This window comes from Streptomyces sp. NPDC048297 (assembly GCF_043201585.1).
GTDB lineage: Bacteria > Actinomycetota > Actinomycetes > Streptomycetales > Streptomycetaceae > Streptomyces.
In genome coordinates, this window is the sequence record NZ_JBICZA010000022.1 from 61,177 (window position 1) to 118,847 (window position 57,671).

Genomic DNA, 57,671 nt, shown 5'->3' on the forward strand with positions numbered 1-57,671 from the left:
CTACCGCGGGGGACCAGTCGGCGCCGCCCGTCGCGGCGGACTTGCCGACGCCACCCGCCGCGTGGGACTCCCCGGCCCCGCCTACCGCAGACGACTTGCCTGCCCCGCCTACCGCAGGGAACTTGCCCGCGCCGCCCGTCGCGTAGGACTCCCCGGCCCCGCCCGCCGCAGGCGACCTGTCGGCCCCGCCCGCCGCAGTGCTCTCCTCGCCCCGGCCGGCGGAGTCGCCCGTGCCGTCGAGTTCCCGGTAGCGCTGCTCGACGAGGCGCAGCCGGGCCGCTTCGGGGAAGGAGCGGTCGAGTGCCGCGTGCAGGGCGGCGTCCAGGGCGTGGGCGGGCTCGCGGCCCGCGCCCTGCCCGGTCAGCCGTACGTCCGCGGCGCGCAACCGCACCGTGGCCCGCGCGCCCCCGCTCGCACCGTCCAGTTCCACCTGCCAGGACTCAGCCTCGACGGGCGCGCGCCCGGGGCGGCCGAGCAGTTCCTCGCGCAGCAGCAGCTCGAAGGAGGCGTCGGCGGACTCGAAGCTGTAGCCCCGGTTCTCCAGTTCCTTGACCCGCTCGGCGGCCCGGCCGACCTCCGGTGATCCGGCGCTGATGTCGTAGCCGAGCTCCCGGGCCTTGAGTTCGACGGAGGAACGGCCGCCCATGTCGGAGACGAGGACGCGCATGGCGTTGCCGACGAGCGCCGGGTCGATGTGCTGGTAGAGGCCGGGGTCCACGCGCAGGGCGGAGGCGTGCAGGCCCGCCTTGTGCGTGAAGGCGGCCGAGCCGACGTACGGGGCCGCGTGGGCGCCGGGGACGCGGGTGACGCCGGCGACCGCGTCGCCGGTGCGCGCCAGGTCCGTGAGCCGCTCCAGCGGGATCACCTCGCGGCCCCGCTTGAGGACGAGGTTCGCGATGACGGTGAGCAGGTTGGCGTTGCCGCAGCGCTCGCCGTAGCCGTGCACGGTGCCCTGCGCGTGGACCGCGCCCGCGTCGACGGCCGCCATGGTGTTGGCGACGGCGCAGCCGGAGTCGTCGTGGCAGTGGATGCCGATGCCGGCGCCGGTCATGGAGAGGGTGTCGGCGACGACGGCCCGCACCTCCTCGGGCAGCGACCCGCCGTTCGTGTCGCACAGCACCACCGTCTCGGCGCCCGCCTCCGCCGCCGTGCGGACGACTTCGAGGGCGTACTCCCGGTTGACGAGGTAGCCGTCGAAGTAGTGCTCGGCGTCGACGAAGACCCGGCGGCCGGCGAGCACGAGGTGCTGCACGGTGGACCGGATCATGGCGAGGTTCTCGGCGAGGGTGGTGCGCAGGGCCCGGTCCACGTGCCGGGAGTGGCTCTTGGCGACGAGGGTCACCACGGGCGTCTCCGCTTCGAGGAGCGCCCGCACCTGCGGGTCCCGGGCGACGGACGTCCCGGGCCTGCGGGTGGCGCCGAAGGCGGTCAACAGGGCGGAGCGCAGGTCGAGTTCGTGGCGTGCCCGGCGGAAGAACTCGGTGTCCCGCGGGATCGCGCCGGGCCAGCCGCCCTCGATGAATCCCACGCCGAGGGCGTCCAGGCTTCGTGCGACGGCGAGCTTCTCGCCGACCGTGAGGGCCAGACCCTCCATCTGCGTGCCGTCACGCAGGGTTGTGTCGTAGAGCTGGAAGCTCTGCTCCGCCATCGCCCCTCCTTCTTCGCTTTCGGCGTGCGGTGCGGGGATGTCGCTCGCGGATGTCCGTGCCGACGGCCTCAGATTCCGGCCGCCGCCTCGAACGCGACCGGAGACCGGCTCGACCGCCACGCCCCGGCACGACGGCACGCGTTCGGGCGGTGCCCGGCCACGGCGGCGTGCCTTCAGGCGGCGCCCCGGCCACGGCGGCGTGCTTTCAAGCGGCGCCCCGGCACGACAGCGCGCGCTCAGACGGCGCCCCGACACGACGCCACGCGCTCAGGCGGCGCCCCGACACGACGCCACGCGTTCAAGCGGCGCCCCGACACGACGCCGTGCCTTCAGGCAGCGCCCCGGCACGACAGCGCGCGCTCAGACGGCGCCCCGACACGACGCCACGCGTTCAAGCGGCGCCCCGACACGACGCCGTGCCTTCAGGCAGCGCCCCGGCACGACAGCGCGCGCTCAGGCAGCGCCCCGGCACGACAGCGCGCGCTCAGGCAGCGCCCCGGCACGACAGCGCACGTCCAGGCGGCCCGCGTTCAGGCCGTGCTGAAGCGGGGTGCCGGGGCCGCCGGGCCGCTGCCGCGGGCCCGGTGGTGGGGATGGGCGGCCGCTTCCACGACGCTGAGGACCGGGGTCACGCACGCCTCGGTGCCGTCGAAGTGGCGGGCCCAGGTGTCCCGGTCTCGGTCGCGGAAGCGGTGGTCGAAAACCCGTTGCAGGGAAGGCCAGTTGAGGGGGTCGCCGCGGTCGGGCAGCCGCTCCGGGTCCAGATCGAGTCCGGCGAGCAGTGCCCCGTAGAAGCGGTCCTCCAGGGCGCCGACGGCGACGTGCCGGCCGTCGGCGCACTCGTAACAGCGGTAGAAGGGGGCGCCCCCGTCGAGGAGGTTGACCCCGCGTTCGTGCTCCCACTGGCCCGCCGCCGCCATCGCGGTCAGCATGCCGAGCATGGCGCCGGCCCCGTCCACGATCGCGGCGTCCACGACCTGGCCGCGCCCCGAGACCTGCCGTTCGTACAGCGCGGCCAGCACGCCGGCGACCAGGAACATCGCGCCGCCGGCGAAGTCGCCGAGCAGGTTGACCGGCGGCACCGGCGGACCGCCCGCCTCGCCGATGGCGTACAACGCCCCGGTCAGGGCGAGGTAGTTGATGTCGTGTCCGGGGGACTTCGCGAGGGGCCCGTCCTGGCCCCAGCCGGTCATCCGCCCGTACACCAGCCGCGGGTTGCGGCCCAGGCACACGTCCGGGCCGATGCCCAGGCGTTCGGCCACGCCCGGCCGGAACCCCTCCACGAGAACGTCCGCCGTCTCGGCCTGCCGCAGCAGCCAGTCCACGTCGTCCGGGTTCTTCAGGTCCAGCTCCGTGGTGCGCCGGCCGCGGTCCAGTTCACCGTGCCAGTCGGCGAACGACCGGGCCCCGTCGGCCCGGTCGACGCGCATCACATCGGCTCCCAGGTCCGCGAGGATCATGCAGGCGAACGGGGCGGGACCGATCGCCGCGAGTTCCACGACCCGCAGACCGCGCAGGGGTCCTGTGCCTGTCGTCATCGTCGGCTCCTCATCGTCGGAACCGGAACGCTGGAGGCGGCTCCTGGAGTATCGCTGGACCCGGGGCCGCCACCGGCCGGCAGGGTCAGCAGGGGGTGCCCGAGGGGTGCCCGCTCTGCCGTGTGGCGTCCACCGTGACGTGGACCGAATCCCGCAGCGTGCCATCGGGGTTGTAGACCCTGGATATGCCCTGCGAGGTGAAGGCGGTGCCGGAGCGTACGGCGTCCTGGTCGATCTTCACCCATCCGAGGAGGTTCCCCGAGGGGTCGAACATGTTCTCCTTGATCTTGTAGTTGAACGTCTGGTGCCCGGTGCCGTGCCACCAGCCGGGGCTCTTGCCCCCGTCGACCTCCAGGCAGACCCGGCCGTCGGCGTAGAAGTCGAGAGTGATGTTCTCCGTGGCACCCGGCCTGGTGACGGTTGCCCGCCAGGAACCGACGGTGCCCGAGGCCGCGGCGGCGGCGTGTGCGGGGGCCACGAGGGCCACGAAGCTGAGGGCAGCCGCCGCGGCGACTGTCGGCCATGTCTTGTTCATGACCGGAGAATGGCCGAAAGACCTCCAGGCGTACTGGAGCGGTGCTGCACCGGCACGGCGGCGGCTCGACCGCCGGTGTAGCGGCCGTCCCTAGCCTCGTCGCCACCCGACTGTCACGGGCTGCCGAGGAGGCCTCACGCATGGGAACAGAGATCACGCCCTTCCGGGTGCACTTTCCGGACGACACGCTGCGGGACCTGCGCGCCCGTCTGGCCGGCGCGCGCTGGCCGGACGCGGAGACCGTCGACGACTGGGAGCAGGGCCCGCGGCTGTCGTACATGAAGGAGCTGTGCGCCTACTGGGAACGCGACCACGACTGGCGCGCCACCGAGGACCGGCTCAACGCGGTCCCCCAGTTCCGGACCGAAATCGACGGCCTGGACGTGCACTTCCTGCACGCCCGCTCCCCGCACCCCGACGCCACCCCCCTGCTGCTCACCCACGGGTGGCCCAGCTCGGTCCTGGAGTTCCTGGACCTGATCCCCCGCCTCACCCACCCCGACGACCCGTCCGAGGCCTTCCACGTGGTGTGCCCCTCGCTCCCCGGACACGGATTCAGCGGCAGGCCGACCGGGCCCGGCTGGACGGTCGGCCGGATCGCGCGGGCCTGGGCGCAGCTGATGGCCCGCCTCGGCTACCCGCGTTACGGCGCGCACGGCGGGGACTGGGGATCGTGGGTCAGCGCCGAACTCGGCTCCGCCGACCCGGAGCACGTCCTGGGCATCCATCTGACCATGCCGCTGGCCAAGGCGCCCGAGCAGCCCGTCGAGCTGGACGAGCGCGACCAGCGGGCCATGGCCAAGATGACGGGCTTCGGGCAGAACCGCTCGGGCTACGCGGCCATCCAGTCCACGCGCCCGCAGGCCCTCGGCTACGGTCTCGCGGACTCGCCGGCCGGTCAGCTCGCCTGGATCCTGGACCGGTTCTGGGAGTGGGCCGACCACGACGGCACCCTGGAGAAGGCGCTGTCCTTCGACCAGTTGCTCGATGCGGCCACCCTGTACTGGCTGACGGACACCGGGGCGTCGTCGGCCCGGCTGTTCTGGGAGAGTTTCAACAAGGAGCCGATGAACCCCACGAACGTGCCCGTCGGTTGCTCGGTGTTCCCCAAGGACGCGTGGCTGCCGCGCGCCTGGGCGGAACAGCGCTTCACGAATCTGCGTTACTGGAAGGATCTGGACAGCGGCGGGCACTTCCCCGCCCTGGAGCGGCCGGCCGTCCTCGCCGACGAACTGCGCGCGTTCTTCACCCTGCTGAACTGATCCGCCCCGCTGAACTGATCCACCCCGCTTGACCGAACCGCCTTGCCGAACTGAGAGGTCAGATGGCCACCACCTCGCCCCAGCCCGCCGGTGTGCTCGACCGGCGGGCTCTCAACCGTGCTTTCCTGGCACGCCAGTTGCTGCTGGAACGACGGACGATGACGGCGCACGACGCGCTGGAGCACCTGGTGGGTCTGCAGGCGCAGGCGCCCTTTCCGCCGTACTACGGCCTGTGGAGCCGGCTCGAGGACTTCCGCCCCGCGGAACTGGCCGGCCTGCTCACCGAGCGGCGGGCCGTGCGCATCGCGCTGATGCGGGGCACCGTCCATCTGGTCACCGCCGAGGACTGCCGCAGACTGAGGCCCTGTCTGCAGCCGTTCATGGAGCGGAGCCTGAAGACCACCTTCGGCAAGGACCTGGGCGGGCTGGATCCGGCGAAGGTCGCGGCGGCCGGCCGGGAGCTGCTGGAACAGTCCCCGCTCACCGTCGGCGACCTGACCGACTCCCTGCGCACGACGTGGCCCGAGCATCCCGCCCTCGCGCTCAGCAACGTCGTACGCAATCTGCTGCCGGTGGTCCAGATCCCGCCGCGCGGGGTGTGGGGCCAGAGCGGGCAGACGACGTACGCGCACGCGGAGGACTGGCTCGGCGACCAGCTGCACGCGGAGGCCGACCTCGAATCCCTGGTGCTGCGCGGTCTGGCGGCCTTCGGCCCCGCCACCGTCAAGGACCTCCAGGCCTGGTCGGGGCTCACCCGGCTGCGTGCGGTGATCGACCGCCTGCGGCCGCGGCTGGTGTCCTTCCGCGGCGAGGACGGCAGCGAACTGTGGGACCTGCCGGACGCCCCCCGCCCGGGCGCCGGCACGCACGCGCCCGTGCGCTACCTGGCCCCGTACGACAACGCGATCCTCTCCCACGCGGACCGCACCCGGATCATCAGCGACGAGCACCGCAAGGCCATCGCGACGAAGAACGCGGTGATCCCGGGGACGATCCTGGTCGACGGGTTCGTCGCGGGAGCGTGGCGGGTCGACCGCGCGCGGACGACGACGACGGTCGACGTGCAGCTCTTCCACGCGGTGGACAAGCGCCGGCGCGCCGAGCTGGAGGAGGAGGGCGAGCGTCTCCTGCTGTTCGCGTCGGACGGCGAGGGCGAGCGGGAGCTGCGCATCGCCGACGCGTGAGCGCGCCGTACGACACACGGGGAGTGGGGCGGCCGGTCCGCCCCACTCCCCGTTCCCGCCGCCCCGCTCCCCGTTCCTGTACCGCCGCCGCCCGGAGTCAACTGCCGTGCCGGGCGGCGCCGTTCGCGTCGGCGGGGACGTCCGGGCGGGGCTCGCCCGCGCACTCCACCCGCGCGGGCGGCAGCTCGCCGTCGACCAGGTACGCGTCGACCAGGGCGTCGACCTGGGCGTTGCCGCCGAGCCGGTAGATCTCGTGGGCGCCCGAGTCGCGCACCAGGATCAGGGGGTGCCCCAGCCGCTCGGCCATGGCCAGCGCCCCGGGCAGATGGTCGAAGGGGTCGCCGTCGGCCTGCACGACGAGCCCCTTCGGGTAGTCGCCGCGGGTGACGGCGGGGCGGGGCTCGGTGGGCACGCACGTGCGGAAGGCGGCGACCCAGGGCTGGGCGCGCATCACGCCGAAGCCGTACGGGCGGCTGCCGCGGAACTCGCGCATGTCGCGGTAGTAGATCTCCAGGTCGGTCGGCCACGGCGTCTCGCACGTGACGGCCTCCAGGACGGCGTCGCGCAGACCGCCGGCCGCGGTGCCGGGCCGCCAGCGGGTCTGGCCCGCGAGGAGTCCACGGACCCGCTCGATGTCGCCGGCCCCGGCCGCCTCGCGCAACTCACCGATCAGCGTGCCGAGTTCCCGCCACTTCCCGCGGGCCGCGCCCATGGTGCCGACGAGTCCGTCGAACGAGGTGCGCAGGGCCGCGTTCTCCCCCAGCGGGGCCAGGGACTCCGCGACCGACTCCACCGACGCGAGCACCCGCCCGGCGCTGTCGCCGAGACCGAAGAACCCGTCGCGCTCCGCGGCCCACTGCGCCCACAGGTCCACGTTCTCGCGCACCGCGAGCGCCTGCGAGGCGAACTGCGTCCGCCAGTCCCAGTCCGGGTGGACCGAGGAGTCGAGGACACTGCGGTCCAGGTGCGCGCCGAACATCGCGCCGTAGACCGCGCCGAGCAGTGTGCCGTAGGCCCAGCCGACGTAGCTGATCCGCTCCTCGCCGAGCAGGACGCGGATCACGTTCATGTCCCGGGCGTTGTTCGCCGTGGTGATGTGCCGGCGCAGGGTCCCGCCGGCGCGCACGCATCCCTGGTCCCGCTCCTTCATGTCCGCGGTGATCGCGGCGAACGCGGAGTCGGGGGGACGCGAGTCGAAGGGGGTGGTCGTCGGGCTGGCCTCGCCCTCGATGCGGGCCGATTCGCCCGTGCCCCGGGGGTCGAAGCCGATCAGGTCGTACACCTCGTGGGGCGGGGTCCCGGCCAGGCGCGTCGGCAGCAGTCTGCCGAGGCCGCCGTCGCCGCCGGGCCCGCCGTTGAGGAACAGCAGCACACCGCGCCTCCTGCGCGGATCCGCCGCCGGGATCCGGCTGATGGCCAGTTCGATGCGCTCCCCCGAAGGGTCGGCGTAATCGAGTGGCACTTCGATGAAGGCGACTTCGAGGTTGTCGTCGAAGTCGCTCGGTTTCCACGTGATCTGCTGCGTCAGAAAGTCGCGCAACTCGGCATCGTCCCACGTCATGGGGCCATGGTCCGGTTCGGTGCTTGAGGCGCTCCGGAGCCCGTATGGAGCTGGGCGGGCAGGGCGGTGGTTCGAGAGTGCCTGGAGCACGATTCGAGGCGCCGTCCCCACCCTGTCGGAAACAGGCTCGTCCGGAATTCCTCAGCATGGGCTGGCCGTTCATCCACCACGTAAGGAAACGCCGTGACCACCAGCGCCACCGAGGCCGACGCGTCCCCCGAGGCAGAGCCGGCCAAGACGTTCCCCTACCAGCGCACATGCCCCTTCACGCCGCCGCCCGAGTACGCGGGCATGGTCGAGAAGGACGTCTCGCAGGTCACGTTGACCGGTTCGGGACTGCGGATATGGACGATCACCGGTTACCAGACGATCCGTGAGCTGCTCACGGACCCCCGGGTCAGCGCCTCCCGCAAGCACGACAACTTCCCCTTCTACTTCATCGCCCCGCCCGAGTACCGCACCGAGACGTCGTTCATCGGGTACGACGGCCAGGCGCACAGCAGCACGCGCCGCAAGGCCGCGCTGACGTTCACCAACCGGCAGGTGCAGCGGCTGCGTCCGCGCATCGAGGAGATCGTCGACGAGCACATCGACAAGCTTCTCGCGCTCGACGCCCCCGCGGACTTCCACCGGGTGTTCTCGCTGGCCGTGCCCATGACGGTGATCTGCGAACTGCTCGGCATCCCGCAGGACCAGCACGACTTCTTCATCAAGCACGGCACGGCGCTGCTCGGCGGGCACAGCTCGACCGAGGAGCGGCAGGCCGCGATCGTCGAGGTGAACGCGTACGTCGAGGAGCTGATCCAGCTCAAGAAGCGCGAGCCGGGCGAGGACCTGCTGAGCCGGGCCATGGCCGACTACGCGGAGTCCGGCGAGGAGTACACCGACCGCGACCTGTTCAACATGGTGCGGCTCCTGATGAACGGCGGCCACGAGACCACCGCCAGCCAGATCTCGCTCGGCACGGCCTGCCTCCTGGAGAACCCCGACCAGCTGAAACTCCTGCTCGACGACCCGTCGTTGGTGAAGTCGGCCGTGGAGGAGCTGGTGCGGTTCGCCACCATCGGCGACACCGCCGTGCCCCGGGTCGCCCTGGAGGACATCGAGCTCGGCGGCCAGGTCATCCGCAAGGGCGACGGCATCCTGTGCCTCGGGCTCGCCGCGAACCGCGACCCGGAGGTCTTCCCGGAGCCGGACCGCCTCGACATCACCCGCGGCAGCCGCAAGCACCTGGGCTTCGGGCACGGTGTGCACCACTGCATCGGCGCGGACCTCGCCCGCCTGGAGCTGGAGATCGTCTGGAGCAGGCTGTTCCAGCGGATCCCCACGCTGCGGCTCGCCAAGCCGTTCCTGGAGATCCCGCGCAAGGAAGGCGCCGTGATCTACGGCCTGTGGGAGCTGCCGGTCGTCTGGTGACGACCTGACGCCACCCGACACAGGCGGTGGGGCGGCGGGGGCGGCCTGCGCGTACGGCTTCCCCGCCGCCCGCGAACACGACATTCCACGAGACATTCCACGAGGAGAGCGCCGTGGCCAAGATCACCTACAAACATCCGAACGGCACGACCACCATCGTCGACGTCCAGGCGCCCAACACGGTCATGCGCGGTGCGAAGCTCAACAACATCGACGGCATCGAGGCGCAGTGCGGCGGTTCCGCGCAGTGCGGTACGTGCCACGTCTACGTCGACGAGGCCTCCACCGTGCCGCTGCCCCCGATGGACGACGTCGAGGACGACGTCCTGTACGGCACGGCGTGCCCGCGCCGGGACAGCAGCCGGCTGAGCTGCCAGCTGCCGGTCACCGAAGACCTCGACGGCCTCGTGCTGCACCTTCCCGAGGCGCAGAGCTGATGGCCGCCCGGGGAGTCGTCGTCATCGGCGCCGGGCAGGGCGGCCTGGAGACCGCGGCCGCACTGCGCGCCAAGGGGTACGGCGGCCCCGTCACCCTCGTCGGCGAGGAGCCGGCGGCGCCGTACCAGCGCCCGCCGCTGTCCAAGGGCTATCTGACCGGCGCCACCGGCCACGCCGAACTGGCCTTGCGCACCGAGTCGTTCTTCGCCTCCCAGGACATCACCCTGGTGACCGGCGAGCGCGCGTTGGGCGTCGACCTGGACCTGCAGTCCGTGCGGCTCGGTTCGGGCACGTCCCTGCGGTACGAGGCACTCGTCCTCGCGACCGGTGCGCGACCGCGCACCCTGCCCGTCCCCGGCGCCGACCTGGGCGGCGTCGTGACGCTGCGCTCCCTCGCCGACGCGGAGGAACTGCGCGCGCACCTCGACGGTCCGGCGCGCCGGATCGTGGTGCTCGGCGCCGGCTTCATCGGCCTGGAACTCGCCTCCACGGCACGGGGTTCGGGGCACGAGGTGAGCGTCGTGGAGACGCAGCGGCGGGTGCTCGCGCGGGCCCTCACCCCGCGGATGTCGCAGTGGCTGGCCGAGCGGCACGAGCGGGAGGGCGTACGGCTGCTGCTCGGCCAGGAGGTGACGGCCCTGCACGGGGCGCCCTCGGGCCGGGTCCAGACGGTCGAACTGCGCGGCGGCGAACGGCTGCCCGCCGACCTGGTGGTCATGGGCGTCGGCGCGCTCCCCAACACGGATCTCGCGGTCGACGCCGGACTGCACGTCGGTGACGGCGTCATCGTCGACCGGTACCTGCGCACCCGCGACAGGTCCGTCTACGCGGTCGGTGACTGCGCGCGCTTCTTCAGCGCCCGTCTCGGGCGCCACATCCGTCTGGAATCGGTGCAGAACGCGTCCGACCAGGCCCGGTGCGTGGCCGCCGCGATCTGCGGCGACCCCGCCCCGTACACCGCGATCCCCTGGTTCTGGTCCGAGCAGTACGCGCTGCGGCTGCAGATGGCCGGACTGACCGCGGGGCACGACGAGGCGGTCACCATCGGCGATCCCGACGGCGACCGCTTCTCCGTGCTCTGCTTCCGCGCCGGCGAATTGACCGGCGTCGAGTCGGTCAACAGGCCCGCCGACCACGGCATCGCACGGCGCCTGCTGGCCTCGGGGACCGGGCCGACGCCCGAGGAGGCGCGGGGCGCGGGCTTCGACCTCAAGGCGTTCGCCGCGTCCGGGGGCGGCACCGGGGGCGGCACCGGGGATGGCGCCGGGGGCGGCGGCCGTACGCCGGCCCGGCCGCAGGTGCAGCCTGCCTGACGCCGGTCTCACACAGGTCTCACACAGGCCTGACGCAGGGCTCGGGGCGGCCGAGGGTCCGTTGGCCTCAGGGGGCCTCCGAATGCCTGTCGTCCTCAGGACCTCCGAAAGCCCGTTCCTGCCTCGACTCCGGGGCCGGGGGCGGGCCTTCGTGGTGTTCGTGTCCGTGTTCGCGCAGCATCCGGCAGCCCGACCGCCAGCGCCCTGAATAACGCCAAGGTCTCCGCCGCAGCTGTCCGCTGCGACGGAGACCGGGTGCCGCTGCGACGGAGACCGGGTCCGCCGTCGTTCTCCTCCTCAGCTCTCGGCCGCTCCGAGGAGGACCGTGGCCCAGTTCCCGCGCGCCGAGGTGTCGTACTGGAGCGCCACATGGCTGGTCGCGGCCGTCACGTCCCGCCACAGCCGCTGCAGGGCGTGGCGCTCGCCGAGCCCGCTGGTCCCCGTCGCCCGGACCAGCAACTCCACCGCTTCCTGGAGGAGTTCGGCCGAGAAGGTGGCGTTGCGCTCGTTGCGCGCCATCAGTTCCGGGGTGAACGTCCGCCCGTCGATGACCTCGGCGTTCTGCAGGACGAGGTGCCGGGCCGCGTCGATGCCCCCCGAGGCGCGCAGCAGCTTGGTCTCCCCGCTGACAGTCCGCTTGCGTCCCGTCACCAGCCCCGCCGCCGCTTCGAGCGCGCCGGTGGCCGCGCCCACGACCGGGGCGATGAAGGTCAGGCTGCCGAGCGGCTGGAACGGGATGTTGTGGACGGGAATCCCGGACGTCCGGTTCTTCCCGGTGACCATGTCCGCGCGGGCGAACGACAGATACTCGGGCACGAAGACGTCGTCGACGACGACCGTGTGGCTGCCGGTGCCCCGCATGCCCACGCTGTCCCAGGTCGCCTCGACGGTGAACGTCTCCCGGGGCAGCGCGAAGAACCGCAACTGCGGCGGCCCTTCACCGCCCGGACCCGGCACCGCGGCGCACACCATCGCCCACGTCGCGAAGTCGATGCCGCTGACGTACGCCCACCGCCCGGTGACCCGCCAGCCGCCCTGGTCCGCCCGCGCCCGTCCGCTCGGCACGAGCCCCGTGGCGATGACCGTGTCCGGGCTCTCGCCCCACAGTTCACGGTGGCCCTCGGCCGGCAGGTGCGTGGCGAGCCGCGCCGAGTACGCGGACAGCGACGCGCACCAGGCCGCTGCCGCGCAGCCCTCGCCGACGGTGACGACGGCACGGGTCAGTTCGTCGAACGACCCCTGCGAGCCGCCCCATTCGGCGGCGACGAAGTGCCGGGCGAAGCCCGCGTCGGACAGCGCCTCGATCACCTCGGTGGACAGGCCGCGCGTGCGGTCCGCGTCGGCGGCGTGCTCGGCCGCCACGGCGCGCACCTTGTCGGCGGCGGGCAGCAGCCCGGTGCCGGTGGCGGTGCCCGTATCGGAATCGTTCCCCATCCCAGTGACCTCCTGTGGTGACAAGACGTGCCGACGGTTCGTCATTTCGCCATCGGTGGTGAATGTGCTCGCTGTCGTGGATGTGCTCGGCGGGTCCTGCCCGCCCCTGTGTGGGACACGCTGCGCCGGCGCCGTCACACGCCTCGCGCGACCGCCTTCGCGAACAGCTCCAGCGTCTCCCCGGGGCTCGGCCCGTCCAGGGCACGGAAGATCCGGTCCGCGCCCTCCCCGTGCTTGTGCAGCTTGACGTGGGCGAGGGACACCTTGGTGTGCGTGGCGTCGACGGGTTCGAGGTCGACCTCGATCTCGCTGGCCCGCTCGTCGTCCGGGATCGACTGCCAGTTGGCGTCGATGCGCCAGGTCATGACCAGCCGGCGGCCGGGCTCCCACTCCAGGACCCGGCCCCAGGCGATCTCGGTGCCGTCGACGTCCCACTCGTAGTAACGGCCGCCCACGCCCGGCTCGAAGGCGAGCCCCGCCCGCTCCTTCTTCACCAGGACGTGCGACGGCGGCCACCACTGGGCCGGCTGCTCGGTGAACACCCGGAAACAGTCCTCGGGGGTGGCCGCCACGGTCACCGTCTTGCGTACGTCGGGGATGCTCTGCGTCTGTTCGGGCACGGGCCCGCCCTCCTCGCCGGTCGTCTGCACAGGGCTCCTCACGCTGCCCGCCCCGGCTCGACATGAGGTCGAGCCACGCTGGGGGACTCCCGGCCGGTTCCCGCCCGCGGGGGCTCCGCCGCCGGTCCAGCAGCGCGCTAGGTCCCGCGGTCACGGTCGAGCCCATCGGACCCACGACCGAACGGGAGAGCACCATGACAGACGCGGGACGCACGGACGCGGGACGAGCGGGCGCCGGACGGGCGGATGCCGGACGCACGGACGCGGTGCGGCGGGTCGCCTTCGTCACCGGGGCGAGCAGCGGGATCGGCCTCGCGGTGACCGAACTCCTCGCCCGCCAGGGCATGGCCGTGTTCGGGGTCGCACGCGGCGAGGAGAGCATCCGGACCGTGGTGAAGCAACTGCGCGAGGAGGGCCTGGACGTCGACGGCACCGTCTGCGACGTCACCTCCAGCGAGCAGGTGAAGGCCGCCGTCGAGGCGGCCGTTGCCGCTTACGGGCGGATCGACATCCTCGTCAACAACGCGGGCCGCGGCGGTGGCGGCGTCACCGCCGAGATCGAGGACTCGCTGTGGCTGGACGTGATCGACACCAACCTCAACGGCACGTTCCGGGTGACCCGTGAGGTGCTGAGCACGGGCCGGATGCGCGAGGGCGACTGGGGCCGCGTCATCAACATCGCCTCGACCGGCGGAAAGCAGGGCGTGGAGCTGGCCGCCCCGTACTCGGCGTCCAAGCACGGCGTCATCGGCTTCACCAAGGCGGTCGGCAAGGAGCTGGCCCAGTCCGGCATCACCGTGAACGCCGTGTGCCCCGGCTACGTCGAGACGCCGATGGCGCAGCGCGTGCGGCAGGGCTACGCCAACCACTACGGGGTGAGCGAGCAGGACATCCTGGAGAAGTTCAACGCGAAGATCCCGCTGGGCCGTTACTCAACGCCCGAGGAGGTCGCGGGCCTGGTCGGCTACCTCGCCTCCGACGTCGCCGCCTCCATCACCGCACAGGCCCTCAACGTCTGCGGCGGCCTCGGCAACTACTGATGCGCCGCGCCGGTACGAGAACTCGGCACCGTCGCACGAGCACTGATCACCGTCGCACGAGCACTGATCACCGCCGTACGAGACCGGATCGCCGCCGTACGAGACCGGATCGCCGCCGTACGAGAACCGACCGCCGCGACCGCCGAGGCCGTACCCGAGTTCGTCACGACCGCAGGAGAGACGGAGCCCCACGATGACCACCACGGCCGGCACACTGCTCGCCGACGCCCAGGCCGGCCGCGTCGGCGGCCACCCCGACCCCGCCCCTGCCCCCTCCCCCGACCCCGCCGCCTTCCGGGCCGCTATGGGCCGCATGCCCACCGGGGTCACGCTCCTCACCCACGGCAGCGGCGACGACACGATCATCATGACCCTGAACAGCCTGATCTCGGTGTCCCTCGACCCTCTGCTGCTCCTCGTCTCCGTCAAGTCCGACGGCCGGATGCGGCCCCGGGTACGGCGCGGGGGCGGCTTCGCGGTGAACGTGCTCGGCGCCGAACAGCTGCCGTTCGCCCAGGAGTTCTGCCGGCCGGACCGCCCGGAGGGCCAGGCCGCGATGCTGCGCGTCGGCGCCGTCGAGGGCGTGTCGGGCCATGCGGTGATCCCGTCGGCGGAGGCGTCCTTCGAGTGCGAGCTGCACGACGAGCACGAGGCGGGCGACCACGTCCTGCTCCTCGGCCGCGTCGTCGCCCTGCACCAGCACCCCGACACCACCGACCCGCTCCTGTTCCACCGCGGCCGCTACGCCGGCCTGTCCCCCCTGGAGCCCGCACCGGCCGGTGACGACCGGCTCACGCCCCGCGGGAGGGCCGCATGACCACCACGACCACCTCAACCGCCACGACCGCCCCCACCCCCGCCCCCACCCTCTCACCGTCCCTGGAGGAGGTCGCGGACGGCGTGTACGCCTACGTCCAGCCCGGCGGCGGCTGGTGCGTGAACAACGCGGGTCTCGTCGTCGGCGGCGACGGGACCGTGCTCGTCGACACGGCGGCGACCGAGGGCCGTACCCGCCTGCTGCGCGAGGCGGTCGACCGGGTCGCGCCCGGCGGCGTGGACTTCGTGGTCAACACGCACTTCCACGGCGACCACACCTTCGGCAACGGCCAGTTCGCGCCCCGCGCGGTGGTCGTCGCCCACGAGCAGACCCGGTCCGACGCCGCCGAATCGGGCCTGCACATGCGGGAGTTGTGGCCCTCGGTCGAGTGGGGCGAGACGCCGCTGACGCTGCCGCAGCTGACCTTCCGCGACGGCCTCACCCTGCACACGGGCGGCCCGCGCACCGAGTTGCTGAACGTGGGCCCCGCGCACACCGCGAGCGACGTGGCGGTCTGGGTGCCGGAGCGTGCGGTCCTGTTCGCCGGCGACGTCGTGTGGTCGGGCGTCACGCCGTACGTCCTCATGGGCTCCGTGTCGGGCTCGCTGGAGGCGCTGGAGCGGATGCGCGCACTCGGCCCCCGTGTCGTCGTTCCGGGTCACGGGCCGGTCGGCGGACCGGAGTTGCTGGACTTCACCGAGGCCTACCTCCTCATGCTGCGCCGCCTGGCCGTCGAGGGCCTGCGCGCGGGCCTGACCCCGCTGGAGGCGGCGGCACGCGCCGACCTCGGTGAGTTCGCGGCGCTCGTCGACGCCGAGCGCCTCGTGGGGAACCTGCACCGGGCCTACGCGGAGGAGGAGGGCCTCGCACCGGGCGCGCGCATCGACGTGTTCACGTCGTTCAAGGAGATGGTGGCGTTCAACGGCGGGCCGCCCGTATGTCACGCCTGACCCCTGAGGAATGAGGTACGCCCATGGCGACACTCGAACTGCCCGCGATCGAACTGGACCCGCCCCTGGACCTCCATCTGCCCACCGCGGAACCGCACTTCACCGCACCAGTCGGACCACCACCCCCACCCCCACCGCCGCCGCCGCTGCTGTTGGCCGGCGACGTGGACGACAACGGGAGCGAGCCGCACATCTGCCGGGGCATCGACTGACGAGAAGTCCCGGTACCCGTGGAAGGGGCCCTGAACATGTCAGGGCCCCTTCCACGGTCGTATGTAAAGCCCATCCACTCAGGCGGGCAGCTCGACCGGCGTGTCCCGATGAATGGTCCGCGTCCGCGTGAACAGGCTGCCGCCGCGGCGCACCAGCTCGTCCTCGACGGTGAAGGTCGGCTCGAACTTCACGTTGCCCTCGCGGTCGGTCTGCGTGACGAGCGAGTAGTACGAGACGCGGAGCACGTCCTCGTCGGCCGGGTCGGTCTCGATCAGCAGGTGGTCGAACCAGTGCCGCACGGCGATGTCGCGGTAGCGCGGCAGGGCGGCCCGCATGCCGGCGAGCATCTCCTCACGCCCGTTCTGCACGTGCCCGCCCGCGTGCACGACCTTCCCGTCCTCGACGAAGGTCGCGGCGAACCCCTCGATGTCCAGGGCGTCGACGCGCCGCATCTGCCACGCGTAGAACGTCCGGACCTCTGCGTAGAGCTCCCCGGAGACCTGCTTGTACGTTTCCTGGACCGCCTGGGACACGGCGACTCCCCTCGGGTGACGACGGCCACCGGTTCCGGCAGCACGACTGCCGACCAGCCTGCAACCCCCTGCTCCAGCCCCGCTGGAGGCCGACAGGACCGCCCCCTGCGCACCCGGCCCCGCCAACTCACCGACGATTGGCGCCCCTTGCCCCAGGCGACTTCAAGGGGCCATTCACTCCCCGGGGCGGCCGCTGAAGAAGCGCGCTGTCCGCTGATGAAAGATGCTGCGGCTCCACGCGCGTCATCCAGCCTTGCGTCCGGGCTCAGTGTGTATGGCCGAGGTCCGACGGTTCACCTCGGACACGAGCACCGACGTCTGGACCGTGAGGCGCGGCGCGTCCGCAGTATGAGCGCGGGCCAGGGCCAATACCTCTCTGCCCAGTTCTGCCCTGGTGTCCTCGCTGCGCCCGGACATGATCATCAGTTCGATATGAATGACGGCTTGGTCCGAGGCTCCGTACACCGTGACGCGCTCGTCAAGGCGGCGGAAATGGGTCCTGCACGCTTGAGGCTCCGCTCCTATAATCTTGCATACGAGAGGGTGCAACGCGTGCGCGAACCCCTGGCAATCGAACGCGCTTGCCAGAGCACTCGAGCAGTCGACGTTGGTCACGGGCATGGAGTGTGCCTGCCTTTCGCAGAGGTTCTCTCCCCAACCTCTCCGCAGGCGGCGGGTGACGCAGCCGTGACGCCCCGGACCTCTATCCCATCGCCGAGCGCCTCTGCCCGAACGTGCATCGTACGGCGTCATGGTCGCGCCCATTCCCTAACATCCTTGCGGCAGCACACCACCGCGAGATGCGACGGAGAATCGAGCCATGGCGCACACGGTTGTCTTGGGGGCCGGGATAGCGGGTCTGTCCACAGCCCTCTTCCTGGCCCGCAGAGGCCATCCGGTCACCGTGTTCGAACGTGAGCCGCAAGATCTTGAGTCCGGGCTTGACGATGCCTTCTTCCGCTGGAAGCGTCCGTACGTCCCCCAGGCAGTTCAACCTCACTCGCTGCTCGGCCCCGTCCGCACGGTGCTCAGAACAGAAGCCCGCGATGTCTACGACGCGATGTTGCGCATGGAGGCCTGGGAGCAACCGGAGCTCGACTGGTTCCGCGACACCCCTGTGCAGGACGGTGACGATGCGCTGGTCCTCGTCCGCGCCCGCCGCATCGTCCTGGAAACGGCGCTGAACACCGCCCTGCGAGGCGAGGCGAACGTTCGGATACAGGCGAAAGGGGTGAGCGGTCTGGCCGTGGACACCAGCAAGAACGTGCCTCATGTCCGAGGTGTACGCACGGCGGACGGGTCCATCGTGGAGGCGGACCTCGTCATCGACGCCGGGGGACGGCGTTCGGCCGCCCCCAAGTGGCTCGTCTCGGCCGGAGGTCGGCCGCCGGCAGTGGAGAGCCACCGCGTCGGCATCGCGTACTTCAGCCGCTGGTACCGCTTGCGCCCGGACGGCGCCGACAATCCGGGCCTGGTGCGGTACGTCTCGTCCTCACCCAACGCCCTCAGCCTGGTGTTCCCCTCGGACAACGGCATTCTCGACATCGCGCTCGCGGTACCGCTCACGGATCCCGCGCTGCCCGCGCTGCTCGTACCCGAGATGTTCGACGCGGTTGCACGCACCTTCCCGTCCAGTGGTGCCTGGCTCGCGTTGGACCCGGAGGGGATCGGCGGGGTGCACGTCATGGCAGGTCTCGAAAACCGGTGGACGAGCCTGGTCGACGGCGAAGGCCCGGTCGCCACCGGTGTGGTGGCGATCGGCGACTCGATGATGCACACGAACCCGACACTCTCCCAGAACATAGCGATGGCCCTGTGGGCCGCACAGCGGGTGGCACAGGAGTGCGACCGCCCCGGCGCGGACCCGCCGGGCTCAGCGGCCTTCGTCGTCGGACACCACAGATGGGCCCACCACACCCTCCGGCCGTGGTTCGACCTGCAGGTCGCGACCGATCGCGGCCATGTAGCCCGGCTGACCGGTACAGCCCCGCCCAACGGTCCCGGACGGATCAACGCGGCCCGCTTCCTGTGCGCCCACGAGGACCCTGTGGTGATGCGCGCTTGGGCGCAGGCCCGGCACCTGGTTCGCACACCGGAGGAGGCGTTCTCCGGCGAGCCGGACCGTCGCGTCGCCCGGTGGCTTGCCGGCCGCCCCTCCTTCGAGCCAGGCCGGGAAGGACCATCCCGCGCACGATGGGCGGAGCTGACTTCGCCGGCCGCACCTTCTTTGGCCCGACATGAGTGAAGCTTCCCCTTGATCGTGGACGGGCTCTGGTGGACCGGAAGTTGTATCCGCCGAGAGCCTGGACGGGTGACCGGGAACGCTACAGAGCGGCACTGGACCGCCCCGAGGGTTTGTTCAGTCGGCAAACGCAGCCTCTGCCCTGCGGAAATACGGAGCGGCAGACGAGTCGGGCTGTACGCCGGGTATTCCTGGAGCACCTTTCTGACCTGCGCTTTCGCGGGCCGGATCGGCTGTGACCTGCTAGGTCGGGTTGCAGAGGCGATCGGAGGCAGTCAGAGGAAACCGCTCTGATTCGACCCGGGTTCGACCCGAGCTACTCGGAGCCAGTCAGAGGCAATCGCCCTCTGATCTGGCTCCGAGTCGGCCCAGGTCGGACGGTGTTGATCAGGCCGTGAACCAGCTGACCGCACTCCGAATCGACCTCGGTCGAGCCGCGATGGGGACGTCTGCCTCCGGCATCGGAGCCAGGCATACGAATGCCTCCAGGATGGCCATCCTGGAGGCTTCGCTGGCACCGATTGGAGGTCGGTACCGGACACCACCCGTGGTTTTAGCGGGCCTGGGTGGTGTCCACGTCTTTGCGAGACGACCCCACAGTGCCACACCACACCCACCAGGCAGACCCATCCCGACGATCCATTCACCCGAGCGAGCGACTGGGGCTTCACCGGCTGTCTCCGGCTGCGGCTGACCTGGTTCTGCTCGGAGACCTCACCGGCCGCTACGCGGCGGGAAGCTACAGCCGGCTCGGCTCCGACCGTCGGAGCGTGATCCTGCGCGCGGACCGTCAGGGCGCGGCTGAGCACGGGCATCGGATCACCGCGGCCATCGCCTGCCACGTGGCTCGCGTCGGCGGCACCGTCGACCAGCTCACTCAGCTCCTGCTGCACCCCGAGCACGAAGGCGGACGGCACACCCGCAACATCGCACTGCGTTCCGGTCAGTCGCGCGCCCTGGACTACATCCGCCGGGTGTGGGCCAGCGCCTCGGACGCAATCAGCACCACCATCGCGCTGAGTTCCCGGCACGAGGCGTACGAGGTCCTCGCCGCACTGCGCGACCGGATCGAGACGACACCGTGGCGCGGGGAGCGGGGACGGACCGCGCTGCGGGTGCTGCGGGCGCACCTGAACTTCGCCGAGATCGCGGGCGGCCCCCTGCACCACGCCAGTGAGCGGCAGACCGCGGAGGAAGCCGGGGTCTCCCGCACCACCCTGCGGTTCGTCTACGAGACCGTCCTCCGGCCACAGGGCTGGCTGCGACGTCTGCGGGTGGGCCATGGCCGGGAGGGCTCCACCTGGTACCTCGGCGAGGGCACCATGCCCGGACACGGCGACCACGCTCTGCTGTCTCGTTTCCGGTCCACTCAGTTCCCCCCCGACCCGGCACTTGAGGAGTGGACCACCCCTGAGACGGCCGCGACGGCCGACATCGACTCCACCGTCCTCGGCCAACTCATGGGCCACGACGCCTTCGCCCACGACGCCCTCGGCAGCGCCGCCCTCGTGATCATCAGCGCCTTGCACCAGCACCCCCACCAGACCGCTGCCGAGCTCGTCGGTACGTCCTCGGTCTCACGCGCCACCACCTACCGGACCCTGAAACGCCTCGCCGACCACGGTCTCGTCCAGCACACCGGAGAGACCTGGACCCTCGCGCCACGTGCTCTGGAGGGCTTCGGACTCGGCCTCCCGGACGAAGCTGGCAACGGCCACACCCTGGCACAGGGCTGGGCCAACATCGCCGAGCAACTCGGCGCATGGGGCATCGCGGCCCGGCGCAAGGCCCTGCACACGGCACAGCGGGCGATCTACCAGCAGGCACTGGGCCGGTTTGCGGAGCACCGCAGCAGGGCCGTGGTGATCGTCCGCGACGACCGTCAGGTCCTGGTACCCATGCCGCGCCCCGACGAGATCCCGGCGACGCGGCACACCCCCGACGGGCGCGTCCTCGACCCGCTCACGGGTCGCCCGGCCGCCGACTGGCGGGTCGCCACCGACGGCCTGCTGATCCTCATCACGCCCGCCGACCAGCGCAGTTACGACGAGCTGGCCGCCGCCCATGCCGAAGCCCTCAGCGAATGGGAGTCCGTCGCATGAACCCAGAACCCCCGATCACCTCCGACGCGAGCAAGGAGGCGACGCCCCAAGCCCTGCGCAAGCAGTACGAGTCCGGCGCCACGGTCGACGAACTCGTCACCGTCAGTGGGCTGTCCTACGGCACGGTCCTCAACCGGCTGCACGACGCCGGGACCGTCATGCGCACCTCCTGGCAGACCCGCCGGATGCGGCAGAACCCCCAAGCCCGCCAGCGCCTCGCGGCCCACCTGCGCACCCTGTACGAGCAGCACGGCGCCACCCTCACCGAACTCGCCGCGGCTGCGGGAGAGACGCGGCGCGGTGCCCGGCGCCTGCTGATCGAGGCCGGCGGCACCGTGCGCACCACCCAGCAGACCCTGCGGATGCGCGCGACGGCCCGGGCCGCCGACCGGTACAAGGTCGCGCTGTCCCTGCGGGCCCGGTACGAGGCCGGAGCCACGGTGCCGGAACTCGCGCGCGAGCACAGCTACTCCGTCGCCACCGTGTATCGGCTCCTGCACCAAGCAGGCACTCGCATGCGGCCCCAGCACAAGCACGGACCGGCCCGCGACACGAGGGAGCGGCCATGAGCCCCCGCGTTCTCACAGGTGTCCCCCACGGCGCCTGGCAGATCAAGCAGGCGTTCGTGCGCCATTCCGGCTGCGACAGGACAGCACGAGCACCGCCGTCGTCGGCCTGCTCGCCGACGCGCGCACGAAACGACACCCCTTCCCCCAATCAGGAGATCAAGCACACGTGAACGAGAACACCCGCCACAAGACCCTGGCCGCGGCCACAACGAGCGCCTGGGACGCGTTCGTGATCGTCGTCGGCATGCTCAAGGGCGGCACCGGCAAGACCACCTCGGCCTGGTTCATCGCCCTCTACTACGTCGTCGTCCTCGGCCTGCCCACGTTGCTGCTGGACGCCGACGCCACCAGCCAGTCCGCCTACGACTGGTTCAAGGTCGCCCAGGCCGCCGGCTTCGAGATTCCCGAGAACCTGGTTGTCGAGCGGTACCCGTTCGACGACATCGCCGAGTACATCCGGGTCAAGCGCGCTGAGTTCGGCGCGATCGTCGTCGACGCCGGCGGCGGCAGCGCCCGCATCTTCCACGAGGCTGTTACCGAGGCGAACCTGCTGCTCGTGCCGGTCGCCCCCACCAAGATCGAGCGCCGCAAGCTCGTGGCCACCTTCGACGAGGCCGAGCGCGCCGCCGCACGCAACGAGCACGGCGTCACCGCCCACGTCGTCATGGTCAAGGCCGACGACCGCACCAGCCTGCCCAGTCGGGCAAAGGACCAGCTCCTCGACCCCGCCCAGGGCGAGGGCATCGGCCCGGACCGCGACGAGGCGTTCCCGCTCGCCGAGACCACCATCCACTCCTGGGTGCACTACATGGAGGCCTTCGGCGAGATCCCGACCGAACTGAGCGAGTACGCCGAGCTGATGAAGGAGCTGACCGCAGCATGACCGAACGTATGAAGCCCCCGGCGCGCCGCACGGGCGGCCGTACCTTGGGCGGCACCAAGAAGACCACCCCTCCGCCTCCTCCCCCGACCGCCGAGCTCACCCCCGAGCAGTACGCCGCTGAACAGGCCACCCCCAAGGACCCAGGCCGTCTCACCACCGAACCGCCGAAAGGCGAGCCTGCTCCTTCCACCGTCCTCGACGAGGCTTCGAAGCAGGGCCGGATCGCAGCAGCGCCCGAAGAGACACAGACCTCCACCCAGCCGACCATCGAGGTGGTATCGAGCGGCCCGGTGCGGGAGCCGGTCACCAGTCAGCCGGTGCGCACCGCCTTCGTCGCCCCCGAGGCGGGGATGGAAACCGCTGAGGAGCGGGTGGAGCGACAAGTGCAGCATGTGCCTCCGGCTGCCGAACCTGCAGCTCCAGCGGTGCGGCCCGCGCAACCGACCGAACCCGCTGCGCGACACGGCCACTCCCCCATCACGTCCGCGGCTCCTGACAGGCCCCCGGCCGCAGAGGTAGCAGTCCGTCCGGCAGCTTCTCCGGTCGCGGGCGGTACCGCGTTCCCGGTGCGGAGCGATGGTCCGGGATCTCACCAGGAGCAGTACGTGCGACCGGAGGAAGCATCGAGCGAGGGAACGCCGTGGGCTCACGGTCCCGGCCGCCCGAAGGACATCCCCGCGACGGCCGTGATCCTCAACCAGCGCATCATCACGCGCGAGAGCCTCGACTCGTCCGTCCCCGCGGCGCTGAAGCTGAAGAAGCGGCTCAAGCGCTTCGCGCTGGACAACGAACTCGACCACCTGCCCATCGGCGACATCGTCTCCGTCGCGCTGGACGAATGGCTCACCACCCGCGGATTTTGACGCAGCGTGCATCGCCTGGGGTGGCCGCCCCTCGTAGGGAGTGGGCGGCCACCCGCACGCCCGACTATTCGACTAATCCAATAGGCGGCTAGCTATCCGCCTATCCGGACCAACCGGAGCAGCTCGTGCCCGACCTCGCCTATCAAGCCCGACGACTGCGTGAGCTGGCCGACGCCTTGGAAGCGCAGTCCCAGCCCGTCGACGACCCCTTCACGCCCCACCCGAACACGCTAGAGATCATCAGCAATCGCCGTACCCATCGCGGACAGCTCAACTACGCCGTTCCCGATGTCCTTCAGCTCCAAAAACGCATCCGCCGCTACAACGCCGACCACGACGTGCCCCACGGCGACATCGTCGCCCTCGCCCTCGACACCTGGCTCCGTGCTAAGGGCTACCCACCCGACCTCACGTCGCCCAACGCCGAGGCCCGGTGATCCCTTGGGTGACCCAACTGCCGCGTCACGGGGCTCATTGCCCGTTGTCGCCAGAGATCAGACAACATGGGCGCAGCTCGACCTCGTTCGCCTACGGGATGGTCCCGGTCACCCCGGCGGCAGTTCGAACCGCAGACGCATGGCCGTGCCGACGAGACGGTAGCCGGCGAGACCGGGGGCGCTGAACGGGTTGGGGAGAGGGGTGATGCGTCGGTGGGTGCCGTCGAGGACGCGGGAGACGTAGACGATGGTGTACGTCTCATCCGGGCGAAGGCGACTTGCTCGTTCCACTTCGGACTCGCCGAGTTCGAACTCGCCCCTGTCCCCAGTCGAGGCCTTCACCTCGTACAGGAGGGTGCGATCCCCGTCGTAGATGAGGAAGTCGTAGCCGAGGCTGTCGTCGCCCGAGCCGTCGGCGAAGACGTATTGGCGTAGCCCGGACTTCCAGGATTCCTCGCGGGGGACGCCGTACTGCCGCTCCAACCAAGCGGCCACTGCCACCTCTCCTGCGAGTCCGACGGCCCTGTCCTTCTGCGGGTCCCGAGGGACGGCCCGGTATCCCCCGCCGCGACCGGCGACCGCGGAGGTGGTTCGTTGTCTCGGGAGTGCAGGTGCCGACGGTGTGCCGGGATGCGGGGAGGCGGCGAGTTGGTCGGGGGTGAGGTCGGCGGCGATCTGCCGTGCGAGATCACGCAGGTTGTCCGGGCTGATCGGGAGCGCGCGGCCGTTGAGGAGGAGCGATGGACCCGGAGTGGGCCGGAGAGGGGTGCTGCCGCCGGGTTGGACCGGTCTGAGGGGTGGGGGGTCGTTGAGGCCCAGGTCGGCCGCCCGGTCCGTGGCGGGCATGCCCTCGGGCCAGTGACCATGGGTCTGGAGCCAAGCGATCAGCGTACGGACGCCGATCGGTTCGAAGTCGAGCCGGCCTTCGGCGTCCATCGCCGACGCGACCTCAGTGGCCGACGGCAGCGAGGGGCCTTCGTGGCCCTGGCGGTTGAGCCATGCCTCCATCCTTGCGCGCAGGCGGGGAAGGAGCGTGTGGACGGTGTCGACGCACCCCTCGTGGACCTCTGCCACCGGACGCGGCGGGTACTGCCGGGTCGGCGCCGGAGGCAGGTGGGTGGCGGCCCATGCCTCGGCCTGGGCGTCGAGCAGGTCGGTGGTGAGATCCCAGTGGGCGAGTCCCCACTGGGGGTCCGGCTCCAGTCCGGGGAATGAGCGGAGCCGTACGTACTCTGTGAGGGGGCTGCCCGCCTTGTGGGTCGTCACGTACGCGTCACGAACTCTGTCGGCCAGTCGGGCCCGGTTCTGCTGCAACCAGGCCTGGAACTGCCGTTGGTGGGTCTCCGAGTTGTCGACCGTCGGCAGGCCCAGTGCCTGCCAGGCCCTGTTGGCCTCGACCAGGGGCACACCCAGGGCGGACAGCTTCCGCTGCCAGTCATTCTCGTCCACGAGCGCTAGCAGGTGGTCGGCGCGGTCGAGATCGAGTCGCGTCACGAGCCAGTCGTGGAGTTCTTCGCGGTCGTGCAGGTCCTCCTGTCCGCGCCGCAGTTCGTCGGCGAGGTCGGGGGCGACGCAGGCGAGCAGGGGGACGAGACGGGCGCTGCCGGAGCGGATAGAGGCACGGTCGGCGAGGACGGCCTCCAGCCGCTGCGGTGAGATGCCGACCACGGCGGCGATGTCCGAGTCGATGACGTCCGTGACGGAACGGTCACGGCGCTCCAGTTCGATGAGTGCCAGCCGTACCGACGTGGCCAGATACGGGGCGCCGATCAGGGTACTCAGGGCGGTGGAGGCGGTCTGGAGCACGTGCCAGTCGGAGGACGGCTGCGCGCACACGACAACGAGGCAGGGTTCCTCCGGATCGTCGTACAGGAGGGAGCGGTCGTCGCCGGGGCCTTCGAGGGTGTGTCCGGCTATGTGTGTGACGGTGGTGCGGGCGGACACGGCACCGCAGGTCTCCAGCCGTCGTCGTACATGGGGTGCGGTGGGTGCGTCGGGGCGGGAAGACCGGTCGTCGTCGAATTCCACCAGCGCGGCCAGGAGGGTGTGCAGCCAGGGTCCGGCCAGGGTGAGCAGCGGAGTGCGAGGTGCGTCGGCGATCGGCAGCAGATCCACGCGGATGTCGATCTCCGCCTCGCTCGTCCCGCGGACCGGGTGGCGTCCCTGTGCCACCAGGTGGGCGTGAACACGTCGGCCCAGAGCCCGGTCGTCGACGGGGAGGACAGGCACAGGCACCTGGTCGAGCAGTCTGCGGTTCTGAGTTCCCGCCACATCGGGCACGTAGACCGGTTCGGCTTCGCATCCGGCCGGGAGGACGTCCAGCATCCCGGCCCTACTCACAAGGAGTTCGGGCAGGTGTCCGGCGTGCCAGCCTGGGCCGGTCTGGTGCGGGGGCAGCAGATCGGCCCAGGCCTGTTCGTAGGCCCTGCCCAGAAGGTGTCCGAGGCGACCCTGCCTAAGCCGGGGCATGCGGCGCAGCAGGGTGGGCAGGTGGCGCAGCCGGTCACCGGCGGTCTCCGGGCCGTCCCAGCGGCGTACTCCGAGCAGGCGCAGGCGTCTGAGGACGCGGTCCGACTGTCGTCTGCGCAGTGCAGCGGAGGCAACGGTGAGGAAGGGGGGCGGTGCCTCCGCCGCGGCCCACCACCACGCCAGGCCGGCCGTGGTGAAATCGGGGGCGTCCTCGTCGTCGCCCGTCTGGGGAATCCACGGCACTCGGCTCAGGAAGGCTGCCAGCGGGGTGGGCCACGGTGTGCCCTGCCGGTCCGAGCCGCCCGCGAAGCGCAATTCAAGGGCGTCGGCGGGCCAGGTGTCCAGACCGTGGACGATCAGCTCGGCGTAGAGTCGGCGGCTCTCCTCGTCGAATGCGGCGTACTCCCGCGGGCCGGGGAGCATGGCCACTCTCTTGCGGGTCGGGCGGTATTCGACAGTCAGGTAGAGGTCGTCGCGGCGCTTGGGCCAGCGCTCGGCGGTCGACCGCCATTGGGCCCGCTCGTCCTGGCTCAGGCTCAGTGCCCACAGTCCGGGAAAGACGGAGGGGTGGTTGAGTTGCTGACCCTTCACCGCCTGTGATGTTGCCACGTAGGTCGGTAGCAGGCCGTGGCGGACACCCTGCTGTTCGAGGAAGCGCCGCAGGGTCTGTGCGTCGGTCCGGGTGCCGGCGCAGACGCCCTCAGCAGGACGGACAACCCGGTCGGTGGCGGCGGCCAGAGCACGGGAAACTCCCTCGGTACGGTCGAGAAAGCGGGTCAGCGTCCGGTCGATCCCGCTGTGTCCTCCTGTCCAGCCGTCGCCGAACATGGCCTCCGTCGCGGGCACCCAGCCCTTGCGGCCCGGCACCAGCAACCCTTTGATCACAGGCCCCTTGCCGTGCCCATCCAGGGAGGACGCCCACAGAGCGCAGGCGAACAGAAGGTGCTCGCGCAGGGCGTCGTCGTCCTCACGGTCCTTGCGCATGGCTTCGCCCAGCACGTCCAGGAGGGCTTGCGGACTGTAGTCGCGTACCAGCCCCTGTTCCTCCAGCCAGGTGCGGCCGCGGGAGCGCCGGCTCGTCCTCCGTCCCGTCCAGGCGATCTCCGCGTGGACGAAGGAGATGCTGTTCGCGAGTCCAGGCGGAAGATCGGGCAGCGATGCGGACGGACCGTCCGAGCGGCGGAAGAACAGCCCGGGATCGCCAGCCGGAGCCGGCTTCCCATCGGTCGTGAGGACAATCTTCCTGCCCTTCAGCTCCTCGCCGGTGCGGGCGAAGCAGACCGAGAGGTCGTGGTAATAGTCCGCCCACTTCCCCGCATCGAACTCCCTCTGGGTGAGGGCCGATGCAACGCTCTCCGCCCAGCGGGCGAGCACGGAGGCAGGCGGGAGGAGCCCCAGTCCACGCGCCGTACCCAGCGCAACCAGCCGCTCGGCGCGCAGGGGGTGGAGCTGAGGGTCGATCACCTGCCGGACCCCGGCGGCGGCCACGGCCTGCGGTGTGAACACGCGGGCCTGGTCGGGGCCGTGCCACAGGTAGCCGTGGCGGTACGAGGTGCGGGCCCCCGTGGGGTGCAGTACCGGCATGAACGGCAGGTCGTCGAACTCACGGTCCTGTGCCTTGAAGGCCAGTTCCAGGCGCCGAGCCTGGTCGTGCTCCCAGCACATCAGGTCGACCAGGGCACCTGCGGGCAGGGCGACGCGTCCCTCGTCGACCAGCACGGCCGCCTGTGCGCAGGCCTCGGCCACGGTGTCGAGCAGCAGGTCGTTCCACTGCGTGGACTCCGCCATGGTGCGTCGGCTCACGTCCGTGTGGAAAGGAGCGTTGAGGAACCCGCGCACCGGGCAGGTCGGCTGTGCCCCCATGGGCAGGAAGGTATAGAGCCTGCCGCGCTCCAGCGGCTCGCCCGCGGGCACTGCCACGCTGACCACAGCCGAGTCGCCCAGCGCCTGCCAGCCGTCCGTCAGTGGTCCTGATTCGCGGCCTACGGCAATGGCCTCGTGCGCGCGTTCACGGTGCACGGCGGCCGTCACCATGATCAGGCGTATGCGGCGGCGCAGGGTGATCTGCTGGATCTTCAGGCCGGGAGCGGTGAAGAGGGGGTCTACCTTGCGTGTGTAGACGCTGGGGCGCCCCCGGCCACCCACCCGGTGTGTCACGGTCACTTTGCCAAGACGGTCCAGGAAGAGTTCGAACGGCGCCCCGTCATCTGTCAGTTCACGCAGCTGGCGTGACGCTTCTTGCCTCGCGTCGGCGTTCCGGAGCGGGAGTCGGACCACGGTCACCAGCCCTCATCTGCGGAAGCGCACCACCGCGGCCGGGACATCGTCCACCGGCACCGGGACCTTCAACGACGAGAGGTTTGCGCGCAGTTGGCCAGCGGCTTCCGTGATGCCAGGTGCGGCCTGGTCCGCCAGCCATTCGAAGTCGTCATCCCGGGCGAAGCGGAAACAGAACCCGTCGAAGGCCTTGGAGGTGGATCCCACGACGCTGTACAACTCGGGGGCGGCGCTGAGTTGCAGGACGCTCTTGAATCCGACGCCCTTGTGGCCGATGCCCTCGTCGGGGCGCTTACTCGACAGGCCAATGCTGCACAGCGCCTCGAAGTTCTTGTACCCGAGGGGCCTGCCGCCGTTCGCCACGTACAGAACTCCGTGCTCGCCCTCGTCCTCGTCGAGCACGATCTCGACGCGACCCCCGCCGTCCCGGGCGGGGTGCGCGTCATGTGCGTTCTGGAGCAGTTCGACGAGCACACGCCCCTTGTACTCGGGCGAGAGCATCCGCTCGGTGATTTCCTTGATTTCGAGAGCGGCGCGACGTCCGCGCTTCAGGTCGGCGAGACATCCCTCGGCCTCCATGACCGCCGTCGCTACGACCCGCTTACGCCTGGCCGAGCCGCCGGAGCCCGTGGACCGCTTCGCTCGCCTCTGTCCGTCGGTCACCGTTCCCCCAAGAGCCCCTGAATGTACTGATGCCGAAGATAGGGGTGACGACTGACATTCGGATGCACAACCCGAGGCACCGTGGTCGGCGAGGGCTCCTCACCCTGCCGACCGGTACGGACCGCCCTCGAAGACCTTCTCCTCCGCCCGATCGGCAAGGGCCTCGTTCCATCCTCAAGCACGTCCCGCCGAGCGCTCGAATCGCCTCCCACTGCGCCTACTACGTGTAGAGGTAAGAGCGTTTTCTATCGCCTATGCGGTCTTGGCGACGTCTCCGCAGTGCCCCGGTGAGGGCCCAGTCTCACTGGGGGCTGGAGGCAGGTCACCCGGCATATGGGGTGCGATGGCCGACTCATGGGTGTATATCGGTTGAATCCCTGCTGACGCGTTGTAAGAGGCGCGGTGGCTAGGTGAGAGCACTGGGGCGACTGGGCTGCCAGTCCGGACTGGTGAGGAACAGGAGCACGTGTGCACGTCGTGACCACCAAAGTGTGGGCCCAGCAGATCGTCTTCGGTCGCAATGTGGTGCGCCAACTACTGGTGCCCTCGGGCACTTTGGGTGTGGTGGAGGCAGCCAACGGGCTGGAGGTAGCCAGCGTCCAGGGCAGGTGGCCTGCGATACGAACCGGAGGCGGGGAGCCTGTGCAGCTGACGGCTGTCATACCCACCGTCAGAACGGGCGGGCGGGTGGGGTGGATTGGCGACACGGTACTTCGCTCGCCGCAGACGGTACTGGCCTCGTTTGTTGACGGCATCGGGTTCCGCGACCACGCCGAACCGCACGCCCTGCGACGTCCCCAGATCGGTGCCCTGCACTCGGTGATCGGCTACTGGGCCTCCGGGGTGACGGCTCCGGGAATCGTGGTGATGCCCACCGGAACGGGCAAAACGGAGACGATGCTCGCACTACTTGTGGCCGCCCGTCCTGAGCGTCTGCTGGTGCTGGTGCCGACTGCGGCGCTGCGTGATCAAATTGCGGCGAAGTTCGAGTCACTCGGCATCCTGCACACGCACCAGATTGTCACTCCGAGCGTGATGCGCCCCGTGGTGGGAAAACTCCAGCACGGCTTCCACGACGTCTCCAACGCTGCAGCGTTCGCCTCTGCCTGCAACGTGGTGGTCGCAACCCCGCATGCACTTCAGGCCTGCGAGCCGGGGGCTCGCAACGCCCTGCTGGCCGCGTTCAGTCACCTGGTGGTCGATGAGGCCCACCACGCACCGGCGCCGAGCTGGTCACGCATTGTCGACGCCTTCGCCGATCGGCGTGTCCTGCTGTTCACCGCCACCCCGTTCAGAGAGGACGGGCGGCCCATGGCCGGGCGGACGATCTTTCGGTTCCCGCTACGGGAGGCCCAACGGGACGGGTACTTCACCCCCATCAACTACCGGGCCGTGCTCAGTCTGGAGGACACTGACCGAGAGCTCGCGAAGCTGGCGGTAGGACAGCTGCGCGAGGACCGGGCTGCAGGGCTGGATCACATCGTGATGGTGAGGGCGAGGAGCATCGCGCGGGCCAAGGAACTCGGCGAGCTCTATCAGGCACTCGCGCCGGACCTGAATCCGACGGTTCTGCACGAGAGGGTGGCGGCCAGAGCGCGGCGTGCGGCGTTGGCCGCTCTGGCAGATCGGTCGTGCAGGATCGTGGTCTGCGTCGACATGCTCGGTGAGGGCTTCGACTTGCCGGCCCTGAAGATCGCCGCACTGCACGACGTGAAGAAGAGCCTGAGCCCGATGATCCAGTTCATTGGGCGGTTCACCCGGTCCACTTCCGCGGGCTCGACGATCGGAACGGCCTCGGTGTTCGTGGCCCGTGATCCGTCGGTGGCGCTGTCGCCGCTGCGTGAACTGCTGCGCGAGGATGCTGACTGGGACACGATCCTGCATGACATCACCGAACGGGCCACGGCGAGCATGGAGGAGATCAGCGGCTTCGAGGCGTCCTTCACCGATGCCCCGGAAGAGGTGTCGGTCGCGGTGCTGGAACCCAAAATGAGCGCCATCGCTCACAGAGCTCCTGGCCATGCTTGGACTCCCGAACGGGCGTTGGAGGTCTACGGCGACGATCGGGTCCTGGACAGCACCATCGCAGTCAACACGGCTTCCACCGTTGCCTGGTTCGTGGTGGAGAACCGCAGCGAAGTGCGCTGGGGAGCCCCTCAGGCCCTGGAGCAGGTCACCTACGAGCTGATCGTCATGTACTTCAGCCGTGGCCGAGGCCTGCTCTACATCCATGGCTCGAACAACACCGGCGACTACCGGGAACTCGCCCAGGCCGTCCTGGGCATGGGCTCCCGGCCGGTCACCGGTATGCCGACCTTCAGGGTGCTGGGTCACATGGAGCGCCTGATCCCCACCAACGTGGGCCTGCTGGATTCACGGGACCACTTCAATCGGTTCTCCATGCATGTGGGTAGCGACGTCTACGAGGCGCTGACCACCGCCGACCGGCAGGGCAAGAGCCAGACCCACATTGCCGCCTCCGGATTCCGCAACGGGGAGAAGACCACCATCAGCGGCGCCTTGTCAGGACGGTTCTGGTCGATGCAGACCGCCCCCAACCTCAAAGCCTGGACCGACTGGTGTGACGAGCAGGGGGCCAAGCTCACCGACTCCAGCATCGACCTGGCCACCGTCATGGACGGGTTCATCTTTCCCGAGGACCTCACCGAACGCCCCGAGGGTGTACTCATCGCGGCTGAATGGCCCTGGCCGCTGTTCACCGGCAACGGACCCGGCCCGCAGATCTCCCAGGCCGGCACCGCCTACTCCGCCGTCGACGTCACTCTGGAAGTGGCAGACCACTCCCCTACCGGCCCCTTCCGGATCCGTCTGACCACTCCTGCATGGCAGATCGCCTATGGTGCCGACTTCACCGACACCGGTCTGACCTACGCCCCCAGCGAGTTGGACGGGCGTGTCCGCTCCGGAATCCACGAGTATTCGCTTGAGGAATGGATCAATCGGAACAAGCCCACTCTGTTCCTGGCGGGCGACAAGATGATCACCGGCGAGGACCGGCTGCTCGCCCCGCGCAAAGATCTCGATCCCTTCGACCGCAGACGATTGACCGTCCTGAGCTGGGCCGGGGTGGACATCCAGAAGGAGTCTCAGACTGCCACGCGCGAACCTGACTCCATCCAGGCCTACATATCCGCCCACCTGCAGCAGTCGCAGGAGTTCGACGTCCTCATCGACGACGACCGCGCTCGCGAGGCAGCCGACCTGGTCGGAATGAAGATCGACGGTGACGAACTCGTCGTCGCCCTAATCCACTGCAAGTACTCCTCAGAACCAACCCCTGGCGGCCGGGTGGCCGACCTGTATGAACTGTGCGGCCAGGCCGTCCGTGGCGCGAAGTGGCGGCAGAACCACCTGGGCCCGCTCCTGAACCATCTGGACCGACGCGCCAGAAGCTTCCGGGCCCGCACCGGCGTCTCACCCTTTGAGGTCGGCAGCATCGAGGAGCTCTACCGGATCCGTGAACTCGCCCCGCAGTTGCGTCCTCGCGTCCACACCGTGCTCGCCCAGCCCGGGCTGTCCGCATCTGCGTGCACCGAGGAGCACCTACGGCTACTGGCCGGCGCCGAGACGTACGTCCACGCCCTCACCCGGGGCACGTTCACCGTGTACTGCAGCGCCTGAACGCATTCGACGAGCCGACACCCGTGCCGCATCCGTACGAGCGTGACCGGGACCGGCCCGTACGCCTGCACATCATCAACGTCGGCGGCGACACCGCCTACCGCATAGAGCTCGGCGGCCACAAGCTGACCATCACCCACACTGACGGCAGCGCAGGGCCAATGGTGCCGCCACAAGGAGCAATGCACGGCGGCGGGACCCAACTAGGACGATTTTCGGGCGCCATGGGGATGAGCCTCGCCGGAGGGCATCGTCGTGCGTAACGTAGTTTCGTCGAGAGACCCCCGCACGGCGTGTCTCGCGCGGACGGCGGTACCGAAACGACGAACTCAGCAACAGGCGCCTCATGTCGGCATCGGTTAACGATCATGCGAGATGAGGACTGGAGCGCACTCAATACAACTTCCCTTCTGCTGCGGAATGTCGGCAATTTTCGCGAGTCACAGACGGTTCGGTCCGGCCACATTGGAGTCAAGCTGGACGAGGTCATCCTGCACCGGCGGGTCGGCCTTTCTTGATCCGGCCTCGCCTCTTTCCGAACACGCTCCACCAGCGGTTGTCCCGGCAGATCCGCCACACGGATCGGTCCGCCATGCCGGCCTCTGCGGCGCAGACCTCGTCGGCCAGGAACCGGGAGCAGAACTCCGGATCGTCACGGTGGGCATCGAACAGGACGTTCCCGCCATCGCTGCCACCTGAAACGCCAACGGAAGCTTCAGCCATGTCACCCCTGAGGTGCTCCAGCTCTCGCACTGGCCCGCCGTTACCACGCTGACCTACCGCGCGGAGTCATCGTGGTACCGGCTCTCGACAGCTTGCCCCGTACGGAGGGCCGCCCTCTGGACCTCAAACCCGCGCGACCGGAAGGGGGATCGAAGGGGAGCGCCCCCAGCCGGCACCACAACAGGCCGTCCGCGTACGGCAGTGAAGCAAGACAGATTCCCGCACATCGCGCGGACCTCAGGACGAGCCACGAGACAGCATGGACAGTTCACGACTCCAGGGCGCCTGACGAAAATCACGATCCTCGGATTGTCACCTCGTACCATCAGTGGCAGATTTACCGGATTCTTCCTGGGCGATGTGATTAACAAGTTCCCCCGGTTCCACATCGAGCCCTGAAGCGATGTCCAAGAGCGTAAGAACGCTGGGGCTGCGCTGTCCATGCTCGATATAGATGAGGCCGCGGAAGCTCAGCCCGCTGCGTTCTGCGAGTTCTTCTAGGCTGTATCCCCGCTCCTCTCTGAGGCGACGGATTTGCATACCCAGGGACAGGAGTCGCGGGTCCGGTGACGGTTCACGTGCTGGCACACGGCGACTCGACCGTCACACCTTTGCATACACCATGAACAGCTGTGCATAATTACTGATTGTAGCGGACAGCATCGCCCTGGCGGGCGGAGACAAGCCGTCGCGCACGTCGCCAAGCCAGTGCGAAAGGGGCGGCGACAGGTCCAGCACGCAACTCCGTTTTCCAGGGCAGGGGCATGAGCAAGCCAATCGAGCCGTTCGATCGCTGGCACAGGAGATATCCAAAACCAGAGCGCGGTGACGTACCGTGCCGATGCGGCACGCCACAGCAGCCTCTGTACCCGTCTGCGGACCACGGCCGCGGCCATCGCTGGCAGGCCCGGCACATCGACTGCTCAGGAAAAGAGAAACGACCGGCCTTTGCCACCTGGCAGGAAGCCCGCGACTGCCTCGACAAGGTGCTCACGAAAGCCGAAAGACAGGCGTCGCGCGACAAAAATCCGGGCAGCCTGCAGGTTGAACACTTCGCAACCGAGATAATGATAAGGAGGCGTAAGCGGAAGAAGAATGCCAATACATGCGACACCTACGAAAGCCATCTCCGCAGCCACATCCTGCCCTTCGCCGGCCACCGCACCGCAGACAGCCTACGCCGCCCCGATTCCATGGCCTTCGTCGACTACCTCCTCGACAAGCAAGGCATCGACTCGGCCCACACCGTCGTCCAGATCTTCAAGACCTGGCGCATCCTCGTGCATTACATGCTGGACGAGGACATCCCGCTCCCTCCCAACATCGTGGCAAGGATCGAACTCCCGGACGTCACCCCCCGCGTCAAGGTCGCGCTGTCACCTGGACAGGTCGCAGCAGTCGCAGCGGCGATGCAGAAGGTCGCGCCGCGCTACGAGGTCCTGATCTGGCTCGGAGCCTGCGCCGGACTGCGCCAGGGCGAGGCCTTCGGGCTGAAGCGAAGTCAGGTGGCCTGGAACCACGACCTGCTACACGTCGAAGAGCAACGGCAGCGCGGCAAGGCCGTCCGCCTCAAGACCAAGGCCAGTTACGCAACCCTGCCGGTGGATCACTTTCTTATCGAGCGGCTGCTACACCACGTGACACGGTTCTCCGAGCCGGAGCCCGTCTCGCCTGCCGCACAACGCCGCCGCCGGGCACGCGGCTACGCCGAGCCGCCGGACGAGGGACTGATCGTCACGAACCGTTATGGCCGGCCCGTACTAATCAGCGACTTCCATCAGAAATGGCGAAAGGCAGTGAAACAAGCCGGGCTTCCGGACAGAACCCGCTTCCACGACCTCAAGCACTTCTACACCACCACGCTCGGCAGCTCCGGCAAACACGACCCGAAAACCGTGCAAGCTCTATCCCGACACGCGAAATTCTCCGAGACCTGGGACACCTACGCCCACCCGCCCCTCGCCGTGGAGGAGGTCATGGTCACGGTGTTCGGAACCGCGTTCTCGCACATCGATGCTCCGACGACATCGTTACCGAACGGGTCTACCTGCGTGGCTTGCGCGTCGTCCGCGTCCTGAGCCTCTGCCCTCTCCCGCGCCCGAGAATCTGGACGTGTTCGGCACGGCGGTGATCCAAACGCCAGGCGTTGGCAAGCTCCGAATGAGGTCGAGTTTCTGCTGCGACAGCAGTGCCTGGTGGCAGCCGACCACCAGGCCGTCGAGGGCGGCGAAGACGTCGTGGTCCTTGGGCTGAGACATCGCGGTGAAGACCTGGGCACGAGTGCTCCCGTCCAAGACGTAGACCCACAGCCGCTGCTCCTTGCGCGGGCCCGTGTTGATCGTCGGGCACAGCTTCCGTGACCCGTCAGTATCCCATTTCCGTGAATCTCGACGGCTCCCGCAGGATGGCCGCCGCGCCGTACAGATCCGCGAGACGAACGGCGAGTGTGGCCTCCGCGAGCCGAGGCGGGAGCGCAGCGCTGAACTTTAGACCATTGAGTGCTCGGGCATCCACGGCGGGCAGGCACAACTGATTGGTCGCCTCGGTAACCGCCTTACTCCATTCCTCGACGGTCACGTCCTCGCGGAGCCGCAGATAGGCATCGGTGGGCCGTTGCAGCGGGTCAGCGACCGTGGTGAGCGTCGCGGCCAGCGTGGCGTTGGCCCGGTAGCCGGCCCAGGTCCACCAGCGCACATTGGTGTCCCGGCCACCTCGTACGATCACTGTTCCGTCAGTGTGCACCAGCTCGGCGCTGTGGTCGCGTGCTTCGGCGAGGGCGGTCTGGGCGCGTCGGGTCAGGACGACGGGCGGGTCGGCGCCGAGCAGCACTTCCCGGGCCGCACGAGCGAGTTCGTACGATGCGGCCCGGACGAGGCCTGCTCCTCCCCACCGGGCGCGGCCACCGCTGTCCACCGGCTCGACGAAGCAGCGGCGTCGTGACCAGTCGATGTGGGTCACCTGCCAGCTGCGGCCCGCAAGGAGCAGGCGGCGCGGGCCGGCGATCTCGTCCGTGAGCAGTGCCGGGTCGGTCGTACCGATCTCACTGCGGCCTGCAAGCACCGTGAACTCTGGGGCCGCAGTGAATACGGCCGTGAGATCCATAAAGTGGCGGTATCCGAAGCGGCGTTCGGCTTCGGGGCCGATGAATAGCATTCCGCCGTCCTGATCCAGATACCCCTCCTGGACGAGGTGCCGCAGGATCGGCTCGGCGGATGGCCCGAAGGGGCCGAGCCCGCCCCACCACTCTTTCCACAGCTGGTCGCCGACACGGTGTTCCTGCAGACAGAGCGCAAGGATCTGCTGGGCGGCGATGTGGCGAGGCTCAGGTGGAGCCACCACCGGTTCGACCCAGCCGCGTGACCACAGCAGGAGCAGGGCGGACACACTGAGCAGACCGCTTTCGTCCAGGGCGAGGAAGAGGCAGTTGCGGACCGAGCCAGGTCGGCGGCCTGTGCGCCCAAGACGTTGTAGGAACGACGCTACGGTTCCGGGTGCGTCGATCTGGATAACCCGGTCCAAGTCGCCTACGTCGATGCCGAGTTCGAGAGTGCTGGTGGAGACGATCACACAGTCGCGGGCCTCGGCGAAGGCCTCCTCGGCCTTCCTGCGCTCCTCCACGGACAGCGAGGCGTGGGACAAGAAGGTGGTGACTCCCTTGGCACGCAGGGCAGCCCCGAGTTCCTCGACCTGTCTGCGTGCTTCGCAGAACACCAGGCGCTTCTCGCCTCGGTGCAGGGATGCGATCACCGTCGCGGCGTTCGTCAGCGAGCCGACGAAGTCGAGCTGGATGTTGCCAGGCGGCGGCAGCGTGGGGGACTCTTCGCGGAGATGGGGGGCGACGACCTGTGCCGCGCGCTTCCCGGCGCCGGAACCCTGTAGCCAGTTCAGCAGTTGCTCCGGGTTGCCGACGGTTGCCGAGAGCCCCACACGTTGTACCGGCCGCTCCACCACCCGCTCCAGCCGTTCGAGAACGGCCAACAGATGCCAGCCTCGGTCGTCGCCGGCGAAGGCGTGGACTTCGTCGACGACGATCGCCTGCAGTCCCGAGAAGAAGGCACGGTGGTCGACGTTCACGCTGACCAACATCGCTTCGAGGGATTCCGGCGTGGTCAGCAATATGTCCGGGCGCTCGCGCAGGATGCGCTTGCGCCGCGTGTGCGGCACGTCGCCGTGCCATAGCGCGGCCGTGCGGCCCAGCCATGCGGTGTACGTCTCAAGGCGGGGCAGGAGGTTGTTGAGGAGTGCCTTGAGCGGACAGACATAGAGCACCGAGGTACCCGTCCACCGCTCCTGAGCCATCTTCGACAGCAGGGGGAAGGTCGCGGCCTCGGTCTTGCCGCCGGCGGTCGGCGCGAGCAGGACGGCGTCAGAGCCGTCGAGGAGCGGCGTGATCGCCTCCTCCTGCAGGGGACGGAGCGCGGGCCAGCCAAGAGAGTTGACGATGTGGTGGATCAGACCGGGGTGGAGGTGGTCGAGTGGTTCGGGAGCTCCGGTCACGGCAACTCCAGCTCGATGTCGTCGGCGGTGTCGGCTGCTGCGTTGCGCTCGATCTCGCTCAGTTCGGCCGTGTTCACCGTCAGGGCATAATCCCTGCGGGGATCGAAGTCCTCGAACTCGTCGACCCTGTCCAGCACGTCTGCGACGAGTTTGCGCAGGAACAGACGGGGCGCAATGCCCGCCCGTCCACCGAGCCTGCTCGTCATAGCCGTGGCCAGTTCGGAGACGTACGCGTCGTCGACCAGCGATGCGATCCTGTCCGGGTTCCGAGCTGCTCCTGCGTACAGGTCCCTCACCGAACGGCCGAGTTCTCCCAGACGCTGTAGGTCGAAGCCGCTGAGCCGCAGCTGTACGGCCCGCGGGTTGTCGAAGCGCGGATCGGTGGTGAAGTCGGTGGCCAGGCGCTGAGCGAGCGGCGGAAGCCGCTGGACGCCCTGCTGCCCGTCATAGAAGGCAGGCGTGCCTGTGATGACCAGGAAGAGGCCGGGAAAGCGTCCTGTATCGATCTCGTCCAGAAGTTGACGCAGCGCGTTGAGGCCCTTCTCTCGTACGTCGCCGCGCACACGCTGCAGCGTTTCGATCTCGTCGAGAACGATCAGCAGGCCCGGGTGACCGCAGTCCTTCAGCACGGTCAGGAGTCCCTGCAGGAAACCGAGTGCGGCGAAGTGGTCCAGGTCGCCTCGCACACCGGCGGCACGCCGTGCCGACGCAGCCACCGACTTCTGGCCGCCGAGCCAGGCGATGAGCGCCTCGGCAGTGGCCGCGTCCCCATCCATGGTGGCCCTGCGATATCCGCGCAGCGCGGCCGAAAAGGCGGGGGTGGTCCGTGCCACCGTCCGCAGGCGTTCTTCCATCAGCGCGTCGACCGCTGCCTCCAGGCCCGCACTGTCGTCAGCGAGGTCGGGACGAGTCTCGCTGGCATCCTCTTCGAGGGCGTAGAACCAGCCGTCTATCACGGACCGCAGGGCGCTGGGCTGTTGGGTCGCAGTCGTCAGCCGCTCCGTCAGCCGCCGATACACCGTCTCCAGTTTGTGCAACGGGGTTTCGGTCTCCGAGATCTGGATCTCGGCGGTGGCGAGACCGGCCCTTTTGGCGCGTTCCGCGAGCCAGCGGGCGAAGAACGTCTTGCCGGATCCGTACTCGCCGCGGATGGCGTGGAAGGCGGCACCACCGGTAGCGGTCGTGGAGATGCGTTCATCCAGCGCCGGGGCGAACCTGTCCAAGCCGACGGCGAAGAGATCGAGGCCGGTCTGGGGTACGGTTCCGCGCCGCAGTGCGTCGATGACCTCGCGGCGGCGGGCTGCGCTCACGAGCGGAGTACTCATGCCACTCCGCCTTCTGCCTGGGTCAGCTCGAACTGCTGGATCAGCTGGTCTCGGTTGAGTCGCACTCTGGTCCGTGTATCGATCAGGTTGATGACGTCGTAGCCCTCCACGTTGAGCAGGCGGGTCAGGACGGTGACGATCCCCTCGGGACGGCTGGGTGCTCGGCCGCCCGATGCGGTGACGGCGGCGACCACCGCCGCCAGCGAGAGCGTGCCGCCTGCCGCGTCGAGGGCGTCGACGACGGCCGCGACGACCTTGCGGTCCGGTGCCCTGCGTACGAAGGCTTTCTGGTGGTCATAGATCTTGGTGGAGACGACGCGCCAGCCCAGGGACTGCTCAGGTTCAGGTGCTTCCTCCATCGGTGGATTCTGCGCGGTGGGCGCCTTGGCCGTTTCGTCGTCGACGGGCGCATCGTTCGTTGCCACCGTCTTCGGACGCGGGCCGGTTTTCCTGGCTGGCTTCTTCGTCAGCTTCGGCTCCGCGGCGGGAACGAAGGGTGAGACCGGTTCCGCCGACCGCTCCCACCAGGAAGGCTCGACCGATTCTCGGGGCACTGTCGCCCAGCCTTCCGGGGCCACCTCGTCGGTGGGTGCCAGTACGAGCACCGGCACGGCCATCTCGGCCAGGGCAGCGCCTCCCCGGTATCCGGCTTTGCCGGGCGTGTAGTGGATCTCCTCCGACCAGGCCGCCGTGATCCGGCCACCGTTCTCCAGGACGCGTGGCCCGTCCAGGGTGACTTCGCCGTCGCCTGCCGGTCCGGTGCGCCAACGCGCCGCCTCCACGTCCTCGGCCAGAGCCGGCATCGCCGATCTGCTGTCCCGGTCCTGGACATGCCCGTGAGCGGACACCAGCACCACCGGACGCCCTTGCGCACGTGCCGTGTTCAGCAGCTCGGGCAGGTACGTCACGCTGTCCACGGTCCACGGGCCGCCCGGACTCTGCCGACCATGGTCGAGGCTTTCGTCGATCGTGTCGAGGACGACACCGACTACCTCGTCCATGGCGATCGCCGAGATGAGCCGGTCGTGGAGCCGATGCCCCACTTCAGCCGGTATATCGCTCTTGTGGAAGAGGGACGCCGTGTGGTCGTGCTCTTGCCAGAACGCGATGAAGTTCTCCTTCTCCTCCTCCGGTCCTCCCAGGACAGGGCGACCGCTGAGGAGTGATGCACGGCAGACGGCCGTCACCGAGGGCATCAGTGCGACCGCCGCCCTTCTCAGCCCTCCTTCGCCGAGTTCGATCCACCGGCCCGTGCTGGTCAGTTCCTCGCCCAACTCGGCAGCGACAGCACCGGTCATGCCCGTCAGGACGACCACCAGCGGAGGATGCGCCGCGTCCGCCAACGGCCGGGCCACCTCGTTCAGGACGTTCTCGATGAGCAGGTCTCCGCCCGGCCGGTTCGGACGGGCGTCCTGCGTCCACCGGGCCAGACAGCTCGCGAAAGCCTCGTCGAGGAGGTGCCGCCGTTGGCGCGCGGCGTCGTGCAGATTTCCGTACGCCTCGTCGACTACAGGATCCGCGACGGTGTCCCCCTGCCACAGCTGGGCGAGCGCTCGGTCCACCCATCCCCAGTCCGTGACGTGTGCCTGAACGGCTTGCCCAACCGAGGACACCCCGGGGATGTCCTGGTCCAGCCAGCGCCTCAACCTCACCGCCATGCGCGCGAGTTCAACTCGCTCGGGGTAGAACGACGGCGCCAGCTGGTGCTCCCGTACGAACTCCCACGCGGCCTGTGCGGCGTCGGCACTCTCGGACAGGGCCTCGGCCAGGCGGCGCAGCCGCTCCTGGAAACCGGACGGCAGGAACGGGTTGTCCGCCAGCACACCGGTCAGATGGACGCTGTCGGCCAGCTGGTCGGCCTGCCGCACCACGTCGAGCACCCGGTGGCGAGCCTGCTCACTCTGCGTCCCCCGTCCGGCGGCCTCGCCGATCCAGCGGGTCAGCGTGCCCTCCACCGCGCTGGTGAAGGCACGAAGTTCGGACGGCCTGAAGCGAACGCCGTTGAGCAGCGAGCCAAGAGCCAAGGCGGCGTCCGCCGAAGAGGGGTCCCCGCTTTCGGACAGCACGGAGGAGAGCAGCCCCAGTGCCGTGGCCCGGGGGCCGAGGCCGCTCACGGCAAGCCGCAGCAGCAGTGGCGCGGCTTCGCCCGCACGCTGTTCCAGCCAGTCGGCGATCCCCTGTTGCTCGGCCTCGGGCAGCACGGCGAAGCGGTCAGGGCCGCCGGGCTGCTGGGACCAGGCAAGGAGGGCATCGACGTCCACGGACGCTCCGCCCTCGAACACTCCCTCAAGGCCCAGCCGTACGCCGACCAGGGCGCGCATCGCCGCGTCCAGCGTGAGCACGGTCCCTCGTTGCGGCCATCCCTCCCGCGGCTCGGCCGCGATCAGCGCGGCCGGCAGCCAGAGCCACGGATCGCGTCGCATACGGGGGTCGAGGTCGGCGGCTCCGAAGAGCTGCTTGACGATGTCCGCCTCGTCCACGGTGATCGTGCGCGAGCGCATCATCTCGCCGAGCAGGTCGACGCCGACCCGCTCGTCGGCCACGTCCGTGGTGACCACGAGGAGGTCGGAGCCGTGCTGGGCCCGGTGTTCCTGCCAGGCGTCGGTGATGCCGAGCACCGAGGTCGCGTGTGCGACATGGACGCTGCGCCGATCGCCCTCGCCGTCCGGCACGGTGAACACCTTGGCCGCCGTCTCGGCGTACCGCCCGTGCACCAGCATCAGCTGTCTGCCCTTCGCACGCGGAAGGTGCGTGGCGAGCAGTCCGGTGATGACACGCTGGTCGAGTTCGGGCACGATCGCCCCCATCAGTCGTCCTCGTGGCCCGCCGGGGCGTGCCAGCTCTCGTGGTCGGGCTGCACCACCTGCCAGTTGATCTCAATCTTGGCACCGGGATGGGCGGCGGCATAGCTCTGGATCTGTTCACGGACATCGGCGAGCGCACTGCCGAGCGCCGTTTCCAAGGTGCTGTCACCTGCGACGACGACCCGTCGGGCCTGCGGGGCGGGGGACGAGGGTGCCGACGGCTGAGAAGGCGCTTTGGGACCCGTGGTCCCTGGCGTGGACTGCGGGAATTCGTCTTGAGGCTCCGCCGAGGGCTGGCCAGGCCCTTGCTGCGGGGGAACCGGCGGCTGCGGGGGAACCGGCGGCGCGACCGTACTCAGCCGCGCGGCCTCGTTGATCAGTTCCACCGCCTTGCTGCGGGCCTGCTTCAGCACCGGGGCGAGCGCGGTGTCGTACTCGTCGTTCGAGGCAGCCTCGGCAATCTGGGCGAGCAGCCGCTCCGAGCGGTCGGCGAGACCGTCACCGCGGTCGGTGTACTTCCGGACGCTCTCGATGAGTTCCCAGTCGGTGTTGTCCAGCGCGTCCAGGACGGCCTTCGCGGAAGAAACGGTCTTGCCCAGGACCAGGTCGGTCGTCGAGTACGTGGCTGCCGCGAGGTCTCGGGCCAGTCCCGTCGCGTCATGGTTCTGCTTGATCCGGGCCAGCAGGTCGGCCGCGTCCCGCACCGCCTGCTCGCGAACCGTCAGTGCCTCGCCCGAAACACCCAGTGCGGCCCGGTGCTTGGCCAGCGAGTGCCGCAGACCGATGACGTCGTTCTCGTGCTCCCCGGCCTTCTCCCGGACCGCCGTCGCCAGCGCGTTGACGTTCCGGGCGTACGGCAGCGCGGGCACGTCCGTCACCAGCAGCAGCGCGGCCTTGGTGTGCGCGGCGGCGAACTCCTCCTTGCTGGGCAGTTCCTGCGCGCGCAGCGCCCAGCCGGAGCCGATCTGGTCCAGCATGGGTGCTGTGGGCTCCGGCTTGCCGTTGAGGACCCAGGACCGGTCCGACAGCAGGGCGTACGTCGCGATCACCAGGTTCGAGACGATGGTGTCCAGCCCGGTCCAGCCCAGCTCGGCGATCCAGACCCGGATGTCCTCGACGGAGTAGTCGCCCTTCGCCCCGTGGTGGTCGGCCTGCCGGTTGATCTCGCGCATCCAGTCGACACCGATGGTCAGCGGTCCGTCGTGCACCTCGCCGAGTTCCAGCGCATGCACCACCCGCGCGACGTCGGCGATCTCCTTGCCGTCGACGACGACCCGGCCACCGGCGTCCATGGCCTTCGCGATCCAGCCGTACACCATCTTGAACTTCGCTGTGGTGACCGGCTTGCGGCTCTCCCCGCGGTCGAAGTTCGGGTGTTTCGGGTACTTCGCGTCGAAGAGTCCGTCGGACAGCTTCAGCAGGTTGTACTCGAAGCTGCCGCCGCCCTGGAGCTGTGGCGTGTGCCCCGCGAACAGCGCGTGCACGTGCTTCCCGTCGGTGACCTCGGAGCTGAAGTCGGCCTCGTTCGCCTTGGCGAGACCGTACGCCTGGTGCAGCACCCGGGAGAGCTCCCCGTTGAGGGTGTCGCGCTGCGCCTCCAGCTGGTGCCTGACCCGCACCTGGTCGTCCGAGGACAGGTGCGTTGCGAAGTCCCTCAGGTGATCGCGGTCCAGAAGGTAGTTGATCTTCAGCAGGCGGCCGAGCTGCTTGCCACGCTGACTGGACAGGAACGACGGCAGCCACACGACCGTCGCCGCGTCCGGGTTCTCGCGCTGCAGGCGGAAGACCCGGATCTCGTCAGCGGTGATCTTCGCGTCCGGGTTGCCGGGGTAGCCGATGACGAAGCGGATCCGGTCCGGGGAACCCGGCTCGAACTGTCCGTCCGGCAGGACGTTTTTCTCGGACACGTCCTCGAAGACGAACTCGGCGGTGCGACGGGTGCCGTGCCAGACGATTTCCCGCTCGCTGACCAGCTCGCCCTCGTCCGGAACCCTCAGCTCCCGCCACAGCCACTCCTGCACCCACCTTTTACGAGCACCGGTGGAGTCCTTCTCCCCCACGCTGTCCAGGATCGGCTCCACGTCCAGGTCCGACAGGTGGAGGGTGAAGACCGGGTCGGCCTCGTTTCCGTCGCTGCGCAGCTCACCGGGGAACGCCGCCTGTAGTTCCCGCATCCGTGTGATCGCCAGGCTGTCCGTCTGACCGGTGCGGGAGCGGATCGACCCGTGATTCAGAGCCGCCAGCCGCGGGCCGGTGAGCCGCGTCAGCGCGGGCACCTCCGGGGCGAGATAGGCGAGCAGCATCGTCTTGATGAACCGGTCGTCGGCCTTGAACTTCTCACTGTCCGCCGGCTTGCCGTCCGCTGACTTGTACTTCTGCTCAAGGTGCGCCTGCACCCTGCCGTAGAAGCGGATCGCCGCGTCGGCATCGCTGCGCAGCCGGTCGGTGAACGCCTCGCCCATTCCGTCGACCAGTACGTCCCACAGGTCGCCCAAGGGAACGAGCTGGCCGACTTTCATGTCCGCGCGCCGCCGGTTGAGCACCTGCTGCAGCAGCTTCAGACCGGTGCGTTCGCGCTGCAACGCGCTCGACAACGCCACGAGCACGTTGAGGAGCACAGGAGAGACCGGGTAGAGGGCCTTGAAGTCCGCCCAGTCCGCGTGCGTGATGCCGTTCGCGTCCAGCAGCACGTCCCGCACGGACTGGTTGGAGGTCTCGAGCCGGGAGAAGGCCGTGTCCAGGGCAGCGCGTGCCGCGGCGTTCTTGGGCTTGAGGACGCGCTCCTTGATGATCTCCGGGAGGTTCTTGTCCTCGACGGTGATCGTGTCGATGCGTCCGGAGAGGTAGTTGACCCGGCTCTCCAGGTTCTTGACATCGGCTCCGACCGCGTTCGCGCCGATCAGCTCGGCCAGGTCGCGCTGGCGGGAGATGAACGACACCACGGGCAGGGGACGGCCACTCACCCCGGACTCGATCAGCTTGACCAGCTTGTCGATCTCGCTGTTGACGAAGGACTGCTCATTGAGATGTGCCTGGAGCCAGAGGATCAGTTCGTCGATGAACAGGATCAGGCCGTCGTAGCCGAGCGCCTTGGCGTGCCGGCTGATGATATCCAGGCCGTTCTCCAATGGCACGAACGCGTCCTTGGCGCCGAGCGCGCCCTGGGAGTACGACGCGAACGGGCCGGAGAGCAGAGCCGAGGCCAGCCAGTCCCGGTGCCTGTCGCCGGAGGCGGCGGCGAACGCCCGGTCGAGCAGGTCACTGGTCCACACCGAGGGGGCCTCGGCGGCGTCGAGGTCTTCGAGGTCGTCCTCGTCGTCCGTCGCCGCGCTCCGGACGTTCCCGGCTCTCTCCCTCGGTAGGTCGGGGTTGCCCAGCCAGCGGATGAACTCGGCGTCGTCACCAGTGAAGTCACGCTGCCGACGCGCGTCGGCGAACATGGCGTCCACCCGGTAGACGGGCGGCACCGGAGCATTCGGATGAAGCCTGGTCACCGCGGTGACGTAACCGCCCAGGAGCGCCGAGTCCAGGTCGGTCGAGCCGACCAAGTGGTAGGGCACCATGAGGAACTTCCGGTCCCGCAGCCACACATCGTGCTCCGCGATGACCGGCTGGAGCCTCGGCTTCGCACGCGCGGCCGGGTTGCCGGACAGGATGGCGTGCAGCACGGTCATGAAGTGGCTCTTACCGGAGCCGTACGAGCCGTGCAGATACGCCGCGTTGGAGTCCCCGCCCTGCACGGAGTCCTGTACGACCTTCAGTGCCCGGCGCAGCGCCAGCTCCAACTGGTCAGTGACCACGTACTCGTTGACGCGCTCCGTTGCCTGGTCGAAGCCGTCGGACAGCTCGACTTTGAACTTCCCCGCCAGCACGGACTCGGGCATGTCGAGTACGTCGCGAAGGTAGAGCTGCCCGTCACTGCCAGTGCTGCTACTGCTGCCCATCGTGGTCAGTCCTGTTCCCCGTTGCCGTCGTTGATGCCATTGTCATCAATAGTGGTCTGCTGCGCCTCGATCGTGGCATCGGCCACTGCTCTGCGGCCGCGGCTCTTCTTGGCCGGGCGCCAGTCGGAGAGAGCGCTCGGGGCGATCCCCCGGCCGGTCAGCTGCGCGTCCAGGAAGCTCTGGATCTCCTTGGCGGCCGACTCCTCGCCCCACTCCTCGTCCACGTCTCCGAACCACTGCCGCAGCCACGGCATCAGCTCCGCGAGTCCGGCGAGCAGCGGCACGAACCGCTCCTCGGGCCACGCCTCGTTACGGCCACGATCCCTGACGATATTCAGCAGCGCCATGGACTGGTCCCGTTGGTCCCATCCCGCCCAGCCCAGCAGCAGCGTCGGGTCGGAGCCGGGACTCGCGTCTGGGTAGGAGATGAACCGCTCCTTCGGCACGTCGAGCTTTCCGCGGTTCGACCAGTAGGACTGCCGGACGAAGTCCGCGCCTGTGTATTTAGGCGGTACGGGGATGCTGAGCCGTACGCCGTCACGGTCCTCCTCGCGCTGCAGCTCCCAGACCCCCTCCCACTGCCGGCGCTTGCGCAGCCCGCTGTCCTTGTAGCGGTAGGCGGACAAGTACGGAACATGCTCGGCGTCGACCACGTCGACGAGCACGTGCTCCAGGCCGAGGTTCGGCTTGCCGAGGTGGGTCGCGTAGAGCCCGGCAACCGCGTCGATCTCTTCGGCGTCGGACCGCTTGCCGAGCTCGTCGGCGAGCTGCCCGACAGTCAGAGTGCGCGGCTGCTCGAAGTCGTCCACGACATGGAACCAGAGACTCCGCTCCTCGCATCGGTCGAGCAACCAGGCCCGCAGGGCGGCCTTCTCCCGCTTGTCCCACGGGTCGGCGGCCCAACGGCGCTTGTACCCGGGGCGCTCGACGAGGGCGATGTCCGGGCGGCTCTCGATCGTGTCGATGCGGGCTTGAACGATGTCGCGGTACCAGTCGGGCCAGCGGGAGGGGATCTCGGTGACCGGGGTGGAACCGTGGCGGTCGAACCACGCCGTCTCGACCTCTCCGACAGCCTGCCGGCGAGCGAGCACGATCTCGAACGCCCGCTCACCGAGTTTGACTTGGGGAACATCGGCGGGCGTGGGCGAGAGGGCGACGAGGCGGGCCTTCTCGGCGTCCGTAAGGAGGCCGTAGGAGTGGTAGACCTCCCAGTCCAGCTCTTCCTGGAGGGCGATCATCTGCTCTCGGGTGTGGGTCCAGGTGGTGCGGGCGGTGGCGAGGCGGGGGCGGGTGGGGGGATCGGTTCTGGTGCAGATGGTGGAGGGCTCTTGGGTGGTGAGGTCTTGAGCGAGGGTGTCCAGGGTGCGGCTCAGGGGGAGGGAAAGATCTGCAGGGAGGGGGAATTCCTGGAGTTTAGTGCCAGTGAATTCGTAGCGTTCCTCCCAGGCCTCATCTTGCATGCCACGTCCAGTACCACCACCGGCTTTTGCTTGGCTGACTTGCTTCAGCCAGAAGCAAGCCGCCGACGAGTTGAGCACTCCCAGCAATGCCAAATGTGCGTCTTCACTTGCCCCTTCAGGTAGCTTGATCACCGGTGCGGTCTGCTTGAATACGCTCCCACCTCGGTCGAGTACAAAGTGGTTGTGTGTGGCCACAAAGGGGAATGCAATACCCAGTGGCACAATGAACCGTTCTGGATGCCAACGACTCCATTCGTACCAAGTGAGCCCAATCTCTTCGTGAATTCCGCCAGGTTCGCGACGCAGTCGCAAATGAGACCGGTGTAGCCAGAGGTGGCGCCGAACCTCTGTGTCGCTGTCATCCGCCGCGAGATCTACGCCGTATGGAAACAAAGATTCCGTTTCCGGCCGCAAGTCCCAGTCCCGGATCACCGTGCCTTCAACCAGCGGCACGATGCATTCCCGGGCGACTCCCCGACGGCTCCATGCGCCCGGCGCTGCAAAATATGCCTCGTCTGCACCGGTATGCGCCGTACGCCCAATCAACCGCACTTGCTTACCAAGGGGCGATTCACACGCCAACTCAAGACGGTTCATCAGTTCATGCGCACCGCCACCCTGAAGCGACCATGGGAAATCCCGAAAACGCTCGCGTGGCGCATTCAGTGACGCAGCCCACTCCGATTCACTGAAATCCTCCTTAACCTGCTCCTTGATCGCCCTCCATACGTGACCCATTGCAGGGTCATCCGGGTAGCCGGGCTCCCCTCGGACTCCCAAAACAGCCCGAATAGCATCCGCTTGTCGAGCAATCTGGTTTCGCCCCGCAAGAATCACCGTGGGCGTCCCATGCCCGGGGATATAAGCCCCGGACGTGTCAACGATGTGCGTCAGTTCAACGCCCGCGAAGACGCCCTTCCTCGTCCGCCCTTTCGCGTCCTTGTACGTATACTCCCGCCCACCATGGAAGAACGCCTCAATCAGCGTCTTCCCGAACTCCCGCTTCATGAACGAGTTCGCGGTGATCTGCCCAGTGAAGCCCCCGTCACGGTTGCTGCCCCCCGCCCTGCGCGCCAGCTCGAAGATCCGCTGTGCGAACGGCACGGACAGGGCATAGTTACCGGAGCAGGCGAAGTACGCCCGGGCGTAGTTCGCCTTCTCCTTCTTGTCCTTGACCGTGATGTACGGCGGATTGCCCACCACCACGTGGTACGAGTATCGGCCGAGCAGATCGCAGCGCTCAACGAAGCCGTCGATGTCCTCCGTCCGGTACAGGAACTGCTCCCGGCTGGAGAACAGGTCATCGTCCACGGCCCCGGCGTCCCGGCCATGCAGCAGCGAGTCCCCCACCGCCACGTTGATGGGGAAGTCCGGCAGGGTGTATAGCCTCTTCGCGCCAGACGCCTTCAGCACCGCCACCACCAGCCGGAACCGGGCGATCGCCACGGCGAACGGGTTCTTGTCACACCCGTGCACCGACTCAAGCGCCCGCCGGATCAGCGCCCAGTCGTCCGTACCCTTCTCCGCGTCCCGCCACTTCGCCAGCAGGCGGTCGAACAGGCCGAGCAGGAAGTGCCCCGACCCGCACGCGGGGTCGATGGTCCGCAGCCCCGGAGGCAGCTCCCGCTTGTTGCCATGGCCGTCGACGATCTCCACGATCGGTTCGAGGCCAAACTCCTCCACGGCGGGTTCGAGCGTCAGGTCGAGGATGAACTCCTCGACGAACACGGGGGTTTGCAGCAGCGCGTACGTCTTCCGAGCGTGCTCGCTCAGCTCCTGGTACAGGTCGCCCAGGAAGCGTGTACTCAGCTCGGGATCCACAAAGCTGTGGACGATCTCCCCGTCACGGTCCACCCGCCGCCAAAACCTCAGCAGGTCTCGTGCCGCCTCGTACGAGGGCTCGATCTCCCACAGCGGGTTATGTGCCTCATCGAACAGGCCGGCCACCGTCCGGTTCGTGCCCGCGAGATGACGGAAGGACTCATACAGCCAGTCACGGTCGTTCATCGCCGGATTGGCCGCGAAGAAGGCCTGATCGTGGTCGATGGCCTCCTTCAGACGGTCGCCGACTCCCGCGATCCACGGCCGCTCAAGAAGCTCGTTGTCCTCGCAGAAGCGCACGAACACGCAGGCCAGCACCCACGCCGCCGCGACCTGCGTGACCCGTTCGTCACGCCAGGTCTCATACGGCACTGAGGTGCGGTCGGCGTCGTATGCCAGCCGGTACTCGTCGTGCAGCCGCTTGCGGTACTTCTCGACCGACTCACTGCGCGCTCGCAGATCGTCCTCCAGGGCCGAGACCTGCTTGCGCAGGTCCTTCAGCAGCACGTCCTGGTTTCCGTTTCCGCTCTGCGCGCTCACGGTTGCCGTTCCTCTCATCTCTCACCGGCAGCGGCCGGCACGGCGGCCAGTTCTCTCAGGAAGTCCCCGCTCAGGACCACACGCTCGGCGTCGCCGCCGGTCACTTCCACCGTGTGGCCGTCCAATTCCGGGATTCCGCGGGGGTTGTGCGAGGGGACGAGCAGCCAGAGTCCGTGCGGCTGCCGGCCCGGCCTGCGTGCCTCCCGCTGCAGGTCGACGAGGAGCTGGTGCCCGCCGGCTTCGTAGTAGTGGGAGAGCAGTCCGGCGGTGTGGACGAACAGCACCGCTTCCGGATCCCGGGTCGTGATCCGGTCAAGTCGTGTCCTGACCCGCGGCCATACGCGGGTCACGAACGACCGCAGGCCGTTGGGCAGTTGCCCGCTTCTGGTGTAGCGGGTGTCCGCGGCCAGTACCTTCGGCCAGTCCGTGCCGTGCTCCGAGGCGAGCGCGCGGAACTCCTCGATGAAGAACTCCGCGAGGTTCACCTGATGTACGGGGAAGTGTTCCGCCACCGCTTCCGCCGCGCCCGGCAGGCGCTTGACAGCCACGTTGAGGGCGAGGAAGCCACCCTCTTGTACGGCCGTGCCGAGCTTGGCCGCCAGCAGAGCGGACGGGTCGCGGCCGGCTGCCGCGCGTGCCTCCTGGACGGTCATCGACGCCAGCACGCTGCTCGTCGTCGATGCGGACGACGACGTTCCGCCCGAGAGGGACGCCCCACTCGGCGCGGGCGGGCGGAACCGGCTGTCCGCCGTGTCGTACTTCAGCGGGAAGCCGGCTTCCGCGAGCGCGTCCTCGACTTCGACGTAGGTGGGCCGCCCCAGCTCCATCTCGGGGAAGCGGGACCGCAGCCGCGCCAGCAGGCCGTCCGTGCTGATGCCGACCTCGCGGCGCACTCCCGCTGCTGCCTGTGAAATCTTCAGCGCCCGCGCCATGCTGAGGGACCTCGGGTACAGCTCCAGCCGAGGGGACGCGGCGGCGCTCGTCGACGTGGCCGCGGCCAGGGTCACCACCCGGGTGTCCGGCAACGGGTCCGTGCCTTCGGGCCGGGAGACCGCCCGCAGAAGACGCAGGACCGCCGCAGGATCGGGCAGGGGGTCGGCGGCCGCGAGTGTGTCCGCCTTGTCCCCCAGCTCTATGGCGTACGCGGCCAGCTCGTCGTCGGTCGGCTCGTCGGAGCCGTCCGTGGACGTCATCGCGACCAGCAGCCGCCCCCTGCGCCGGACCTGGGTGAAGCGGGGCTCGTAGTTCTCGTCCTGCTGGTCCTTGAGCACGTTCTCAGCGGTCAGGGCGGATCGTACGACCGCGAGGGCCGCGATCAGCGCCTCGTCCACCGTGTCGGCCTCCCCACCGTGCCGTACGAGCAGTTCGCGCGCGAGCTCCTGGGCCGTCATGATCCGCCCGGCGGCCTGCAGGATGTCGGCCAGTTCCTCGCGCAGTTGCGTCAGCCACAGCTGCCCGACCCAGTGCTCCGCCGCCGCGGTGAGGTGTTTGGAGACGGTGAATTCGGAGATCCCGACTGCCGTTGCCACCTCTCGGTTGGTCGGCCAGGAGCCAGGCGCGCTCGTACCGTCCAGCCCGAGCCAGGCGGCGACGACCTGGGGGCGCTTGTTGTCCCGGCGGCCGGGCGGGACCGGGTTGAGCAGGGCGGCGAGCCGGTTGACGCTCTGCCGGGCGTCAGGCTCCGCGCCGAGCTGATCGTTGGCAGCGCCCGTAGCCACGGACTTGGGGGACGTGGCCTCGGGGTCTCGCTTCCGGGACTTCTTCGGGCGCAGCACATCTGTCCACTGGCGGTGTCGCCGGGTGAGTTCCTTGCGGACGGCCGGGCCGATCCCACGCTGCCGGAATCGGGTCAGGGGAAGGTCCAGCAGTTGCTCGACCGTGTCCGCACCAAGTTCTCCGGCCGCGTCCGCTGCCCGTTCGGTGAGCCCGGCCTGCGTCAGCGACGTGTCGAGCCCCGCTTTGGCGGCGTGCAGGTCGCGAATCTCGTCCTGCGACAGGCCTTCCGTGCCCGCGAGCCCGGCCACGCCCTTCGCCGGCGGGGCCGGGGTCCGATCGGCCTCGATGAAGATCCTTCGCCAGGCGTCCCGCATCTGCCGCAGCGACTCGAAACGCTGGTCGGTGTCGCGGTGCAGGGACTGCTTGAAGAAGTCCTCCAGCCCCGGTCCGAGCCGCTGCTGGAAGGCCTCGGTGGCGAGGACAGGCGTCTCGTCCGTCATGCCGGTGAGCGGATCGCGGGAGCCGTCGCCCCACAGCGGACGCTCGCCGGAGGCCATCTCGTGGAGAACGACCGCGGTGGCGTACCGCTCGGCGTGCTCGTCGTAGATAGGGCGACGTGCCGAACCGAGGAAGGGATCGAGGTAGCCCCGCGTACCCGCCTTGATGTCCCGGTCGGGGACCCCCGCGAGGGAGAAGTCGAAGAGCATCAGCTGCTCCTCGCCGTCCTCCCTGAGCGTAATGCCAAGGTTGTCGGGCTTCAGGTCGCGGTGGAGCATCCCCTTGGCCGCGAGGTCGTCCAAGGCCGTGAACAGGTCGTTACTGAAGGACTCCAGCTTGGAATAGAGCAGTCGGCCCTCGCTGCGCAGCCGTTCCCCCAGCGTCTCGGCACCGGCGTACTCCAGGGTGAGGACGCGGCGTCCGCCGATGGTCCGTGGGCCGTTGCCGTACAGCTTGACGATGCGACTGCTGCTCACCTGCTCCAGCGCGCGGGCCTCAGACTCGAGGCGCGCGTTCTTGTCCGCATCCAAGGCGACCTTGAGGACACGTCTGTCCTCCGTCACGCGGCCATGGTCGTCCTCGGTGACCCGGGTCACGTACAGCGCACGCGCGGTAGCGCCCGAGCCGAGCACCCGCTCCACATTCCAGTCGCCGTCAACGGTCTGGCCGGGAGTCGCGGTGAGGGGGTCGGCCTCGACGGCGACGGCCTGAGCAGCGGTGGCCTGCTCCGCCTCGTCCAGCTGATCCAGGAACGCCTCGGCGGACTCCAGCCGGTCGTCGACGCTGCGGCGTGTGGCGGCGTACACCAGCTCTTCGAGACCGGGGTCGACAGCGTCGTCGACCGCGTACATGTGCAGTCCGCCCTCCGCGGTCAGCCGCTCCTTGAGGGCCGTACGCGTCAGCGCGGGCGGTGTGCCCGTGAGGATGTGGTAGGCGACGGCCCCGAGGCCGAAGACGTCCAGCTGACCCGGGTCAGGGTGGTCGGCGTCCGTCTCCGGCGCCAGGTAGCACAGCGCCGCGTCCTCGACATGCTGTTGAGTGAGCGAGCTGTTACCGACGGAGGCATGCGAGGTGGTTGAGTCGAAATGACGGGCCGAAGCCTGCCAGTCGATGATCCGCAGCGTCGGGTGCGTGCCGTTGTCCTTCGCGCTGACATACACCGAGCGCGCTGCGAGGGCGCGATGGTAAAGCGAGCGGCGGTGGGCATAGCGCACGGCCTCGGCCAGCTGGCGCACAAGGTCGCGGCGCACAGTTTCGGTCAGCTTCTCGCCATGCACGGCGAGGTACTGATCCAGACGGAGATCGCTCGCCCGGTGCCGGAAGAGGATCGCCGGACCGCCCTGGTGCTGGCGGAAGTCGACGGCCTGCGCGATGCCACGGTGATTGATGCCCTGGAGCACCTTGAACTCGCGCTCGGCGGCGCGCGTGGTCGAGCGTCGCCTCTCATCGGTCGCCTGCTGCTCGACGAGATAGATACGGACCCGGCCCTCCTGACGCACCGGGTCCTGACGCTCGGCAATCCGGTCCTCCCATGTGGGGCCGGCATCCAGCGGGCGCGGATCCAGACGCCAGTCGCCGAAGTCGAGGTGCGCCGTGGAAGCCCGTACCCCGATCTTCTGCATCAACTTCGGGAGATATCTGGTGAAATCCTCACGAACACGCCAGTTCTCACGCTCCGGAGGCTGACTGAGCAGATCCCCCCAGATCGCGGGAAGGCCTGTCTCGTATCCGTCACGTCCGTAGACCCGTGTGCGCTGCACCATGTCGAGTTCGCTGCGCAGCTGCGAATCGGACAGGAAGACCACCGGCTCTATGCGGGGAACACGGAGCTCACGGCCTTCGGGCCGCAGATCGTTCAGTGCCCACTGGAGCCGGTACCTGAGCTCCTTGGACTTCAGGTCCGTGAGATGCAGCGGGTTCCTGATGGTGCGGATCCGGCCATCCGGAGCGTGGAAAGACCAGGTGTCACCGTTGTTGATCGCCCGACCCGGGTGCCCCTTGAGCTCGACGAGATACAGGCCACGCGGCACGGCGATGAAGAGGTCGCACTCGTTTATGCGGCCCGAAGCCGCGGTGAAGGAGAACGTCGCCCACGCGTAGTGCGGAGCGGTGGCGGGCATCAGCCGACGAATATGGTCTAGGGCGGTCTGCTCCCAGAGATACGGCGACTGCCGCGTCTGGTACCAGCGCTTCACCTTGGGTGGACCTGGCTTGGGGATCGCCGAGCCACCTGCTGCCGCCACCGTGTCCACCGCACCTTTCCACCGCCGCGGATCCGCTCATCGTCCGGATCCGTGTCGGCTGATGGTATGAGGCGAATCGTGGCTTCCAGAAATCGTCGTAGTCGGACCGGACCCGGCAATCCTGCCAGGCGGAGCGCGACGGTGCAGCGGTCGGGGCGAACATCGGAAAGATGGGGCCTGCGACGGTATGGCGCGTGACACTGTCGGATCAAGCCATTGCCCAGAGCATGTGCAGCGGCTCACAGGAACGCACAGTTACGATCACAAAGACGATGAGCGGAACGGCAGGGGGCGGACATGGCTGGGACGGTGCGGAAACGCACGGTGTTCTTCTTCGAGATCGTCGAGGCGAAGAACGGTCAGCCGCGCATGGAACCCCAGCCGTGGCGGTCGTTCCTGGACAGGATAGCAATCGCGCAGCCACACGAACGTGTAGTGCAGAGCGGGGACGACAGACTGGTCGGAGTCGTAGATCCGGCCAACCACACCGATCATCTCCAGCTCGCCAAGATCACCGGCGAGGTGCCCCACCAGCTGGACCACAGCAACGGCACCATCGAGGCACTGCAGGTCGCCGTCGGCAAGGACGTCGTGCATGTAACGACGATCTGCTTTCTGGAATTCGGCAACATCATCGGCACCCTGCACGGTGGCTTCTCTGCACCCCGCGTCAGCGCCATCACGAAGTGGCTGAACGGTGTCGGCCTGCCGTGTGGCGAGGTTGTGCTCAAGCCGGTCATCCACGCGCGGGCACGCGAGAAGCTAAACCGTATCGAGGCGGTCTCGGAGTTCACCGTCAGGCTGGAAGGCGCCCCGGCTGACACCATCAGCGCGCTGCGGGCGAGCAGCGAGGTCGGGGACTCCCTCCAGCGGGTCGGCAGGCGTCATCCCGACACCGACATCACTCTCACGATGAAGGTGCCCAGGCGCGGCGGCCGGCTAAGCCGGATCCGCAGAAACCGCGCCCTCACCGAGCTCCGACGTGACGTCCTGGAGTTCATCCCCGACCTCGACGAGTGGGTCGACGAGTCCGGAGTGGTACGTGACGTCAACGGTCGGGTCGCGATCCGCGACCCTCACCGGCAGTCTCTCCAGTACGAGCCGCTCGATTTCCTGGCCCACCGCATCACGGCCCAGTGCGACGTACCCATCGGTTTCACCGACGGACGCTCGGTGGACCTGGGCTTCGCGGTCAACGCCGTCTTCGACGCCGCTGCCGATCATAGGCAGGAGCTGGAGGACGCTGTCAGACCCGGCGGCTAACCTGAGCAGCAGTTCAGGGGAGGCTGGGGGACGTCGTGTATGAGGACACTCTGCTGCGCCGGCTGTGGACCCGTTGGCTGGGGCGGCCAGGTCTGGACTGGCTGATCGTCCTGGTGATCACCGGGGCGCATCTGGGCGCCGTGTTGATCACCGGTGGTGGGGATGTACTCGCGTGGCCGGGACGCGAACAACGGATCACTGTCTACACCGGGATCGCCACAGTCGCCGCCCTCGTCGGCAGTTTCATCACCGCGGCCATCGCCCAGTACGCCTCCTCCACCGGCGTGCGCATGCAGACATTGCGTACCCATCCCAGGCAAGGAGCCCAGTTCCGGCGCAACTGGGTCGGCATCCTCGGTGCGACGCTGGTCGTCTCGGGGCTCTGTCTGCTGGCTGCGATTCTCGACACCACAGAGAAAGACCCCGGCGGTGTGCACTGGCTGGCGGAGGCCGCACTTCTTCTGGGGGCGGTGCGCGCGATACGACTGGTGTGGCTGTTCGGCCGTGTCATCACGGCCGCGGACGTGGACCTCGCTGACACGCCGACGGCACCGCCCTCGACGCCGGTGAGACGGCCTGGATCGTAGGGCAAGACGAGAGGCACCACCTTCGATCCAGCCCCTCAGGCGAGCTACCACTGAAGCAGCCGATCACAGTGTCGCGCCCTAATCCTTGCCCTCCCCACCCCGTAGGGATGACACGACCAGGCGCCCGTACCGCGTGGTGAGAGCTCCGGCTGTGGCGGCGACCGACAGAGTGAGCGCGATGAGCAGGTGCGTCACAGCGTGGTCGTCGAGAACTTGCAGGATACTGAGGGCCGTCCCGAGAGGCAGGCCGAGAATGGTGAGGACGCCCAGGGCCCCGCTGATCTGCTGGCTTTCCTGGGTCTGTACGAGTCTGCTGTAGTCGGCCGCTTCGTCGAGGATTTCGTCGAAACGTGCGGGTAGCCGGTGCTGGTTCTGGAAGGCGCGCAGCAGATCGTTGGCCGCGCCGTGTGCGGTGAGGTGCTGACGCCAGTAGGTGCTGCGGAAGACGGCGATGTTCCTCTCCAGCGTGGCGACGCGGTGTGCCAGCCGTGAGGAGTTGAACACCTCGGAGAGATCGTCGGTGAGTTCGTCGATGTGGTCGCGCTGGAGCGAGCCGAGGAGCAGGGCGTCGAGATAGACGGTACGGGAGTGCAGCGCGCCGAATTCGAAGAAGTCGCCCGCTCCGGTGTCGGTTCGGTGGCCCAGGAAGGCGGCCCCTTGTCGCAGCACCAGGGCGCTCCAGTCCGCCGAGATCCTTACGGCGTCCTTGAGTTGTTCGCCGGCGGTCTCCGGAGGCAGGGGAAAGTCCTCGGGTGTGGAGCGTGAGGCCAGTTGCCACAGCCAGCGGTCCGCGGTGGCCGGCAGTGTCCCTTCCGGGCCGGTGCGCAGCGCGGGGGACTGCTGCGATGTTGGGGTCATGAAGGCGATCGTGTAAGGCCGGGCGATGGCGAACGGTGCGTCGGGATCTCGGACGTCGGCGATGCCGGCCAGGAGCCCGGCCGGGTCCAACGGCCCGGTGAGGGGTTCGTCGACCAAACTCGATCGCCGCCCGGCCAGGGCCCGCAGTATTGGCAGCAGCGGTCTTTCCACGCTCAAGTGCAGGACGGCGAGGGCGTGTTCCGGGTTGCGAGCGGTGGCCGCGCGGAGAAGTTCCACGCCCAGCAGGTGCAGGCCGTCCTGCTTGACGTCCAACGGCAGGTGCCAGCGACGCGGCCGCCCGGATGCCCCGTAGAGGGCACGGGCGGAGGCCGGGGCGAAGTAGGTGGAGCGGGTCTGCGCGTTGGCGCGACGATTGCCCAGCTCGAACGGGAAGGGGCCCTCGGGCCAGCTGGGAACGCGAAGCAGCCGCACGGGCAGGACGACGGTCAGCTCCTGGCGCGCACCCGTCACATCCTCGAGCAGCGAGGCCTCGTCGGTGGTCACCGGTAGTACTCGGCCGGGTCGGGCTGGTCGAGGCGGATGACGAACTCCGCCCGGTCGGGGCTCTCGGTACTGACGTGGAAACGGACGCGTTCGCCCGTGCGGATGGTCCGGAACCCTTCGGTCACGATCTGCCGGTAGTCGAAGCCGTAGTACCGATCGTCCTCGTCGTCCCGGACGACGTAGGAGCCGAGCGCGCCGCTGAGCCCTCCGCCGCTGGGACGCCTGTCCACGATGGTTCCG

General features: G+C 69.0%; 39 protein-coding genes and 1 pseudogene (1 of these 40 running past the window's edge). 20 read left to right on the plus strand and 20 right to left on the minus strand.

Annotation, left to right across the window (positions count from 1 at the left end):
* The 3 genes from cimA to ACGFYV_RS23825 all read right to left on the minus strand — a co-directional run.
* A partial coding sequence (gene cimA / locus ACGFYV_RS23815; protein ID WP_393880453.1) for a citramalate synthase occupies positions 1-1,648 on the minus strand: 1,648 nt, incomplete at its 3' end.
* Positions 1,649-2,178: 530 nt separating this feature from the next.
* Positions 2,179-3,186, minus strand: a complete 1,008-nt coding sequence (locus ACGFYV_RS23820; RefSeq protein ID WP_393880454.1) for a CaiB/BaiF CoA transferase family protein — start codon at positions 3,184-3,186, stop codon at positions 2,179-2,181.
* 85 nt (positions 3,187-3,271) lie between these two features.
* Entirely contained in the window at positions 3,272-3,721 is a 450-nt protein-coding gene (locus tag ACGFYV_RS23825; protein ID WP_393880455.1) for a hypothetical protein, read from the minus strand.
* 140 nt (positions 3,722-3,861) lie between these two features.
* On the opposite strand from ACGFYV_RS23825, the gene ACGFYV_RS23830 reads away from it, so the two are divergent.
* Complete coding sequence (locus ACGFYV_RS23830) at positions 3,862-4,983, plus strand: epoxide hydrolase family protein (RefSeq protein WP_393880456.1); 1,122 nt, start codon at positions 3,862-3,864, stop codon at positions 4,981-4,983.
* A gap of 62 nt (positions 4,984-5,045) precedes the next feature.
* Positions 5,046-6,167 carry a winged helix DNA-binding domain-containing protein gene (locus ACGFYV_RS23835; RefSeq protein WP_393880457.1) on the plus strand — a complete coding sequence of 374 codons (1,122 nt, stop codon included), beginning with the start codon at positions 5,046-5,048 and terminating at the stop codon, positions 6,165-6,167.
* A gap of 97 nt (positions 6,168-6,264) precedes the next feature.
* Here the strand turns inward: ACGFYV_RS23835 and ACGFYV_RS23840 are convergent, their stop codons facing one another.
* On the minus strand, positions 6,265-7,728 hold the full coding sequence (locus tag ACGFYV_RS23840; RefSeq protein ID WP_393880458.1) for an alpha/beta fold hydrolase: 1,464 nt from the start codon (positions 7,726-7,728) through the stop codon (positions 6,265-6,267).
* Positions 7,729-7,911: 183 nt separating this feature from the next.
* On the opposite strand from ACGFYV_RS23840, the gene ACGFYV_RS23845 reads away from it, so the two are divergent.
* The 3 genes from ACGFYV_RS23845 to ACGFYV_RS23855 all read left to right on the plus strand — a co-directional run bounded on the left by ACGFYV_RS23845 (position 7,912) and on the right by ACGFYV_RS23855 (position 10,894).
* Positions 7,912-9,144 (plus strand): cytochrome P450, encoded by a 1,233-nt coding sequence (locus tag ACGFYV_RS23845; RefSeq protein ID WP_393880459.1) that lies wholly within the window; start codon positions 7,912-7,914, stop codon positions 9,142-9,144.
* A gap of 113 nt (positions 9,145-9,257) precedes the next feature.
* Positions 9,258-9,581, plus strand: a complete 324-nt coding sequence (locus ACGFYV_RS23850; protein ID WP_393880460.1) for a 2Fe-2S iron-sulfur cluster-binding protein — start codon at positions 9,258-9,260, stop codon at positions 9,579-9,581.
* Positions 9,581-10,894, plus strand: a complete 1,314-nt coding sequence (locus ACGFYV_RS23855) for an NAD(P)/FAD-dependent oxidoreductase (protein ID WP_393880461.1) — start codon at positions 9,581-9,583, stop codon at positions 10,892-10,894. The genes ACGFYV_RS23850 and ACGFYV_RS23855 overlap by 1 nt, the downstream gene beginning before the upstream one ends.
* A 297-nt stretch (positions 10,895-11,191) precedes the next feature.
* Here the strand turns inward: ACGFYV_RS23855 and ACGFYV_RS23860 are convergent, their stop codons facing one another.
* Both ACGFYV_RS23860 and ACGFYV_RS23865 read right to left on the minus strand, forming a co-directional pair.
* Positions 11,192-12,328 carry an acyl-CoA dehydrogenase family protein gene (locus ACGFYV_RS23860; protein ID WP_393880462.1) on the minus strand — a complete coding sequence of 379 codons (1,137 nt, stop codon included), beginning with the start codon at positions 12,326-12,328 and terminating at the stop codon, positions 11,192-11,194.
* A 134-nt stretch (positions 12,329-12,462) separates the two neighbouring features.
* Complete coding sequence (locus ACGFYV_RS23865; protein ID WP_393880463.1) at positions 12,463-12,948, minus strand: SRPBCC family protein; 486 nt, start codon at positions 12,946-12,948, stop codon at positions 12,463-12,465.
* A gap of 194 nt (positions 12,949-13,142) precedes the next feature.
* Here ACGFYV_RS23865 and ACGFYV_RS23870 point away from each other — a divergent pair, with 194 nt between their 5' ends.
* The 4 genes from ACGFYV_RS23870 (at position 13,143) to ACGFYV_RS23885 (ending at position 15,967) form a co-directional block, all read left to right on the plus strand.
* Complete coding sequence (locus ACGFYV_RS23870; RefSeq protein WP_393880464.1) at positions 13,143-13,988, plus strand: SDR family NAD(P)-dependent oxidoreductase; 846 nt, start codon at positions 13,143-13,145, stop codon at positions 13,986-13,988.
* Positions 13,989-14,181: 193 nt separating this feature from the next.
* A complete protein-coding gene (locus tag ACGFYV_RS23875; protein ID WP_393880465.1) occupies positions 14,182-14,805 on the plus strand; it encodes a flavin reductase family protein in 624 nt (207 codons plus the stop codon).
* Positions 14,802-15,755: an MBL fold metallo-hydrolase gene (locus tag ACGFYV_RS23880; RefSeq protein ID WP_393880466.1), complete on the plus strand. Its 954-nt coding sequence runs from the start codon at positions 14,802-14,804 to the stop codon at positions 15,753-15,755. Before ACGFYV_RS23875 ends, ACGFYV_RS23880 begins: the two co-directional genes overlap by 4 nt.
* Positions 15,756-15,778: 23 nt before the next feature.
* A complete protein-coding gene (locus ACGFYV_RS23885) occupies positions 15,779-15,967 on the plus strand; it encodes a hypothetical protein (RefSeq protein WP_393880467.1) in 189 nt (62 codons plus the stop codon).
* Between the two features lie 78 nt (positions 15,968-16,045).
* On the opposite strand, the gene ACGFYV_RS23890 is transcribed toward ACGFYV_RS23885, so the two are convergent.
* Together ACGFYV_RS23890 and ACGFYV_RS23895 are read right to left on the minus strand one after the other, a co-directional pair.
* Positions 16,046-16,501 (minus strand): nuclear transport factor 2 family protein, encoded by a 456-nt coding sequence (locus ACGFYV_RS23890; protein WP_393880468.1) that lies wholly within the window; start codon positions 16,499-16,501, stop codon positions 16,046-16,048.
* A gap of 243 nt (positions 16,502-16,744) precedes the next feature.
* Positions 16,745-17,266, minus strand: coding sequence for a 5-carboxymethyl-2-hydroxymuconate Delta-isomerase (locus ACGFYV_RS23895; protein ID WP_393880469.1), 522 nt, complete (start codon positions 17,264-17,266; stop codon positions 16,745-16,747).
* A gap of 55 nt (positions 17,267-17,321) precedes the next feature.
* Here ACGFYV_RS23895 and ACGFYV_RS23900 point away from each other — a divergent pair, with 55 nt between their 5' ends.
* The 6 genes from ACGFYV_RS23900 to ACGFYV_RS23925 all read left to right on the plus strand — a co-directional run bounded on the left by ACGFYV_RS23900 (position 17,322) and on the right by ACGFYV_RS23925 (position 23,597).
* Entirely contained in the window at positions 17,322-18,746 is a 1,425-nt protein-coding gene (locus ACGFYV_RS23900; protein WP_393880470.1) for an FAD-dependent oxidoreductase, read from the plus strand.
* A gap of 767 nt (positions 18,747-19,513) precedes the next feature.
* A complete protein-coding gene (locus tag ACGFYV_RS23905; protein WP_393880471.1) occupies positions 19,514-20,845 on the plus strand; it encodes a MarR family transcriptional regulator in 1,332 nt (443 codons plus the stop codon).
* Positions 20,842-21,414 (plus strand): helix-turn-helix domain-containing protein, encoded by a 573-nt coding sequence (locus ACGFYV_RS23910; protein ID WP_393880472.1) that lies wholly within the window; start codon positions 20,842-20,844, stop codon positions 21,412-21,414. Before ACGFYV_RS23905 ends, ACGFYV_RS23910 begins: the two co-directional genes overlap by 4 nt.
* Before the next feature lie 166 nt (positions 21,415-21,580).
* Positions 21,581-22,297, plus strand: coding sequence for a ParA family protein (locus ACGFYV_RS23915; RefSeq protein ID WP_393880473.1), 717 nt, complete (start codon positions 21,581-21,583; stop codon positions 22,295-22,297).
* A gap of 8 nt (positions 22,298-22,305) precedes the next feature.
* Positions 22,306-23,160 (plus strand): hypothetical protein, encoded by an 855-nt coding sequence (locus ACGFYV_RS23920; RefSeq protein WP_393880474.1) that lies wholly within the window; start codon positions 22,306-22,308, stop codon positions 23,158-23,160.
* A 125-nt stretch (positions 23,161-23,285) separates the two neighbouring features.
* On the plus strand, positions 23,286-23,597 hold the full coding sequence (locus ACGFYV_RS23925; RefSeq protein WP_393880475.1) for a hypothetical protein: 312 nt from the start codon (positions 23,286-23,288) through the stop codon (positions 23,595-23,597).
* A gap of 108 nt (positions 23,598-23,705) precedes the next feature.
* Here ACGFYV_RS23925 and ACGFYV_RS23930 read toward each other — a convergent pair whose 3' ends face one another.
* Entirely contained in the window at positions 23,706-28,229 is a 4,524-nt protein-coding gene (locus ACGFYV_RS23930) for a protein NO VEIN domain-containing protein (RefSeq protein ID WP_393880476.1), read from the minus strand.
* A gap of 126 nt (positions 28,230-28,355) precedes the next feature.
* A complete protein-coding gene (locus tag ACGFYV_RS23935) occupies positions 28,356-28,922 on the minus strand; it encodes a sacsin N-terminal ATP-binding-like domain-containing protein (protein ID WP_393880477.1) in 567 nt (188 codons plus the stop codon).
* Positions 28,923-29,483: 561 nt separating this feature from the next.
* Here ACGFYV_RS23935 and ACGFYV_RS23940 point away from each other — a divergent pair.
* The gene (locus ACGFYV_RS23940) at positions 29,484-32,648 is read left to right on the plus strand and encodes a DEAD/DEAH box helicase (RefSeq protein WP_393880478.1); all 3,165 of its coding nucleotides are present in this window, start codon (positions 29,484-29,486) and stop codon (positions 32,646-32,648) included.
* A 56-nt stretch (positions 32,649-32,704) separates the two neighbouring features.
* Positions 32,705-32,797, plus strand: a pseudogene (locus tag ACGFYV_RS23945) (hypothetical protein); the annotation flags it as partial.
* A gap of 337 nt (positions 32,798-33,134) precedes the next feature.
* Here ACGFYV_RS23945 and ACGFYV_RS23950 read toward each other — a convergent pair.
* Positions 33,135-33,371, minus strand: coding sequence for a hypothetical protein (locus tag ACGFYV_RS23950; protein ID WP_393880479.1), 237 nt, complete (start codon positions 33,369-33,371; stop codon positions 33,135-33,137).
* 312 nt (positions 33,372-33,683) lie between these two features.
* Positions 33,684-33,911, minus strand: a complete 228-nt coding sequence (locus ACGFYV_RS23955; RefSeq protein ID WP_393880480.1) for a helix-turn-helix domain-containing protein — start codon at positions 33,909-33,911, stop codon at positions 33,684-33,686.
* Positions 33,912-34,135: 224 nt separating this feature from the next.
* Here ACGFYV_RS23955 and ACGFYV_RS23960 point away from each other — a divergent pair, with 224 nt between their 5' ends.
* On the plus strand, positions 34,136-35,449 hold the full coding sequence (locus tag ACGFYV_RS23960) for a tyrosine-type recombinase/integrase (protein WP_393880481.1): 1,314 nt from the start codon (positions 34,136-34,138) through the stop codon (positions 35,447-35,449).
* 286 nt (positions 35,450-35,735) lie between these two features.
* Here the strand turns inward: ACGFYV_RS23960 and ACGFYV_RS23965 are convergent, their stop codons facing one another.
* From ACGFYV_RS23965 to pglW, 6 genes are read right to left on the minus strand one after another with little or no spacing between them, the layout of a single operon-like run.
* Positions 35,736-37,868: a DEAD/DEAH box helicase gene (locus ACGFYV_RS23965; RefSeq protein ID WP_393880482.1), complete on the minus strand. Its 2,133-nt coding sequence runs from the start codon at positions 37,866-37,868 to the stop codon at positions 35,736-35,738.
* On the minus strand, positions 37,865-39,193 hold the full coding sequence (gene brxD / locus ACGFYV_RS23970; protein ID WP_393880483.1) for a BREX system ATP-binding protein BrxD: 1,329 nt from the start codon (positions 39,191-39,193) through the stop codon (positions 37,865-37,867). Before brxD ends, ACGFYV_RS23965 begins: the two co-directional genes overlap by 4 nt.
* Positions 39,190-42,000: a BREX-2 system phosphatase PglZ gene (gene pglZ / locus ACGFYV_RS23975; RefSeq protein ID WP_393880484.1), complete on the minus strand. Its 2,811-nt coding sequence runs from the start codon at positions 41,998-42,000 to the stop codon at positions 39,190-39,192. The genes brxD and pglZ overlap by 4 nt, the downstream gene beginning before the upstream one ends.
* Positions 42,000-45,941 (minus strand): PglY protein, encoded by a 3,942-nt coding sequence (locus ACGFYV_RS23980; RefSeq protein WP_393880485.1) that lies wholly within the window; start codon positions 45,939-45,941, stop codon positions 42,000-42,002. The genes pglZ and ACGFYV_RS23980 overlap by 1 nt, the downstream gene beginning before the upstream one ends.
* 5 nt (positions 45,942-45,946) lie before the next feature.
* Positions 45,947-49,762 (minus strand): BREX-2 system adenine-specific DNA-methyltransferase PglX, encoded by a 3,816-nt coding sequence (gene pglX, locus ACGFYV_RS23985; protein ID WP_393880486.1) that lies wholly within the window; start codon positions 49,760-49,762, stop codon positions 45,947-45,949.
* 14 nt (positions 49,763-49,776) lie between these two features.
* A complete protein-coding gene (gene pglW, locus ACGFYV_RS23990; protein WP_393880487.1) occupies positions 49,777-54,228 on the minus strand; it encodes a BREX system serine/threonine kinase PglW in 4,452 nt (1,483 codons plus the stop codon).
* Positions 54,229-54,516: 288 nt separating this feature from the next.
* Here pglW and ACGFYV_RS23995 point away from each other — a divergent pair, with 288 nt between their 5' ends.
* Together ACGFYV_RS23995 and ACGFYV_RS24000 are read left to right on the plus strand one after the other, a co-directional pair.
* Entirely contained in the window at positions 54,517-55,482 is a 966-nt protein-coding gene (locus ACGFYV_RS23995) for a hypothetical protein (protein WP_393880488.1), read from the plus strand.
* A gap of 35 nt (positions 55,483-55,517) precedes the next feature.
* A complete protein-coding gene (locus ACGFYV_RS24000; RefSeq protein WP_393880489.1) occupies positions 55,518-56,069 on the plus strand; it encodes a hypothetical protein in 552 nt (183 codons plus the stop codon).
* Between the two features lie 78 nt (positions 56,070-56,147).
* On the opposite strand, the gene ACGFYV_RS24005 is transcribed toward ACGFYV_RS24000, so the two are convergent.
* Positions 56,148-57,431 (minus strand): hypothetical protein, encoded by a 1,284-nt coding sequence (locus ACGFYV_RS24005; RefSeq protein ID WP_393880490.1) that lies wholly within the window; start codon positions 57,429-57,431, stop codon positions 56,148-56,150.
* On the minus strand, positions 57,428-57,671 hold the 3' portion of the coding sequence (locus ACGFYV_RS24010) for a hypothetical protein (RefSeq protein ID WP_393880491.1). It continues 23 nt past the right edge of the window; 244 of the gene's 267 nt are visible here — the last part of the coding sequence; its start codon lies beyond the right edge, outside the window — the gene reads right to left on this strand; it ends in the stop codon at positions 57,428-57,430. The genes ACGFYV_RS24005 and ACGFYV_RS24010 overlap by 4 nt, the downstream gene beginning before the upstream one ends.

Bases quoted from the DNA above. Each gene is read 5' to 3' on its own strand.
- brxD (WP_393880483.1), bottom strand. From the start codon at position 39,193: ATGAGTACTCCGCTCGTGAGCGCAGCCCGCCGCCGCGAGGTCATCGAC.
- ACGFYV_RS23830 (WP_393880456.1), top strand. From the start codon at position 3,862: ATGGGAACAGAGATCACGCCCTTCCGGGTGCACTTTCCGGACGACACG.
- ACGFYV_RS23910 (WP_393880472.1), top strand. From the start codon at position 20,842: ATGAACCCAGAACCCCCGATCACCTCCGACGCGAGCAAGGAGGCGACG.
- ACGFYV_RS23860 (WP_393880462.1), bottom strand. From the start codon at position 12,328: ATGGGGAACGATTCCGATACGGGCACCGCCACCGGCACCGGGCTGCTG.
- ACGFYV_RS23875 (WP_393880465.1), top strand. From the start codon at position 14,182: ATGACCACCACGGCCGGCACACTGCTCGCCGACGCCCAGGCCGGCCGC.
- ACGFYV_RS23900 (WP_393880470.1), top strand. From the start codon at position 17,322: ATGGCGCACACGGTTGTCTTGGGGGCCGGGATAGCGGGTCTGTCCACA.
- ACGFYV_RS23980 (WP_393880485.1), bottom strand. From the start codon at position 45,941: ATGGGCAGCAGTAGCAGCACTGGCAGTGACGGGCAGCTCTACCTTCGC.
- ACGFYV_RS23885 (WP_393880467.1), top strand. From the start codon at position 15,779: ATGGCGACACTCGAACTGCCCGCGATCGAACTGGACCCGCCCCTGGAC.
- ACGFYV_RS23935 (WP_393880477.1), bottom strand. From the start codon at position 28,922: ATGGAGGCCGAGGGATGTCTCGCCGACCTGAAGCGCGGACGTCGCGCC.
- ACGFYV_RS23920 (WP_393880474.1), top strand. From the start codon at position 22,306: ATGAAGCCCCCGGCGCGCCGCACGGGCGGCCGTACCTTGGGCGGCACC.
- ACGFYV_RS23955 (WP_393880480.1), bottom strand. From the start codon at position 33,911: ATGCAAATCCGTCGCCTCAGAGAGGAGCGGGGATACAGCCTAGAAGAA.
- ACGFYV_RS23960 (WP_393880481.1), top strand. From the start codon at position 34,136: ATGAGCAAGCCAATCGAGCCGTTCGATCGCTGGCACAGGAGATATCCA.
- pglZ (WP_393880484.1), bottom strand. From the start codon at position 42,000: ATGGGGGCGATCGTGCCCGAACTCGACCAGCGTGTCATCACCGGACTG.
- ACGFYV_RS23895 (WP_393880469.1), bottom strand. From the start codon at position 17,266: ATGGGCGCGACCATGACGCCGTACGATGCACGTTCGGGCAGAGGCGCT.
- ACGFYV_RS23950 (WP_393880479.1), bottom strand. From the start codon at position 33,371: ATGGCTGAAGCTTCCGTTGGCGTTTCAGGTGGCAGCGATGGCGGGAAC.
- ACGFYV_RS23840 (WP_393880458.1), bottom strand. From the start codon at position 7,728: ATGACGTGGGACGATGCCGAGTTGCGCGACTTTCTGACGCAGCAGATC.
- ACGFYV_RS23870 (WP_393880464.1), top strand. From the start codon at position 13,143: ATGACAGACGCGGGACGCACGGACGCGGGACGAGCGGGCGCCGGACGG.
- ACGFYV_RS23825 (WP_393880455.1), bottom strand. From the start codon at position 3,721: ATGAACAAGACATGGCCGACAGTCGCCGCGGCGGCTGCCCTCAGCTTC.
- ACGFYV_RS23855 (WP_393880461.1), top strand. From the start codon at position 9,581: ATGGCCGCCCGGGGAGTCGTCGTCATCGGCGCCGGGCAGGGCGGCCTG.
- ACGFYV_RS23880 (WP_393880466.1), top strand. From the start codon at position 14,802: ATGACCACCACGACCACCTCAACCGCCACGACCGCCCCCACCCCCGCC.
- ACGFYV_RS23820 (WP_393880454.1), bottom strand. From the start codon at position 3,186: ATGACGACAGGCACAGGACCCCTGCGCGGTCTGCGGGTCGTGGAACTC.
- ACGFYV_RS23835 (WP_393880457.1), top strand. From the start codon at position 5,046: ATGGCCACCACCTCGCCCCAGCCCGCCGGTGTGCTCGACCGGCGGGCT.
- ACGFYV_RS23995 (WP_393880488.1), top strand. From the start codon at position 54,517: ATGGCTGGGACGGTGCGGAAACGCACGGTGTTCTTCTTCGAGATCGTC.